This window comes from Povalibacter sp. (genome assembly GCF_036735925.1).
Lineage (GTDB): Bacteria > Pseudomonadota > Gammaproteobacteria > Steroidobacterales > Steroidobacteraceae > Steroidobacter.
Genome location: NZ_DAINNK010000049.1, coordinates 1 through 40,720, shown reverse-complemented (window position 1 = coordinate 40,720; position 40,720 = coordinate 1). Strand labels below are relative to the sequence as shown.

At 65.0% G+C, this 40,720-nt stretch carries 35 protein-coding genes; 14 read left to right on the top strand and 21 right to left on the bottom strand.

Features of this window, described 5'->3' with window-relative positions; all coding sequences use genetic code 11:
- The 3 genes from V7D81_RS15245 to V7D81_RS15235 form a co-directional block, all read left to right on the top strand.
- Positions 1-820, top strand: an 820-nt coding sequence (locus V7D81_RS15245) for a DUF3459 domain-containing protein (RefSeq protein ID WP_324317754.1), incomplete at its 5' end; no start/stop codon positions are given.
- A gap of 11 nt (positions 821-831) precedes the next feature.
- Positions 832-2,739 (top strand): alpha-amylase family glycosyl hydrolase, encoded by a 1,908-nt coding sequence (locus V7D81_RS15240; protein WP_324317752.1) that lies wholly within the window; start codon positions 832-834, stop codon positions 2,737-2,739.
- Complete coding sequence (locus tag V7D81_RS15235) at positions 2,736-4,235, top strand: MFS transporter (protein ID WP_324317750.1); 1,500 nt, start codon at positions 2,736-2,738, stop codon at positions 4,233-4,235. The genes V7D81_RS15240 and V7D81_RS15235 overlap by 4 nt, the downstream gene beginning before the upstream one ends.
- Here the strand turns inward: V7D81_RS15235 and V7D81_RS15230 are convergent, their stop codons facing one another.
- The 7 genes from V7D81_RS15230 to V7D81_RS15200 form a co-directional block, all read right to left on the bottom strand.
- On the bottom strand, positions 4,236-6,020 hold the full coding sequence (locus V7D81_RS15230) for a serine aminopeptidase domain-containing protein (protein WP_324317748.1): 1,785 nt from the start codon (positions 6,018-6,020) through the stop codon (positions 4,236-4,238).
- A complete protein-coding gene (locus tag V7D81_RS15225; RefSeq protein WP_324317746.1) occupies positions 6,017-8,494 on the bottom strand; it encodes a glycoside hydrolase family 2 protein in 2,478 nt (825 codons plus the stop codon). Before V7D81_RS15225 ends, V7D81_RS15230 begins: the two co-directional genes overlap by 4 nt.
- Complete coding sequence (locus V7D81_RS15220; RefSeq protein ID WP_324317744.1) at positions 8,491-9,468, bottom strand: DUF1839 family protein; 978 nt, start codon at positions 9,466-9,468, stop codon at positions 8,491-8,493. Before V7D81_RS15220 ends, V7D81_RS15225 begins: the two co-directional genes overlap by 4 nt.
- Positions 9,469-9,471: 3 nt before the next feature.
- The gene (locus V7D81_RS15215; protein ID WP_324317742.1) at positions 9,472-10,395 is read right to left on the bottom strand and encodes an amino acid--[acyl-carrier-protein] ligase; all 924 of its coding nucleotides are present in this window, start codon (positions 10,393-10,395) and stop codon (positions 9,472-9,474) included.
- Positions 10,395-11,555 carry an acyl-CoA dehydrogenase family protein gene (locus V7D81_RS15210; protein ID WP_324317740.1) on the bottom strand — a complete coding sequence of 387 codons (1,161 nt, stop codon included), beginning with the start codon at positions 11,553-11,555 and terminating at the stop codon, positions 10,395-10,397. Before V7D81_RS15210 ends, V7D81_RS15215 begins: the two co-directional genes overlap by 1 nt.
- A gap of 8 nt (positions 11,556-11,563) precedes the next feature.
- Positions 11,564-11,812, bottom strand: a complete 249-nt coding sequence (locus tag V7D81_RS15205) for an acyl carrier protein (RefSeq protein WP_324317738.1) — start codon at positions 11,810-11,812, stop codon at positions 11,564-11,566.
- A gap of 70 nt (positions 11,813-11,882) precedes the next feature.
- Positions 11,883-12,797 carry an alpha/beta hydrolase gene (locus V7D81_RS15200; RefSeq protein ID WP_324317736.1) on the bottom strand — a complete coding sequence of 305 codons (915 nt, stop codon included), beginning with the start codon at positions 12,795-12,797 and terminating at the stop codon, positions 11,883-11,885.
- Between the two features lie 105 nt (positions 12,798-12,902).
- Between V7D81_RS15200 and V7D81_RS15195 the strand changes: the two genes are divergently transcribed.
- A complete protein-coding gene (locus V7D81_RS15195; RefSeq protein WP_324317734.1) occupies positions 12,903-13,694 on the top strand; it encodes an HAD-IIB family hydrolase in 792 nt (263 codons plus the stop codon).
- On the opposite strand, the gene V7D81_RS15190 is transcribed toward V7D81_RS15195, so the two are convergent.
- Positions 13,695-14,156, bottom strand: coding sequence for a hypothetical protein (locus V7D81_RS15190; RefSeq protein WP_324317732.1), 462 nt, complete (start codon positions 14,154-14,156; stop codon positions 13,695-13,697).
- Positions 14,157-14,353: 197 nt separating this feature from the next.
- Between V7D81_RS15190 and V7D81_RS15185 the strand changes: the two genes are divergently transcribed.
- On the top strand, positions 14,354-14,977 hold the full coding sequence (locus V7D81_RS15185) for a LysE family translocator (RefSeq protein WP_324317730.1): 624 nt from the start codon (positions 14,354-14,356) through the stop codon (positions 14,975-14,977).
- A 94-nt stretch (positions 14,978-15,071) separates the two neighbouring features.
- Here the strand turns inward: V7D81_RS15185 and V7D81_RS15180 are convergent, their stop codons facing one another.
- From V7D81_RS15180 to V7D81_RS15145, 8 genes are all read right to left on the bottom strand, one after another.
- Positions 15,072-16,352, bottom strand: coding sequence for an ABC transporter permease (locus tag V7D81_RS15180; RefSeq protein ID WP_324317728.1), 1,281 nt, complete (start codon positions 16,350-16,352; stop codon positions 15,072-15,074).
- On the bottom strand, positions 16,352-17,074 hold the full coding sequence (locus V7D81_RS15175; RefSeq protein WP_324317726.1) for an ABC transporter ATP-binding protein: 723 nt from the start codon (positions 17,072-17,074) through the stop codon (positions 16,352-16,354). Before V7D81_RS15175 ends, V7D81_RS15180 begins: the two co-directional genes overlap by 1 nt.
- Complete coding sequence (locus V7D81_RS15170; RefSeq protein WP_324317724.1) at positions 17,071-18,276, bottom strand: efflux RND transporter periplasmic adaptor subunit; 1,206 nt, start codon at positions 18,274-18,276, stop codon at positions 17,071-17,073. The genes V7D81_RS15175 and V7D81_RS15170 overlap by 4 nt, the downstream gene beginning before the upstream one ends.
- A 15-nt stretch (positions 18,277-18,291) precedes the next feature.
- Positions 18,292-18,978, bottom strand: a complete 687-nt coding sequence (locus V7D81_RS15165; RefSeq protein WP_324317722.1) for a YIP1 family protein — start codon at positions 18,976-18,978, stop codon at positions 18,292-18,294.
- A gap of 117 nt (positions 18,979-19,095) precedes the next feature.
- Positions 19,096-20,706 carry a hypothetical protein gene (locus V7D81_RS15160; RefSeq protein WP_324317720.1) on the bottom strand — a complete coding sequence of 537 codons (1,611 nt, stop codon included), beginning with the start codon at positions 20,704-20,706 and terminating at the stop codon, positions 19,096-19,098.
- A 23-nt stretch (positions 20,707-20,729) separates the two neighbouring features.
- Complete coding sequence (locus V7D81_RS15155; protein ID WP_324317718.1) at positions 20,730-21,635, bottom strand: ABC transporter ATP-binding protein; 906 nt, start codon at positions 21,633-21,635, stop codon at positions 20,730-20,732.
- A 2-nt stretch (positions 21,636-21,637) separates the two neighbouring features.
- Positions 21,638-22,060, bottom strand: coding sequence for a GntR family transcriptional regulator (locus tag V7D81_RS15150; protein WP_324317716.1), 423 nt, complete (start codon positions 22,058-22,060; stop codon positions 21,638-21,640).
- Between the two features lie 114 nt (positions 22,061-22,174).
- Positions 22,175-23,257 (bottom strand): LacI family DNA-binding transcriptional regulator, encoded by a 1,083-nt coding sequence (locus tag V7D81_RS15145; RefSeq protein ID WP_349257667.1) that lies wholly within the window; start codon positions 23,255-23,257, stop codon positions 22,175-22,177.
- A gap of 86 nt (positions 23,258-23,343) precedes the next feature.
- Here V7D81_RS15145 and V7D81_RS15140 point away from each other — a divergent pair, with 86 nt between their 5' ends.
- Positions 23,344-24,021 carry a GNAT family N-acetyltransferase gene (locus V7D81_RS15140; protein WP_324317712.1) on the top strand — a complete coding sequence of 226 codons (678 nt, stop codon included), beginning with the start codon at positions 23,344-23,346 and terminating at the stop codon, positions 24,019-24,021.
- Positions 24,022-24,135: 114 nt separating this feature from the next.
- Here V7D81_RS15140 and V7D81_RS15135 read toward each other — a convergent pair whose 3' ends face one another.
- Positions 24,136-24,714 (bottom strand): thioesterase family protein, encoded by a 579-nt coding sequence (locus V7D81_RS15135; protein ID WP_324317710.1) that lies wholly within the window; start codon positions 24,712-24,714, stop codon positions 24,136-24,138.
- A 42-nt stretch (positions 24,715-24,756) separates the two neighbouring features.
- Positions 24,757-25,662 carry a LysR family transcriptional regulator gene (locus V7D81_RS15130; RefSeq protein WP_324317708.1) on the bottom strand — a complete coding sequence of 302 codons (906 nt, stop codon included), beginning with the start codon at positions 25,660-25,662 and terminating at the stop codon, positions 24,757-24,759.
- 61 nt (positions 25,663-25,723) lie between these two features.
- On the opposite strand from V7D81_RS15130, the gene V7D81_RS15125 reads away from it, so the two are divergent.
- Complete coding sequence (locus V7D81_RS15125; protein WP_324317706.1) at positions 25,724-26,197, top strand: GNAT family N-acetyltransferase; 474 nt, start codon at positions 25,724-25,726, stop codon at positions 26,195-26,197.
- 224 nt (positions 26,198-26,421) lie between these two features.
- Here V7D81_RS15125 and V7D81_RS15120 read toward each other — a convergent pair whose 3' ends face one another.
- Complete coding sequence (locus tag V7D81_RS15120) at positions 26,422-27,720, bottom strand: serine hydrolase domain-containing protein (protein WP_324317704.1); 1,299 nt, start codon at positions 27,718-27,720, stop codon at positions 26,422-26,424.
- A gap of 156 nt (positions 27,721-27,876) precedes the next feature.
- Between V7D81_RS15120 and V7D81_RS15115 the strand changes: the two genes are divergently transcribed.
- Complete coding sequence (locus tag V7D81_RS15115) at positions 27,877-29,001, top strand: DUF3089 domain-containing protein (RefSeq protein WP_324317702.1); 1,125 nt, start codon at positions 27,877-27,879, stop codon at positions 28,999-29,001.
- A 133-nt stretch (positions 29,002-29,134) separates the two neighbouring features.
- Positions 29,135-30,361: a TCR/Tet family MFS transporter gene (locus V7D81_RS15110; RefSeq protein WP_324317700.1), complete on the top strand. Its 1,227-nt coding sequence runs from the start codon at positions 29,135-29,137 to the stop codon at positions 30,359-30,361.
- Positions 30,362-30,451: 90 nt separating this feature from the next.
- On the opposite strand, the gene V7D81_RS15105 is transcribed toward V7D81_RS15110, so the two are convergent.
- Complete coding sequence (locus V7D81_RS15105) at positions 30,452-33,451, bottom strand: TonB-dependent receptor domain-containing protein (protein ID WP_324317698.1); 3,000 nt, start codon at positions 33,449-33,451, stop codon at positions 30,452-30,454.
- A 440-nt stretch (positions 33,452-33,891) separates the two neighbouring features.
- Here V7D81_RS15105 and V7D81_RS15100 point away from each other — a divergent pair, with 440 nt between their 5' ends.
- Together V7D81_RS15100 and V7D81_RS15095 are read left to right on the top strand one after the other, a co-directional pair.
- Positions 33,892-34,692, top strand: a complete 801-nt coding sequence (locus tag V7D81_RS15100) for an exodeoxyribonuclease III (RefSeq protein ID WP_324317696.1) — start codon at positions 33,892-33,894, stop codon at positions 34,690-34,692.
- Between the two features lie 129 nt (positions 34,693-34,821).
- Positions 34,822-35,931 (top strand): diguanylate cyclase domain-containing protein, encoded by a 1,110-nt coding sequence (locus tag V7D81_RS15095; RefSeq protein WP_324317694.1) that lies wholly within the window; start codon positions 34,822-34,824, stop codon positions 35,929-35,931.
- A gap of 343 nt (positions 35,932-36,274) precedes the next feature.
- Here the strand turns inward: V7D81_RS15095 and V7D81_RS15090 are convergent, their stop codons facing one another.
- Positions 36,275-37,081, bottom strand: a complete 807-nt coding sequence (locus V7D81_RS15090) for a DUF72 domain-containing protein (RefSeq protein WP_324317692.1) — start codon at positions 37,079-37,081, stop codon at positions 36,275-36,277.
- Between the two features lie 186 nt (positions 37,082-37,267).
- Between V7D81_RS15090 and V7D81_RS15085 the strand changes: the two genes are divergently transcribed.
- The 3 genes from V7D81_RS15085 to V7D81_RS15075 all read left to right on the top strand — a co-directional run bounded on the left by V7D81_RS15085 (position 37,268) and on the right by V7D81_RS15075 (position 40,670).
- The gene (locus V7D81_RS15085; RefSeq protein WP_324317689.1) at positions 37,268-39,631 is read left to right on the top strand and encodes a TonB-dependent receptor; all 2,364 of its coding nucleotides are present in this window, start codon (positions 37,268-37,270) and stop codon (positions 39,629-39,631) included.
- A gap of 243 nt (positions 39,632-39,874) precedes the next feature.
- Positions 39,875-40,030 (top strand): hypothetical protein, encoded by a 156-nt coding sequence (locus tag V7D81_RS15080; RefSeq protein WP_324317687.1) that lies wholly within the window; start codon positions 39,875-39,877, stop codon positions 40,028-40,030.
- A 70-nt stretch (positions 40,031-40,100) separates the two neighbouring features.
- Positions 40,101-40,670, top strand: coding sequence for a glutathione S-transferase family protein (locus tag V7D81_RS15075; protein ID WP_324317685.1), 570 nt, complete (start codon positions 40,101-40,103; stop codon positions 40,668-40,670).
- The last annotated feature ends 50 nt before the right edge of the window (positions 40,671-40,720 follow it).

The window sequence follows — 40,720 nt, the reverse complement described above, 5'->3', positions numbered from 1 at the left end:
GGACTTCGATCTCGATGGTTTTCGCTGCGACTATGCGGCCGGCATCCCGCGGGATTTCTGGGAATCCCTGCGGCCCGAACTCGATCGCGTTCGTCCCGGGATCGCATTCCTGGCGGAATCGGACGATCCGACGTTCCTGCGCAGCGCGTTCGATGTCGACTACGCCTGGGATTTCTACCATGCGCTGAGCGACGCGATGGAAGGGCGAGCGCCGGCCGCGCTGGTGCGTACGACCTGGGAGAGTGCGCAGGCCAAGTATCCGCGCGGCGCCTTGCGGCTCAGATTCTCCGACAACCATGATCAATTGCGCGCAACCGGGCGGGCCGGGCTGCCGGCCGCGCTCGCGGCTTCGGCACTGATTTTCACGCTCGACGGCGTGCCGCTGCTCTACAACGGCATGGAAGTGGGCGACACGGTCGAATCCACCGCGCCTGCGCTCTTCGAGCGCGATCCGATTCAATGGAACATGGCGGAACGCCGCCCCCATGTGGAGGGGTTCTACAAGTCGCTCATTTCGTTGCGGCGCGCGCATCCTGCGCTCACGCGGGGCGAGGTTCGCTGGTTGAAGAATGCCGACGAGCAGCGTGTTCTGAGCTACGAACGCAGCAGCGGCGGCGAATCGCTGGTGGTGGTCGTGAATCTGTCGTCCTCGCCCTTCGAGGGTCGGGTGGAGGTGGCTGCAGGAAGGTTTCAGGACATCACGCCGAACTGGCAGACCCAGACGCCGGTCACGCCGGCAAAAGCGGTTCAACGTGCCTCATTGCCGGCGGTATCGCTTGCGCCTTGGGAAGTCCGCGTATTCAAGCGCGAGACACCGTGACGCGACCATCCATGCGCAGCCTTCTCTCTTGTGCATTGCTGGGCACGCTGCTCGGTGCTTCAGTTGCTGAGGCACAATCCTTTCGCGATCGTCCGCCCGAAGACGAAGTCATCTACTTCCTGCTGCCCGATCGTTTCGAGAACGGCGATCCGCGCAACGATCGCGGTGGCCTCAACGGCGATCGCCTGAAGACCGGTTTCGATCCCACTCACAAGGGCTTCTTTCACGGTGGCGATCTCGAGGGATTGATCTCGCGCCTCGACTACATCCAGTCGCTCGGCGCCACGGCCATCTGGCTCGGGCCCATCTACAGGAACAAGCCGGTGCAGGGCGCGCCGGGTCAGGAATCGGCGGGCTATCACGGCTACTGGATCACGGACTTCACGCGCGTCGATCCGCATTACGGCAGCAATGCGGACATGAAGGCAGTCGTTGATGCAGCGCACGCGCGCGGCATGAAGGTTTATCTGGACATCATCACCAATCACACCGCGGACGTGATTGCGTATCGCGAATGCGCCTCGTCAGCCTGCGAATTCCGGGCGCCGGCTGATTTTCCGTACTCGCGACGCGGCGGGCTGCAGGGCGAGCCCATCAATGCAGGCTTTCTCGGCGAGCACGTGCAGACGGCGGAAAATTTCGCGAAGCTGACTCGGCCCGACTACGCCTACACGCCGTTCGTGCCGGCGGCCGAAGTGAACGTGAAAGTACCGGCCTGGCTCAACGATCCGATCTGGTACCACAACCGCGGCAACACCACCTTTCGCGGTGAGAGCACCACGCTGGGGGATTTCGTCGGGCTCGACGATCTCATGACCGAGAATCCGCGTGTCGTCGACGGCTTCATCGACATCTACGGCCGCTGGATCGAGGAGTTCGGCATCGACGGCTTCCGCATCGACACCGCGCGACACGTCAACCCGGAGTTCTGGCAGCGGTTCGTGCCGGCCATGCTCGAACGCGCGCAGCAGCGCGGCATTCCGAACTTCCACATTTTCGGCGAGGTGTCCGTCGACGCGGTCGACCCGGTACCCACCGCGCGCGCCACACGCGTCGATCGGCTGCCCTCGGTGCTCGATTTCGCTTTCGCCGCCGCCGTGATTGAAACCGTGGCCGGCAATGCCGGTACCCGCTCGCTCGCCGATCTGTTCAAGGCCGATGCGCTCTATGAAGGCAGTGCGGAGACGGTGCGGCAGTTGCCGACCTTCATCAGCAATCACGATGCCGGGCGCTTCGCCGGTTTCGCGCGCCGCGCCTTCCCGGCGGCCGACGACGCACAGATCCTCGCCCGCACGACGCTGGCCCACGCCATGCTGTTACTGCTGCGCGGCGTGCCCGTAATCTACTCCGGCGATGAGCAGGGATTCGCCGGCGACGGCAACGATCAGGATGCGCGCGAAGACCTGTTTGCCAGTCGTGTGGCGAGCTACAACGACAATTGTCTCGTCGGCACGAACGCGACGACGGCGCAGGCGAACTTCGATGTCCATCATCCGCTGTACCGTGCCATCGCCGGACTCGCGCGACTGCGCAGCCAGGAGCCGGCTCTACGGCGCGGTACGCAGATTCCGCGGCGCTGGGGCGATGATCCCGGGCTTTTCGCCGTGTCGCGGGTCGATCCGCAGACGGGGAGGGAGGTGGTCGTCGCGTTCAACACTTCGACGCAGGCGCTGGAAGGGAATGTCGAGGTCGATGCGCGTGCGAGGGAGTTCGTTTCGTTGCATGGCGACTGCGCACCGCAGGTGTCAGCGCCGGGGAGTTATCGGGTGAAGATTGCAGCGCTGGATTTCGTAGTGTGTGGGCAGGGTGGCCCCCTCCCTAACCCTCCCCCGGCGACCGGGGGAGGGAACAAGGAGGAGGCTTCTTCATCCCCTCCTCCGCGAAGCGGGGGAGGGTTAGGGAGGGGGCAACTCCCATGACCGCCAAACCGCAGCTCTCCTTCTGGCAGATCTGGAACATGTGTTTCGGATTCTTAGGGATCCAGTTCGGCTTCGCGCTCCAGAACGCCAATGTCAGCCGCATCTTCCAGACGCTCGGTGCGCAGGTCGAGGAGATTCCGATCCTCTGGATCGCCGCGCCGCTCACCGGACTCATCGTGCAGCCGATCGTCGGCTACTACTCCGATCGCACCTGGAACCGTCTCGGCCGTCGCCGGCCGTACTTCTTGTTCGGCGCATTGCTCACGACACTCGCGCTGTTCGCGATGCCGAACTCGCCCACGTTGTGGATTGCCGCGGGACTGCTGTGGATTCTCGATGCCTCGCTCAATGTGTCGATGGAACCGTTCCGCGCCTTCGTCGGCGACCAGCTGTCGCCGCGCCAGCGGCCCGCCGGCTACGCGATGCAGAGTTTCTTCATCGGCATCGGCGCCGTCATCGCCAGCCTGCTGCCGTGGCTGCTGACGAAGTTCGGCGTGGCAAACACTGCCGACGCCGGCGCCATTCCGGAAACGGTGAAGTACGCCTTCTACGTCGGCGGCGCGATCCTGTTCGCCGCGGTCGGCTGGACGGTGTTCAGTACGCGCGAATATCCGCCGCAGGTTCTGCAGGCCTTCGACGACGCAGGCTCGGACGAGGAGCCGCGGGTGGTGCCGGCAAGGGTGCGACGGGACGGCGTCGTCTGGCTGGCGGCGGGCCTCGCGGGTGTCGTACTGATCTACTTCCTCGGACTCGAGCACGAGCTCTACCTGCTCGCCGGCGGATGCGCGGTGTACGGCATCGCATTGCTCCTGCTGGGCAGCCTGCGTCGGCGCAATGCCTTCACGGCGATCATGAGCGATCTGCACGACATGCCGCCGGCCATGCGTCGTCTCGCCGTCGTGCAGTTCTTTTCCTGGTTCGCGCTGTTCGCGATGTGGATCTACACGACGGCGGGCGTCACGCAGACGCACTTCGGCACGACCGATCCGCAATCGGCGGCCTATAACGAAGGCGCCAACTGGGTCGGTGTGCTGTTCGCGTCGTACAGCGGCTTTGCCGCGCTCGCGGCGATCGTCATTCCGTTCATGGTCCGACGGCTCGGACTGCGTGCCAGTCACCTGATCAATCTGTGGCTCGGCGCTGTCGGTCTGCTGTCGTTCCTGCTCGTCCGCGATCCACAGTGGCTGATCGTCTCGATGGTCGGTGTCGGCTTCGCGTGGGCATCCATCGTGTCGCTGCCCTATGCGCTGCTGTCGAATCATCTGCCCGCCGCGAAAATGGGTGTCTACATGGGCATCTTCAATTTCTTCATCGTGATCCCGCAGCTGCTGGCTGCGAGCGTGCTGGGATTCTTGTTGCGGACATTCGCGGAAGGTCGGCCCCTCTACGCGCTGGCATTCGGCGGCATCAGCCTGTTCATTGCCGGACTCGCCGTGTTGCGTGTGGCCAATCCTGCGCCGGAACTCGCCGGACGGGATTCCGCCGCGACCGTCTGATCAACCGATACCGGCGATGCCGATGCCGTGCAGCGAGGTGCGCGGCGACGCGGCTGCTGCGTCGGTTGCCGATGCATCGGCGCGTAGGTGCTCTTCGAGCAACTGCGCGTAGGCCTCGAAGGCATGTTCGGCCGTGATGTTGTGGTCGGCATCGTCGAGGATGCGGAAGCTGAAGCCCGGCAGGCGCCGCAATCGCCGCGCGTGCCATCCGGCATGTTCGGCAATCTCGTCCAGGCCGCCGTCTTCGGCGCTGTAGATCATGCACACGCGTGTTCCCCGCTGCGACAGGACGCGAAAGCCGGTGCGTACCTGCTGAACCTCCGGTGCGACCGGCAGGACGCTCGTCAGCAGATCGCGGGTGTTCGAACTCAGCTTGCGTTGCATGCGGCCTGCGACGAACCGCAGGATGGCGCGGAAGTCGACCTGACCGCGCAGCACGCGGTGCCACAGATCCTTTTCTCGAACCTGCACGAAGTACCAGTCGCTGGAGCGGAAGCCCTTGCGCATCAGCGCGGCGAGCGAATCGCCGGGACGCCAGTGAAAGCGCGGCAGGTTCACCAGGATCACATCGACGATACGCGGATCGATCTGCGCGGAGTGAAAGGCGAGGTGCGCGCCCGCGCAGTGTCCGAGCACCGTGACAGCGGGATGTCCGGCGCGCTCCAGCCAGTCGAGTGCCGCCAGCACGTCGCGGCGCGAATCGTCGCGATACAGCTGATTCTCGGGCACGCCGGCCGGTGCCGGACTGTCACCGAGCCCCGCGATATCGATGCGCAGCGAAGCCATGCCGTCGGCGGCGAAGCGTCGCGCAAGACGCACGAAGCCACGGCCCCAGCCGATGTGATGGTTGGAGCCGTGATTCAGGAACAGCAGGACGCGCGACGGTTTCGCTTCGACCGGCTCGCAGTAAACACCGAACAGCGACTGATCCGGCCCGAAGCGGACCGGCGTTTCCCGCCAGGGATGCCGCTGCAGCGTCGCGACCCGCTTCGCCGGCGCATGACCCGTGGCGGGCGGCAACTCCCTGCCGAGCCAGTCGACCAGTGAATCGAATGCGCCCGGCGGCAACTCGGCCAGGCTCGAGTTCCATTGCAGTTCGTTGTAGCCGGGCAGGGTTGCCGTCTCGACATCGCATCCCTGCGCGCGCAGATGCGCCGCCACGCGTTTGTCGCCCGGGGCATCCGGCACGTTCAGCAGCAGGACGTGCGGTGCAGGCACGGCCGGCAGGTTGCTGAGTTCGAGTTGCGTCAATGCGGCCGCCGTTTCGTGAGTGACTGGAAAGCCGCCGATGTCGATGTCGACTTCGGGACGGCTCACGCGCATGACAGAGACGTGCGGCGCTGCCTGGGCGACGAAGACACTGAGCGCGCGCATCTCGCGCAGATAGAACTTTCCCGACGCCGGTGCGGCGAGCAGCGCCAGCCGGCTGACATCGCCGAGTTCGGCCGCGGCACGCGCGGCCAGCAATGCGCCGACCCGAAATCCCACCAATGCGATCTCGGTGACGCCGGTCTCGCGCCGCATCCACGCCACCGCATTGCGCAGGCTGCCGAGCCAGCGTGCGACGCGATCGGGATCGAGATCGTTGCCGGCCGAATCGCCGGTGCCGTGATAGTCGATGCGCAGCGTCGGCAGTCCGGCGTCCGCAAGCTGGGTGGCAAGCTGCCGCACGAACCGGTGCAGACACAGTTCCTCGACACCCATCGCCGGACAGAGAATGACGCCGCGTCCGCCGCGCGCCTCGTGCAGCCAGCCGAAGCATTCATCGATGTAGAGCGGCGTCATGGCGAACGCGCCCGATAGGCAATGGGCGCCGGGCAGTTCAGCGCCATGATCCTGCCGGCTGGCGGCGGTGCGTCCTGATGGCGCGCCAGCAGATCGATGCGTCGTTCGCGCTGCGGCGCCAGATGAAACCAGTTGTCCGCGGCCCGATAGTGCTCGTCTTCGATGTGCACGGACACGGCCGGCTGCGGCGACTGCAGCACCAGCCACCATCGTCCGTCCTCATCGAGAACCTGCGCGTCGATCCGTTCGATCTCGCGAACCGCGTGTCGGCCGATGGCAAAGTGAAAAGCCTCCGCCAGCGGTGTGGCTGACTCGTCATCGAACAATGTCGCCACTGCGACCTCGTGCGCCGGCGGGCCGAAGCGATAGGCATACGTGACATCGAAGAACGTACCCAGCAGCTCCCACGCGGAGACTCTGGCCGTGGTACGCGCGGCGATGCGCACGGTCCGGCTTGCCGACGCGACGGCGTGTGCTCCGGCGTAGCAGGTGAATTCGATCCGCGCCGACAGCGGGGCCGCTCGCTCGTTGATGCAATGAATCGCCAGACCGTTGACGCCCTCGTCCGTGAGCACGATCTGCTGCGGCCGACAGGCGCGGCGCAGCGCATACCAGGTGGATTTCGGCTCGCCGGTCGAATCGACGATGCCCCAGCCCGCGCCGGGCCACGGATCGTGCAGCGTCCAGACGAGCGCGCCGTTGCAGGAAGATCCGCTGCGGCGCCATTCGCCCAGAGTCGCCTCCATTACTTCGGCCGTCGTGGCGCGCGACAGAGTCAGGTAACGATCGATGTCTGAACTTCGCAACGCGGCGGCGTCGACGTCGAACAACTGCGTCAGATAGTGATCGCGCACGTCCTCGAAGTCCCATTCGGCGCCGGCATCGCGCGGTGTGCGCTGCTTCCATCGCGCCTGCCCCGGATCGAGATTCGCAATGCGCAGCATCGCCGGTTCAGGGACATTGGCGAACGCCAGGCATTCACTGGCGAATCGCACCTGCGCGTGCCGCGCATCGTCGAGCGGGCGGCGATACGCGCCGACACCGTAGTAGTGCGAGACGCCTGCGTCGGCGACGAATGGCAGCGGTCCGCCGTGGGGTGAGTTGCCGACATAGACGACGTCGGGTCGCAGTTCGCGCGCAATGGCCGGCAGCCATTCATCGAACAGCGGGTTGCGCCAGGTGTCGCGCGGCAAGCCGAGCATCGCCGCCTGTTGCGCGACTTCGCTGCCGCCGCACAGCACGCACAGCGATGGCGAGCCGCTGGTGCGCTCCAGGAACTGCCGAGCTTCGGTGACGACACTGGACCGGAAGGCGGGATCGTCGGCCGGATAGTCGAAGTTGGCGAACATGAAGTCCTGCCAGACCAGCAGGCCGGTCTCATCGCACAATTCGTAGAACGAGGTGGCTTCGTAGAGCGTCGTTCCGCCCACACGCACCATGTTCAGGTGCGCCTCGCGCATCCTGTTGATCCACGGCAGGTAGGTTTCGCGAGTCTCCGGGAGGCGCGCGATGTCGGCACAGAGCCAGTTCGCGCCGCGACAGAAGACGGGTACGTCGTTGACGTACAGGGCGAAGTCATTGCCGTCGGCGCCGGTATCGATGCGGAGGCGGCGAAATCCCACCTGGCCGAGATTGATGCGCTGCGCCGCGCCCGGAGGGACGGACAAAGTCACCGGATACAGATGCGGACGGCCATGCGTGTGTGGCCACCACGGTTCGACCCGGTCGATGGACAGTCGGCCGCGCCAGCGCGTGCCGTCAGTGACCAGATCGGCCGTCGCACCGGCGCATTCGATGCGGACGCGATGCGGTGCCGGTCCCTGCAGCGACAGCTCGACGTCGAGCGTGCCGCTGCCGTCTGCGTGCAACGTGGCGCGCAGGCGTCGCTGCTCGACTCGAAATCGACGCGGGTCGAGCAGTTCGATCGGCCGCCACGGTCCGACGATGGGCAGATTCGGACACCACCCCGGCATGTGACCCAGCAGGCTCGTGCGCAGCGAACGCAGCGAGCGGCGCGGGATCATCGCGGGGCGCCAGCGCGCCCGTCGCGAGGACGGCGGCGTGTAGTTGTCCAGCGCGCGAAAGCACAGCCACAGTCGATGGCTTCCCTTCAGTTCGATGCGCACGTCGTGACGCACGAACATGTTTTCTGACCGCAGCAACAACCCATCGTCGAGCCAGACTTCGGCGAGCGTCGCAAGTCCGTGCAATCGCAGCACGCGCTCGCCGTGGCCGGCGATGTCGCTGCGGTACCAGTAGTCCCGGTCGGTCAGCGAGGCGGGGGAATCGATATCGAGTCGACCGGCGTCGAGCAGCGCGCCTGCGACCGTGCCGGGTACTGGCGCGGCGAACCAGGACGCATCGGCCTCCAGCTGATTCGGCGCTGCGGCTGCGTTCGGCGCAGTGGCAGCAAACTGCCAGTGCAACTCCGCCGCGTCGGCGTCGGATCGCACCTCGGCGATTCTCGCGTTCACGATGCACTCCGCATCGGGTCGTAGCGCGCGATGAGTTCGCCGATGACGGTGTCATACAGAGGCTCCATGGCACGCAGCGCCGTGTCGAAGGTATCGAACCGCTTGCGAGTCACGGCGCGCGCCAGCTGGAACTGCAGCGTCTTGGCGTGAACGGCGATCCCCAGGCTCGCGCGCCGCGCCGCTTCAAGCGACGGCTCGCCCTGTGCGCCCAGCCAGTCGAGATAGCTCGACAGCAGCTCGAAATTGGCACCGAGCTGACGCAGGACGTTGAAGGCATAGAGATGAAAGTAGTCCAGCGGCCGTTCGGCGAGGACTGTGCCGTGAGATGCAAAGCGCTCCCGGTACTGCCGCAGAGGATTGACCGCAGGCCGGTGCTGAAGATGCGCTCGCAGAAGCTGCAGCGACTGGGCGAGCAGCGAGGCCGGGGTGGCTCGCGGGTCGATCTTCACGAACTCGACATAGGGGAACTGCTGCGGCGGCAGTTCGCGAAAGACGCCGTCGTAGTCTTCGCCCTCCAGCGAGAAATAGCCGGCGTTGTGGAAGTAGTGCAGACGACGGCCGGATGGATCGAGCAGGTTCACGCCGATCGTTGTCTTGCCATGTGTGGTGCGATAGGACGTGCCGCGCGTGTCGGGCAGGTAGTAGCTGTCCACCTCGATCAGTACCAGCCGTCCGCGCTGCAGCTGTTCGAGCGTGTGACGCTCGACGCTGTCGTAGATGGCCAGTTCCTGCACTCGCAGGCCGTACAGGGCGGCGAGATCCTCCGGCGGAAACTTGAAGAACGTGAACTGGTCGCCCTCGAAGTCCTGCAGCACCGTGAAGGCCAGTGCTGGATACGGATCGAATCCGAGGACGTGCAGGATCTCGATCCACAGATCGACGTAGCAGTTGGTTTCCGGCCAGTTACGGGCGGCATCGTGCAGGGCGTGGGCACGATAGCCGGCCGGGTCGAGCGCGCGAAGGCAGATCGCCATGGGCTAGTCGCCCCAGAGTCTGCGACGCACCGTGCGCGGCCAGTCCTGCGGGTCGAAGCCGTGATGCCGGAACAGCGCGAGGGCGACGCGTTCCATGCCGAAGCCGACGCAGGCCGTGTGCGCGACGGCATCGTTGCAGCGCAGATCCCACAGCGCGCCGAAATGGTCCTGGTGATAGTTGAAGCTCAGGCAGGCGGTCGGGTTGTCCTCGTTCGCGATGGGGATCAGCAGCTCGAATTTCAATTTCTGATCGCGCTGGTTGTTGGACAACAGCTTGCCCGCGCGGCCGAAGAAAGGATCGTTGGCGACGTCGATGGCGACCGGCACTTCGAGCGACCGCATCAGGGCTTCGCCGCGTTCCAGCCACAACTGGCGGAAGGCCACGACCTGGTCGCTGGTGCCGATGCGGACGTACTCGCGCATGCGGAAGAACTGCATGCGTGCCGGATCGAGCGACGGCTCGTGACGGAAGCAGTAGGAGTAGAGATCGTACAGGCCGCCCTGTGCAGGCAACGGTCCGCGCCGGGCGATCGCGGGATACAGCGGATAGCACGCGGCCGGCGTCAGCACCGTGTCGGTCGCGCGCTGGCCGTGCGTCCAGTCGTGACCGCAGGCGAGTTCGTCGAGCAGGTGCGCGTGATCGCGATCGTTGCCCATGAAGCTGTGCACGGTCCCGGCAAGTTGCGGAAAGCTCTTGAGGTAGCCGCTGCGCTCGAACTGCGGGCGACTCATCGCAGGCGGAAAGCGGATCACTTCCGCCGTGTCCTCTTCGCCGAACGCGGCGACCAACCGGCTGAAGCGCTCGACGACCTCTTCGAACAGGCCGCTGCGGCCATAGACGCCGTCGACGCCCATGTCGATGAGCAGGCCGTGACGCAGCAACTCGCGCAGGAAATCCGCGTCCATGCGATCGAGGGCGGCGCTCATCAGAACAATCCCGTCTCGTGCCGATGGGCCAGCAGCATGGTCGAGGTGTTGCTGAGGATGCGATCGTTGCTGATCATCAGCGCGGCCGACTGTGCGTCGCGCAGATGTCGGCCGAGACTGTAGGGCGTGTTGTTGCGGTAGCCCTGAATCCCGCAGATCAGCAGCGCGTGCTGGACGATCTGCGCGACCATCTGCGACACGTTCACTTTCAGGTTGTTCATCGCCACGGCGAAGCCCAGCGACATCAGGTCTTCCTCGTCGCGGCGGGCCTCATCGAAGCGCTTCAGGCCAGCGACGATCTGCGATCGCACGGATTGCAGCATCGCCGAGGCTTCCGCGAGTCGCAGCGCGCCGGGCGGTGTCGTGCCTGGTTTTTTGCGGGCTTCGGCACGCACGAAAGCCTGCGCACGCGCCAGCGCATCGCTGGCGATGCCGAACCAGACACTGCTCCACAACAGGTGCGAACTGGACAGCATCGATTGCGCGGCAATCTCCGCAAACGGCTTCGGCAGGATCTGCTCGGTCGGTGCGCGCGCAGTGAGCCGGTGCCCTTCGCTGCAGGTTCCGCGCATGCCCAGCGTGTCCCAGTCGGAAATTCGTTCCAGGCGGTACTGGTTCTTGAGCACTGCGACGAGCACCTGATCCGAAGGCGGAGCCTCGGGATGGCGTCGCGCCGAGACCAGGATGGCATCGGCGTGAACGCCGTAGGAAATGACCGTAGCGTCTTTCGCGAGTTCGAAGTTGTCGCCGTCGGTGCGGACCGCGCAGACGCTGGAACGCAGATCGCCGCCGATGCCCGCTTCGGTCGTTGCCGACGCCAGCAGCAACTGCTCGTTGGCGATGCGCCCCATGAACTGCCGGTGCCAGGGACTTTGCTGGCCATGAGAGATCAGGCTCGCCAGCTTGATGTTGTGCATGGCGAAGATCATGGCCGACGAAGCACAGCCCTGTGCCAGTTCGACGCAGACGGCGGCGACGTCGTCGAGTCGCGCGCCGTCGCCGCCGTCATCCGTCGGTACCATCATTCCGAAGAAGCGCTGTTCGCGCAGTGCCGCTACGGTTTCCTGCGGGAAGCGCGCTTCGCGATCGGTCGCCTCGGCGAATTTCGCGGCCACCTGCTGCGCCAGAGCGCGGGCCCGCGAGGTGTATTCGGAAGTCATCGCCTGTCTCACGCGGTGGCCGGCAACAGGCTCGTCACCACACCGGACATGGCGCCGATGCTCTGGAAGGTCCTGCGATTGAGCAGGCGATCGGGAATTTCGATGCTGAACTCTTCCTCCAGCGCCAGCATGAGCTGCACGGTGGCGAACGAGGTCAGACCGCTTTCATAGAGATCGGTGTCGGTGGATAACCTACTTGCATCGATGCCCAGCTTCCCGTGGTCAGCCACGATGCGCCGCACGCGTTCGTCGATCATTGAATCCCCGCCCGGGTTCCTGAATTGACGCCGCACTCCAACGCACGGCGCTGCCGCTTTGTTGCGGTCGTCAGCGCGCCCCGGCCCCGGCGCTGCGGTCGGCCAGGTGCGTGGCGTAGAAGTCGATGATCCGGCGCGGATAGTCGTCAGGGGCCGCGCCGATGTAGTGCCCGTGTGCGGCGCCGTCGATCATCCACAGAGCCTTCGGCTCGCCTGCGCGTTCGAAAAGTTCGCGCGTCATGTCGGGAGGAATCGAACGATCCTCGCTGCCGCCGAGCAGCAGCACCGGTCGCGGCGCTATCGCGGCGATGCAGTCGATGGGCGGCATCGCTTCGTGTTGCATGCCGACGCGTCGAATCGCGAATTCAGCAGGCAAGCGACTGAGCCAGCCATGCTGCCGGTGATTGCGGCGCACGTAGGCAAGATAGCTGGGCGGTCCCGAGGCGATCACGACGGCGCGCAGCCGCGGATCCTCCGCTGCAATCCGGGTGACGAAGTAGCCGCCCATCGAAAAGCCGAAGGCACCGAGCCGGTCGGGATCGACGTCGGATCGGGCGGCGAGCCAGTCGATGGCGCCGCGCAATGCCTCGCGCTCCGGCGCTCCCCAGCGAACCTCGCCGGTACTTTCGCCATCGCCCGGCCAGTCGAAGGCGAGGACGCCGAATCCCGCGTCGGCCAGCAGGCGGATTTCGTCGAGCATCGAACTGCGATCGGCGTTGGTGCCGTGCGTGACGATGACGGCGGCGCGATTCTTCGCCGGCACATACCAGCCGGCGATCCGGTTGTCATCGTGTGCCGTGAATGCGACCGCAGTCAGGCGATCGATGCCGGTCTGTTCCGGATGTGCCAGCAGCGCACTGGGCGGTGCCGGCTCGAAGTCGTGCAGGACGGCGCGATAGTGTCCCCACATCGCGTGGCCCAGCAGCGCAGCGCCGAAGAGAAATGCGACCAGGATCAGCAGGGGCACGGCGGATCGATGAGTCATCGGCGGGTGTTTTTCTCGTTGACGGCTTCGCAGCAAACCTCCAACGTTCCGCATGCGGCGGAAGTTGCCGGCCGAACATTGCATTCGTGTGAGGAAAGCGGATTGATGAAGCTGGTCGGTATCGATGTGGACGGGACGCTGGTCGGTGCGTCGGGCGAAGTGCCGGCGAGCGTGTGGGACGCTGCCGAGCGTGCGCGGGCCGCGGGAATCCGGCTCGTGCTGTGTTCGGGTCGGCCGGCGTTCGGCGTGGCGCTCGACTACGCGCGGCGGCTCGATGCGACGGGATGGCACATCTTCCAGAACGGCGCGAGCGTGCTGGATCTGGATTCAGGCGGGAGCCGTTCGACCGGCCTGTTCGCCGCAGCGCGGCAGGCACTCATCGCGCAGTCGCGACGCACGGGCGATGTTCTCGAGCTGTACACCGATCGGGACTACGCGACCGAGAGCGCCGTGCAGTGGGCGAAGCAGCACGCGGAACTGCTGGGTGTGCCGTTCCGGCCGCGCTCGTTCGATACGCTGGAAGACGCAGTCGTGCGCGGTCAGTGGGTGGTCGGTCATGCCGACGTCGAGCGGGTCGTGCGTGACGCGCCGGCGGAACTGGAAGTCGCCGTGTCCTCATCGCCGCTCATGCCCGATGCGGCTTTCGTCGGCATGACGCGCGCCGGTGTGAACAAGGGTACCGGTCTGCGGGCGATTGCCGCCGAATACGGCATCGATCTGCGCGACGTCATGTACGTCGGCGATTCCGACAACGATCTGTCCGCGCTCCGGATCGTCGGACATCCCGTCGCGATGGCGAATGCATCGCCCCCGGTGCTGGAAGCGGCATCGAGAGTCGTCGGTCACGTCGACGACGGCGCGCTCGCACAGGCGTTGCAGTTCGCGATCGACGGTTGATCAGGCGGCCATGCCGTCGCCGGAACGCTGCCATGCCGGCGGCACATAGTCCGGATGATGCGTCCGTTCTTCGCGCACGCGCGCATCGACCAGACCGTGCACCCAGGCGGCCGCGCGATCGGGCAGTTTCTCCGCGGCCAGATCCGTTGCCGCTTCCAGGATGATCGATTCGAAATTGCGCGCCTCGTCGCGGCCGTGCTCGCTGACGGCGAGTTCCGAGCGGCAGCGCCAGAAAGCTGCAAGGTTGGCCATCTGCAGCACGACGGCTTCGGCCAGGGAGCGGTTGCGATAGACGATGCCCACCATCTCGTCGAAGGTCAGCTCCGTCTCCGCCGAATCGATCAGCAGCGCCTCGCGGCTGAGCGGCATGAAGGCTTCGCGGGCCACTTCGCGACGCGTCAGTACGCGCGCAATCGCATTGAAGGCAAGCCAGCGGGCCAGAAGTTTCCGAATGACGCGCATCGCGTTCTCTCGATCTGAAGTTCAGGTGGATCAGGCAGATCGCGATAGCGGAAGTTCGAGCGGCAGCGTCAATCTGCGACATCGGCCACGCAGTTCGGGGTAGATCGCCAGGCGCCGTCAGGGAGCGCCTGATGTCGTGCTTGCGCCGTTACGCTGCTTCTGGTGCAGTAGCCCGAAAATCCGGACAGGAATGCCGCATGCAGTTCTGGCAAGGCTTCGCAGTGATCACCGTCGTCCACCTGCTCGCCGCAGCCTCGCCGGGCCCGGACTTCGCCTTCGTGACGCGCCAGTCGCTGGTGCACGGCCGGCGCGCGGGACTCTTCGCGAGCATCGGCATCGCGCTGGGGCTGGCCGTTCACATCGGCTATTCGGCAGCGGGCCTCGCCGCCGTGATCGCACACTCCGCGAAATGGATGCTGGCGATCAAGATCGTCGGCGGCTGCTATCTGATCTATCTCGGCGCGCGAGCGCTGTTCAGCAAGGCGGGGGAGATGTCTGTCGAATCGACGTCGACCGTCGTCGATCGTCCCTGGCGCTTGATCGCAGGCGGCTTTCTCTGCAATGCCTTCAATCCGAAGGCGCCGATCTATTTTCTGGCGCTGTTCACGGTCGTGCTGTCGCCGTCACTGCCCGCAACGTGGCTCGCGATCTATGGCGCGTGGCTGATGATTCTGCAATGGCTGTGGTTTTCGCTGGTCGCCACGGTATTCGCGCATCGTGCGGTGCGCGATCGGCTCATCGCGATGCGTCACTGGATCGATCGGGTGTTCGGCGTGGCGATGATTGCGCTGGGCCTGCGGGTGGTGCTGGCGCGGACTTAGCGACTCTTCATTCTTCCTGTAGGTCAGGCTTCAGCCTGACTTCTTCAGAAGGCCGGCTGAAGCCGGCCCCACAGGGAAGGAGACAGGCAGACGATCACTCGTACCGCAACGCATCGATCGGCGCGAGATTCGCCGCCTTGCTCGCCGGCAGGATGCCGAAGATCACGCCGATCAATCCCGAGAACGCGCACGCGCCGAGCACCGCCCACCAGGGAACTGACGGTGACGGAAAATCCGGAATCGACTGCGCGATGCCGTAGCTGAGTCCGAAGCCCAGCACGATGCCGATGAGGCCGCCGATCACCGCCAGCACCATCGCCTCGATCAGGAACTGCATCAGCACGTACTGGCGGCGCGCGCCGAGCGCCTTGGCGATGCCGATCTCGCGCGTCCGCTCCGTCACCGACACCAGCATGATGTTCATGATGCCGACGCCGCCGACCAGCAGCGAAATGCTGACGATGCCGGCGACCACCAGCGTGATGGTGGTGGAGATCTGCTTGAAGGTCTTCGCGATCATGTCGGAGGCTTCGACCACGAAGTCGTCGGGCTGCTTGTCGCGGATCTGGTGCAGCTGACGCATCAGCATCGCCACCCGCAGCTTGGTGTTCTCCATTTCCTCGAGATCGTTCACCGAGAACGTGATCCACAGGTCCGGCTGCATGACCACGCCGTTCACCACCAGCGCGGTCTGGAACGGCATCAGCAGGTAGTTGTCCTGGCTCATGCCGAACATCTCGCCGCGCGGTTCCAGCACGCCGACGACCTTGAACCATTCGCTGCCGATCTGCACGAACTCGCCGGCGGGGTTCTCCGGCAGCTTCAGATCCCTGCGCATTTTCTCGCCCAGCACGACCACGCGGCGGCGGCTGGCGTCGTCGCTGTCGGTGAGGAAGCGTCCGGAACGCGGAAAGATCTTCTGCACATCCTGGTAGTTCGCCGTCGTGCCGAACATCTGGCCGGTCGCGGTGTTGGCGCCGTAGCGCACCTGCGAGTTCATGCCGCCGCCGGCGAACACGATCGGCGTGATGTTGCTGATGCCGTCGATGCGATGGCGCAGTTCGTCGAGATCCTGCAGACGCAGGCGGTTGTGTTTGCCGCGCAGCTGGTCTTCGAACGGCGTGTACGAGCGCAGCGTGAGTGTGCTGCCGCCGAGGCCCTGCAGCTGGCTGGAAATGGATTCCGACAGGCCCTGCACCAGCGCGATGACGCAGATGACGGAGGCAACGCCGATGACGATGCCGAGCATCGTGAGCGAACTGCGCAGGCCGTGCGCGCGGATGCTGGACAGTGCCGAGCGCACGCATTCCTGGATCGCGTACCAGGACGACTGGAAGCGGCCGGCGTCCTTGTCTTCGTCGGCGATGGCGTTCATCAGGCGTGGACCGGCGTGTGCTGTTCCGTGAGATCGACCGGCCGCGGCGACTGCGTGAAGTCCTCCGCGATCCGGCCGTCGTGCAGCCGCACGACGCGGTGACAATGCGAAGCGATGCCCGGATCGTGCGTGACGATCATGAGCGTAACGCCGTCGCGATGCAGGTCGGCGAGCAGCGCCATGATTTCCTTCGCCGTGCGGCTGTCGAGATTGCCGGTCGGTTCGTCGGCCAGCAGCAGTTCGGGACGGCCCACCAGCGCCCGCGCGATGGCGACGCGTTGCCGCTGGCCGCCGGAGAGTTCGTTGGGTTTGTGATGCGTACGTTCGGCGAGGCCGACGCGTGTCAACGCTTCGCGGGCGCGTTCGCGCCGCACGGCCGGCGAGACGCCGCGATAGATCAGGGGCTGCGCGACGTTGTCGAGCGCGCTGACCCGCGGCATCAGGTAGAAATTCTGGAAGATGAAGCCGATCTTGCGATTGCGCACGCGCGCCAGCTGGTCTTCGTCGAGACCGGCAACTGCTTCGCCGTCGAGCGAATAGGTGCCGGCGGTCGGACTGTCGAGACAGCCGAGAATGTTCATGAGCGTCGACTTGCCGGAACCGGACGCGCCCGTCAGCGCGACGAATTCGTTGCGCTCGACCGTCAGGTCGACATCCGTGAGCGCGGCGAACTCGGTTTCGCCGAGCCGGTAGGTCTTGCCGATGCCCTGCAGATGAATCATCGCTTGGTGGCCGCCTCGGCGGTGCCACCCTCGGCGGCGCTGACGGTCACGTGATCGCCGTCGCGCAGGAATCGCAGCGTCTTCGCCGGGCCCGTCACGAGGGCTTCCTGTTCCTTGAGGCCGCGCGATATCTCGATGTAGGTGTCGTCGGCCACGCCGGTCTCGACCTCGCGCTTCTTCGCCTTGCCGTCCACGATGACGAACACGCTCGCCTTCGCCTTGGCCTGTTTGTCGTCGGCCTCTTCGTAGCGCACCGCCTGCACCGGCACGGCAATGACTTTCTCGGCGTTCTCGCGGCGCGTCGAGATCTCGGCCCGGCAGCTCATGCCGGGATGAAACTGCATGTCCGCCATGGCCGTGAGCCGGATCTTCACCGCGTAGTTCTTGCTCTGGCCGACGTTCTGGCGCGGCGAGATCGCCACCTGTTCGACGCTGCCGGTCCAGGATTTGTCCGGGAAGGCGGCGGGCACGATCTTCGCGTCCTGGCCGACGCCGACGCGCGCGACGTCGGTTTCGTCGACGTTCACTTCGGCGTAGAGGCTGCCGGTGTCCGCCACGGTCATGAGATCGGAGCCGGCGATGCTCATCGCGCTCGGCACCGCGGTTTCGCCGGCCTTGATGAAGATCGCCGTCACCTTGCCGGCGATCGGCGAACGGATCTCGGTCTTGGCCAGCTGTTCGCGCGCTTCCTTCATCTGCGCTTCGGTCTGGCGCAGCATGGCGCGGCTGGTGTCCAGTTCCACCCGGGCGAGGTCGCGCTGCGTGGCGATCTCCTCGTAGGTGTTCTGGTCGATGAGGTTGCGCTCGCGCAGCTGCTCGTAGCGCTTCCATTTCGCTTCCTGCGTGCGCAGGTTCACCTGCTGGCGCTCGATGTTGAGTTCGGACTGTCCGCGCGCCGCGTCGAGCCGCGCGATCGTCGCGAGCGAGGAGGCCGGATCGAGCCGCAGCAGCAGCTGCCCGGCCTTCACCTGATCGCCCTCGCGCACCAGCACTTCGTCGACGCGGCCGATCACTTCCGAGACCAGCTTGCGTTCGCTCTCGTAGACCAGCGTGCCCGACGCCAGGATCGACGGCGCCAGCACGTGCGTCGTCACGTTCTCGGATTCGACCGTCTTGGTGTCATCGCTGCGCCACTGTTTCATCGCGACCGGAACGGCGATGAGTGCAGCGATGACGGCAAAGGGAAGCCACTTCTTGCGCATCGTCTGGTCGTTTCCTTACTTGAATGCCCACAGGGCCCAGCCGCCGTACAGCAGCACGATGGGCGTGAGCGCGAAGAGGCTCGAGAACAGCCATGAACGGCCGGTCCACGTGCGCACGCCGACGACCGTCAGCCACCAGACCCAGGGATGCAGCAGCGTGAGACTCGACAGCAGAACGTAGCCCTTGCCGCCGGCTGGTATGTGGAAGAGCAGTTCATTGAGCGACAGCAGGTTCAGTTCTTCGTTGCTGATCTGATTGCTGCCCGAAGTCAGCAGGAACACGGCCATCGAGAGCGTGCCGATCACGTGCGGCAGCGCAGTCCAGCAGCTCAGCGAAAGCCATTGCAGGAAGGTGTGCCGCACGTTCGTGACATTGCCCGCCAGCAGGTAGTACAGCGTTTCGACGACGCGCGCGACGACCAGGACCACCACGACGCTGATGAGCGAGGACCACATGATGATGCCGGGCGACATCATTTTCATGGCCGCCTCGCGCTGCTGTTCATTCATCCGCGGATTGGCGGACAGCATCCGGTCCACGAGCCAGTCGAAATCCACGATGCGGTAGTACCAGAACATGACGGCGACCGTGCTCAGGACGATCACCAGCAGCGGAAAGAGAAAGCGTGGCTTTTCCTTGAGATTCTCGAAAGCCTTGGCCGGCGCCGTGACGAGTGCGCCCGCCAGTTCCATGTTGTTCATGTGCGATCCCCCTCTTGTTGTGTCGTGCAGCCTAGCATTGCGGTCACCGGACCGGCGGCGGATTCACCGGCGCCAGGCCGCGATTGGCCGTTCCGTATCGGTCGTTGATGTCTGTGGTCAGGTGTGGCGGATGCGTCCCAGCGACCAGGGCGTCAGCACGCTGATGGCGAACAGCAGCAGCGCCGGCAACAGCATCCCCACAGCGTCGGTCGGACGAAACATCTGTGCTGCGGCTGCGCAGGCGACCGACACGAGGATCGCACCGCACGCGGCGCGCAGCGTCAGCAGCCGTTCCGCGAACGAGCGCCAGGTGAGATAGATCGTTCCCGTCACGAGCGCTGCCACGGCGATCCGGGGTGTCGCCCAGAGAATCGCGTTCAGCAGGAGCCATGTGATTCCGTTGGGCCCGACCGACAAGAGCAGGACCAGCACCAGGCCGTAGAGCAGCAGCAGCGCCGCCGCGACGAGCACGCGACGCGGATACCGTGCCCGGAGCGCGGCGAACGTCGCGAGGGAGGCGACCATGGCGGCGACGGCGAAGAGCGCGACGGATATCTGTGCGGCGAATGCCTGTCCCGTCAGGCCCCCGAAGAGTTCTCCGATCCTGCCCCGCATCCGCAGCAGGCCGGGGACGGTGTCCTTGCCCTCCGCCACCACCCAGGTTCCCCATGCACTCAAGAGCGAACTGGACGCCCACACACTTATTCCGACCATGGCCAGCGCGACCAGCACGCAGCCGGACCTCACGAATACCTTGAGGCGGGCCAGCTGCGCAGTGCCGTACGGCTGGGTCGCCTCGAACGTGCTGGCGTACGTTCGTCCCTGCCGCCGGCGAATGCCGAAGGCATTGCCCCCGAGACACAGCAGCATGGCGGGCGCGAAAAACATCACGCCGGAAACGGCCGCATTGCGCATGGGTACGATGGGGATGCTGATCGCGAACAGCAGGAACACCACGATCGCGATCGCCAGGCCGATCGTCAGCACAGGCAGCCCGCTGGACTTCAGTTCGAACCACACCTGCGCCTTCGTCGCTGACGAGGTGGGACAGGGGAACCGGAACAGGGAGATCAGCCAGTCCGGGTAGCCGGTCGATCCGGCCGCCCGCGGCGCGGTCGCGACGCCATCGCCGCGACGCTGCCGAGCCACGCCGACGATGGCGAGGCCGACCGACACGACACCGAGCAGGACCATCAGCACGCTCTCGATGGTCGAGAACTCGATCAGCGGCGGCGATGCCATACGACCATTGAGCAGCAGGAACAATGACAAACCGATGATCGCCTGTGTGGTCCACTGCACGGCTCTGCTTTGCGTCGACCACTGACAGCAGGTATAGGCAAGGCGGGAAGCCACGATCCACAGCGCCGCAGAGAACAAGGGGAGTGGCTGATCGAAGACGGCCCCCACGACAAGGGCGGATACGACGTACAACGCCGCACCGGAAATCGCGTCATACGCCAGGGCAACGCCGACGAACGTGGCCGTCGGAACCGGACGCGTGTACAGCAGATAGAGCGGAAAGCCGGGCTTGTACCCGTCCAGGAAGCGGCCGCCATTGAGCTTCGAAATCGACAGCCAGAACATCCAGTGCACCGCGAGAAGGATCCAGAGCGCAATGCCCGCGCCGTTGTCAGACAGCACCAGTGCGGCTGACGCCCCGACAATCCCCAGGCCCAGCCGCTGGGCGGCCTCGACGCGCGTCAGCCGCCAGTTCTCCCACAGCATTGCAACGACGGGCGAATGCCTGTTCATGCCGCCTCCACCTGCGGGCGGCTGCGGCCGGCGCGCGCCAGGAAAATCTCTTCGAGCGTGGCATCGCGCGATTCGACGATCTCGCCGCCGCGCGCCAGCACCGAGTGACGGAACCGTTCGATCGATCCGTTGTGCACGACGCTCCAGGTGCGGCCGCTGCCTTCCATCACCAGCGCGGTATCGAGCGCGGGCGGTCGGTCGAAGTGCTCGACGAAGCGCACGCGGCTGCGTCGATAGGCGCCGCGCACGTCGTCGAGTACGCCGCTCAGCGTCACGCGGCCCTGGTGCATCAGGGTCACGTGGTCCGACATCCGTTCCACTTCGTCGAGCAGGTGCGAGGAGAAGATCACCGTGCGGCCGTCATCGGCCACGGCGCGAACGATGGCGTCGAGGATGTCGCGACGGACCACCGCGTCGAGGCCGGAGGAAGGCTCGTCCAGGATCAGCAGCTCGGGACGATGGGCCACCGCCGCGATCAGCCCGGCCTGGGCGCGCATGCCCTTCGAAAGCTCCTTGATCTTCCTGGACGGATCGAGCGCGAACGTCTCGAGCAGTTCGCGCGCATACGACGCATCCCAGGTGGGATGAAAGGCCTGCGTGTAGCGCATCAGCTCGTCGATGCGCATCCACTCCGGCAGCTCGCGTTCCTCGGACAGATAGCCGACGCGACCGAGCACGCCGACCGGATCGCGAACCGGGTCGAGACCGAAGACGCGCACCGAGCCGATCGTTGCACGCAGCAGGCCGAGCAGGTGTTTGAGGAGCGTGGTCTTGCCCGCGCCGTTGGAGCCCACCAGCCCATGGACCTGGCCCGCGGTGGCGCGGAACGACACGCCGTCGAGGGCGGTCTTGTCCCCGAACGATCGCGAAAGGTCGTGGACGTCGACGACTGACTGACTCATGGCTATCGCTCCCTTTCTCTTTTGACTGCTGTCGGCTCGGCGCTGGTCTCGTCCATCGCCGCCCTGCGTTCCCGCACCATGCGGAGAATGTCGCTGGTGGTGAAGTTCAGCTGGTGCGCCTCGGCCAGCAGCGCGTCGATGCGTTGCTCGATCAACCGTCGCCGTTCGCGCAGCGCCAGTTGCGGACGGCCCTCCGAGACGAACGTGCCCGCGCCGCGGCGCTTGTGGACGACACCTGCGATTTCCAGCTCGTGATACGCCTTCACGATGGTGTTCGGCGTCACCTTGAGCTGCAGCGCCAGCGTGCGGATGGGCGGCAGTTCTTCGCCCGGCTGCAGCAGCCCGGAGGCCACCAGGTATTTCACCTGGTTGACGATCTGGCGATAGATCGAGACGCCGTCGGTCAGGTTGATGGTGATGTCCACGGGAAGCGGTCGCGGCTCATTGTATGGGTATACTGATACAATTTTCGACGAGCCGTCAAGCCGCTCCGGCGCTGCGCCGCGCGTTGACTCGACCACAAAGGGAACTGCGCAGCCTTACGGCAGCGGCGCCGTCGACTGACGGACCACCAGCGTCGGTGCGATGCTGCGGCTGTCGGCCGGTTCGCCGCGAATGATCGCCAGCAGGCTGTCGACCAGCAGCGTCGCGGCGACTTTCGTGTCCTGGTGTACGGTCGTCAGCGAGGGATTGGCGAAGCGCGCGGTGGGGATGTCGTCGAATCCGGCGACCGCGACATCCTCGGGAATCTTGAGGCCCCGCTCCTGCAGCGCACGCATCGCGCCGATGGCGATCAGGTCGCTCGCGCAGAAGATTCCGTCGAACGACTGTCTGCGATCGAGCAGCGCACAGACCGCGTCATAGCCCGACTGCTCGGTGGTGAACGCATCGGCCTGCAGGTCGTCCTGCGCTTCGATGCCATGATCCTGCAATGCCTGGCGATAGCCGCGGTAGCGTTCGAAGAATTCGGGATAGTGATCCGAGGCGTGGCCGAGAAAGGCGATGCGACGACGGCCGCAGTCGAGCAGATGCTGCGTCACGTCCCGGCCGCCGGCGAAATTGTCGCAACCGATGGAAATGCCCGGCTGTCCCGGCAGCACCGCGCCCCAGCGCACGAAGTGCGTGCCGCGTTCGACGAGTTGTTCGAGTCGCGCCAGGTATTCGAGATAGTCGCCGTAGCCGAGCAGGATGATGCCGTCGGCCTTGTTGCTGTCCTGGTAGTCCGTGTGCCAGTTGTTGGAAAGCTGCTGGAAGGAGATCAGCAGGTCATAGCCCTTCAGCGCACAGGCGCGCGTGAGCGAACCCAGCATCGACAGGAAGAACGGATTGATCAGCGAATCGTCGAGCGTGGGATCCTCGAAGAACAGCAGCGCCAGCGTGCCGCAGTGCTGCGAGCGCAGGTTCGAGGCGTTCTTGTCGACCTTGTAGTTGAGTTCCCGCGCGATCTGCAGGATGCGCTGGCGGGTTTCCTCGTTGACCGTCGGGCTGCCTCGCAACGCACGGGATACCGTGGGCTGCGAAACGCCCGCCAGGTATGCAATGTCGTGCGATGTTGCCTTGCCCTTCACCCGATCCCCCTTGAGCGCGGCCGGCTTCGCAGGAGCCGTTCGGCGCGGCGCCATCGTACCGCAGCGCCGCGCATGACGTGCTGACTCGTACCATAAGCCCTCACTCGACGCGGCCGGAAAAGGACTAGGCTTCCGGCGAGATGAGTGCGCATCGGCTCGACAATCCGCTGTGGCAGTCGCTGACGTCGCGGCATGCCCGTCTGGCAATCGTCAACGGCCAGGCCGCCCGCTATCCGGCGGACGTGGCGCCGTTCGCGGCGGTGGCGAATGCTGGCGCAGACGCCGGTCGGTGCCTCGGGGACATCGTCGAGCCCGGCGAATCGGTGTTCCTGGTGGGCGTTGCGCCGCCGCTCGATTCGGGCTGGCAGGTGCAGCTGCAGAGCTCGATTGCGCAGATGGTCTGCCACGACCGGATCGAGCCGAAGCCGGGCCCGCAACTGCGGGTGCTGACCGACGCTGACCGCAACGACATGCTCGACCTGACCGCCCGCGTATTTCCCGGTTACTTCCGGCTTCGCACCAACGAGATGGGCCGGTACTTCGGCATCTATGCCGGCACGACGCTGGCCGCCATGGCGGGCGAACGCATGTGCCTGGACGGCCATGTCGAGATCAGTGCGGTGTGCACGCATCCGGATTTCACGAGCCGCGGCTTCGCGGCGCGACTGGTTGCCGAACTCTGCAACGACATCCTGTCGCAGCGCCTCACGCCTTTCCTGCACGTGAGCCGGGAAAACGCGCGGGCCCGCGCGCTGTACGCGAAGCTCGGCTTCGTCGATCGCGCCAGCGTCGGGTTGTGGTCGGTGCGCAGGGAGTAAAGCGAAGAGAATGGCCGCAAAAAGGCGCAAAGATCACAAGGGAGGAATATGACAGGAGAGCTATTCGAGTCTGTTCTGACCTTGTGATCCTTGCGCCTTTTTGCGGCCATTCTCCTATCTCGCGGTCGCTTCGCCATCCCGCTGAACCCCGCGCTCGGCCTCCTCCATGCGCAGTGAGCGGGTGAGTGACTCGCAGCCCGCGTTCCATTCGCTGATCCATCGCGGCAGCGGCGGGGAAGTCATCGAGACGCCGAGTCCGGCCATCAGCTGGCCCGGCGTGACGGCGCCGTTCGGACCCTTGAACAGGCCGCGGATGCCGACGACGCCGACGGCGCGGCCGTTGCGGATGAAGCGGTGTTCGAGAAAGCCCCAGCGTTCGTCCCAGCCGAGCATGCGCGTGTGAATCTCGAAGGCCTGCCAGGCATTCACTTCGCGGCGGAATTTCGCGATCGCGTCGCCGACCACGGGCACGGCGCCGTGCTGGCGTGCGAGCTTGAACAGGCCGGTGCGCATGAACCAGTCGAACCGGCCCAGGTCGGCCAGCGTCAGGTAACGGCCGTTGTTGACGTGCAGGTTGGGATCGAGATCGTTCGGCCAGGCGCGCAGACGCACGCAGCTCGTGTCCAGCAACGGCATGCGCTGTGCGCCGATCAGTCCGGCGCCGACCTTCATCAGTCTGAACCACGGGAACATTTCATCGACTCCGGAATGCGTTCGTTCCTGTAGCGGAGTAGATCAGATCTGCGAGGCGACTTCGCGAACGAGTTCGCGCAGCCACAGGTTCGCCGGATCCTTGTCCTGGACGCGGTGCCATTGCAGCACGTCGGTCAGGGGCGGAATCTCGACGGGCGGCGGCAGCACGCGCAGCGGCAGCAGCGACGCATAGTGCCGGGCCAGGCGCTCGCGCATCAGTGCGATGCGTCGCGTGCCGACGATGAACTGCGGCACGGCATTGAAGTCTGCGGCGATCACTTCGACGCGCCGCGCGAAACCGAAGCGCGACAGGAACCATTCGTCGACCGCCGGCAGCCGCGTGCGCCCCGGGCGGACGACGACGTGGCCCAGCCCCAGGTATTCCTCGAAGGAGATCGTCGCGCCGATGTCGTCGCGTTCCTGCGCGACCACGCAGACGCAGCGCTCGCCCGGCAGTTCCAGCGACGGGTGATCCGCGAGCGCGTGTTCGCGCGGCAGTACGATGAAGTCGATGTCGCCGCGGTCGAGCGATTCGGCGGCGGCCTCATCCGGCGCGAGGAAGGCGAAGGTGATCGCCGGCGCGCGTTCCGCTGCGCGGCGCACGACTTCGCCGAAGACGATCGACGCCACGTCGTCGGACACCATCAGCGTGAAGCGGCGCCCGGAGGTCTGCGGGTCGAAGGACGATCGCGGCTCGATGGTGGACTGGATCTGCAGCAGCAGTTCGCGCACGGAGGTGCGCAGCGAATCTCCGAGCGCGGTCGGCACCATGCGGCGTCCGACCTGTGCGAGCAGTTCGTCGTGAAAATGCTCGCGCAATCGCGCCAGTGCGCCGCTCATGGCGGACTGACTCAGGTGCAATCGTTCGGCTGCGCGCGTAATGCTCTGTTCCGTCAGCAGGGCATCGAGCGCAACCAGCAGATTCAGATCGAGATGGTGAAAGCGCATCGGTATTCCGCAGCCTTGCGGTACTTGGGCCGATCATAGCAAAGGGACTATTCTCGCCGGCATGCCCGACAGCCTCGTCCTCGGCCCAGCGAAAATCGGCGATGCGCCCGCCATCGCGAACATGTCGCGGCTGCTCATCGAACCGGGACTGCCCTGGCGCTGGACGCCGCGTCGCGTCGCGGCCCACATGAAGGAACGCGAGAATCTGGTCGTCGTCGCCCGCGACGGCCGCTCGCTCGTCGGCTTCGCGATGGCGCAGTTCGGTACGGACGCCGTGCATCTCACCCTCATTGGCGTGGCCGCCGATCGCCGTCGCAGCGGCATCGGCCGCCAGCTGCTCGCCTGGGTCGAAGACAGCGCGATGGTCGCCGGCATCTTTCGCATGAATCTCGAAGTACGCGCCGGCAACCGCGAAGCCCGCAGTTTCTACTCGCGTCTCGGCTACAAGGAAAACGGCCGCGTCACCGGCTACTACAGCGGTATCGAAGATGCGATCCGCCTGACGCGCGACCTGCGGGTCACTGCCAGTTCGTAGAGCCGGATTTCACACAGAGAGGCACAGAGATCACAGAGGTCAAAGAAGAGAAGAAGAATTTTCCACGGGGGACACGGGGAGCACGGGGACGAGAGAAGAAAATTTTCTGTTCCAAACGATTTCCTATCCCCGTGCTCCCCGTGTCCCCATTTCTTCCCCCGTGGAAATATCCTCTTCTTCTCTTCCGATCTCTGTGCTCTCTGTGTGAAATCTCCTGCTGATTCTCAGAGTCTCACCGGATCGAGAATCGACTGATACACCACGTTGAGGAACCGCTCGCGGAAGTCGGTCTGGTTCGGCATGAGCTGGATCATGAGCACGATCGTCAGGTGCGCCTGCGGATCGACTCGATACAGCGAGCCGTAGGCGCCGCCCCAGCCGAAGTTGCCGGGCGCCGCGAGATCCGCGGCGCCGAAAGTTTCGACCGTGTCGAAGGCCAGGCCGAAGCCCTGGCCCGGCGTGCGATACAGGGCGCCGATCTGATTCGTGCGCATCAACGCCACGCTGCGCGGCGAGAGGAGGCGCGTGCCGTCGAGTGCGCCGTCGTTGCGGATCATTTCCAGGAAGCGGCCGTAGTCGTTGGCCGTGGAGACGAGTCCGGCGCCGCCCGCGAAGCTGCGTCGCGGACCGTCGACATAGTGGCCCTGGCCCTTCGATCCTTCAGGGGCGCGCACGATGAATCCGTCGGCGCCCGATCCATAGAGCGTGGCGAGTCGTCCGGCCTGCTCGCGCGGCACGAAGAAGAACGTGTCCTTCATGCCCAGCGGATCGGTGATGCGCGTGCGGATGAATCGATCGAGCGGCATGCCGGCAGCACGTTCGACGACGCAGCCGAGTACATCCGTGTTGTAGCCGTAGACCCAGGCTTCGCCGGGCTGCGAGACGAAGGGCAGGGTGCCGAGGCGGGCCATGGTGTCGCAGATGGGTTCGTCCTTGTCGGCGGTGTACCAGCCGTTGCCTGCGGCGGGGCCGAGTCCTTTCGCTTCGTACTGTGCGGCGATCGTGGGCTCGCGACCGTAGGAAATGCCCGCGGTGTGGGTCATGAGGTCGCGGATCGTGATCGGGCGTTTGGCCGGGACGATGCTGACCTTGCCCTGCTCGTCCTGCACGGCGACGGTGGTCTGGGTGAATTCGGGAATGTAGCGACCGACCGGATCGGCGAGCGCCAGCCGGCCTTCTTCCATCAGGATCAGCGCGGCGGTGCTGGTGATCGCCTTCGACTGCGAGGCGATGCGGAACAGCGTGTCGTTCGCCATCGGCTGACGCGATTCCCGGTCGCGCCAGCCCGCGGCGCGGTCGTAGACGGGCTGGCCGTCCTGCAGGATCCGTACGACGGCGCCGGCGATCCGGTTCTCGTCGACGTACTGCTGCAGCAGGCCATCGAGTCGGCGCAGGCGTTCCTGCGAAATTCCGGAGGCAGCCGTCGTTGCGGATCGCGTCGACTCGGCGCGCGGCGCCGCTGCAGAACAGGCCGAGAGAAACAGGATCAGGCCGGCGAAGGCGGCGAAACGAAGCGGACGCATCGGGATCCCCCAGAGTTGGATATGCGCGAAGGCCCGCATGATACAGGCCGCGATGGGCCCTGCCAATGCCGCCGATATTCCGATTTATACAATCCGCCGGGTGCCGTATCGTCCAGGCTGCGCTTTTCCAGCGTGAAGCTGCGGCGAGACAGAACAATGAAAAAGCTCCTGTGGGGATTGCTCATCGTGGTCGTGCTGGCCGCCGTTGCCGCCTACCACTATCGGGACGTGATCGTCCTGATGCGTGAATTCAGCGCGCTGCAGCCGCAGCATGCTTTCGATCAGGAAGCGCCGGCGGATGCACCGGACTATTCGCTACCGGCGAACTGGGCCGCATTGCCGGATCGCGCCGATGACGCCGACGTGGTTCCCGATGCGAGCATCGAAGATCGTCAGGCCACCGCGGCGGTCGACGTGTTCTTCGTGCATCCGACGACCTACTACAGCCCGGCGCACTGGAATCAGCCCCTGGGCGACGTCGCCGCGGACCGGTTCACCGATCTGTTCGTGCTGCGCAATCAGGCGTCGGCCTTCAACGGCTGCTGCCGCGTCTATGCGCCGCGCTATCGGCAGGCCACCGTCTACTCGTTCGTCGATCGCGGCAGCGACGGCCAGGCGGCACTGGCGCTCGCTTACGACGATGTGGAGCGCGCGTTCGACTACTTCATCGAGCACTACAACCAGCAGCGCCCGTTCATCGTCGCCGGACACAGCCAGGGTGCGACGCATCTGCGGCGCCTGCTGGAGCGTCGCATCACCGGCACGGAACTCGTGCAGCGACTGGTCGCGGCGTATCCGGTCGGATTCACGATCGATGCGGAGGAATACCGCAAGGCCGTGCCCGACATTCCCGTCTGCGCGAGCCCGACGCAGACGGCGTGCGTTGCAACCTGGAACAGCGTCGGACCCGACGTCCGTCCATTCGAGGACACGAGCGGCGATCTGTGCGTGAATCCGCTGTCGTGGAGCACGGATGGAGAGCGGGCGGATTTCGCGCTGAACCTCGGCGGCGTGACGTTCAATCGCCGCTTCGGTACCCGTGTCGAGTCGCTGCAGGAAGGGCCGGCATTCCAGCCGCGGATCGAAGCCGGCGTCGCCGATGCACAGTGCCGCGACGGGCTGCTGTGGGTGAGCGGGATCCGCTCGGAGAATTTCGCGTCACGCCCGATGGGGCGCGGCAACTACCACATCTACGATTTCAGCCTGTTCTATATGAATGTGCGTCAGAACGCCGCAGCGCGCGCTGCGCAGTTCGTTGCGGACCGGGCGGCATCGCAATGACAGGGAAGCCCGGCCTTTCTTCCTGTGGGTCAGGCTTCAGCCTGACTCCGAAAAGAGGCCGGCTAAAGCCGGCCCCACAGGCAGAGTCCGTGTCACACGACACCCCAAGCCCTCCCAACAAGGCATCCGACAAATGACTGCCGATCTCGCTGGCCGCAAACCGCTGGCCTTCATTTTCGTGACGCGACTGATCGATGCCATCGGCTTCGGCATCGTCATGCCGGTGCTGCCGCAGCTGCTGCTGAGCATGGGCGCGCCGGACATCGCTGCGGCGACGCGCATCGGCGGCTATCTGCTCGTGACGTATGCAGTGCTGCAGTTTTTCTGCGGGCCGATCGTCGGCAATCTCAGCGACCGCTTCGGCCGCCGGCCCGTCATTCTGGTTTCGCTGTTCGCCTACGGCGTCGACTACGCGCTGATGGGGTTCGCACCGTCGATCTTCTGGCTGTTCATCGGCCGCATGATCGCGGGCATCGCCGGCGCGGTGTACGTGCCCGCGAGCGCCTTCGTCGCCGACGTCACGCCGCCCGAAAAACGCGCGCACGCTTTCGGTCTCGTGAGTTCGGCCTTCGGGCTCGGTTTCATCCTCGGGCCCGGCATCGGCGGACTGCTCGGCGAACTGGGGCCGCGTGCACCGTTCTTCGCGGCCGCGGCACTCGCCGGCGCCAATTTCCTGTTCGGCGTATTCGTGCTGCCGGAATCGCTGCCGCGCGAACGGCGCCGCGCGTTCGACTGGCGTCGCGCCAATCCGCTCGGTGTCGCCGCGCTGTTGAAACATCATCCGGCCGTGCTGGTGTACGCGCTGGCGATGACGGCCTATTTCCTGGGCAACAACGTCTATCCGAGCACCTGGGCTTTCTTCATGACGGCGAAGTTCGACTGGTCGCCCGGCATGATCGGCCTGTCGCTGATGGCCACGGGCGTGACGATGGCGGTCGTGCAGGCGACGCTGACCGGACGCATGACGGCCCTGCTCGGCGGCGAACGCGCTGCGCTGCTCGGATTGTCGCTCGCCGCCGCGTCCGCTCTGGGTTATGCGCTGGTGCCCGCGGCGTGGATGGTGTTCGTCGTCATTCTCTTCGGCGCGCTGCAGGCGATCACGTATCCCTCGCTGAACGCGCTCATGTCGCGACAGATTCCCGCGGACGCGCAGGGCGAACTGCAGGGCGGCCTGGCCTCGCTCACGAGCATCGCGAACGTCGCCGGGCCGTTGCTCATGACCCAGACGCTCGGGTACTTCACGTCCGTGAACGCGCCGGCGCATTTCCCGGGTGCGGCGTTCGTGCTGGCGGCGGCGATCAATACGGTGGGGGCGGTGTTGATCTTTTCGCAGATGCGCAGAGGGAGGGAGGAGCTTTAGCCGGCCTCTGACTGTAGGTCAGGCTTTAGCCTGACATCTTCCAGAGGCCGGCTAAAGCCGGCCCCACAGGAAGAAAAAATCAGCCGCGAATCAGAACTGCTGCGTGAAGCCGATGAAGCCCTGCCGGCCGAGCGTGTCGTACGTCGGGTAGGCGTTCGGGCCGCCGGTGCCGGAGATGTTGGTCGAGATCAGCGGCGGATCCTTGTCGAGGATGTTGTTGATGCCGACGCGCAGCGTCGAACCCGTGCCGAAGCGCCACAGCGCCGAGAGGTCGAAGTAGCTGACCGACGGCATGTGGGCATTGAACTCATCGAAGCCGCCATCGGGGTTGAGGTCCGGATCGGACTGGTTGGCGTCGAGGCTGGTGCCTTCGATGAAGCGCCAGTTGAGCGACACGTCCAGATCCCATGGCGTCTGCCAGCTCACGCGCAGGTTGTGACGCCACCGGGGCGTGATGGTCTGGCAGATCGTGCCGAACAGGCCGACGCAGTCGTAGCTCTGATCGTTTTCCGGCAGCGGCGTGTTCACCGCTTCCATGATGTACGCGCCGTTCAGCGCGAAGGCGAGTCCGCCGAACGAATCGCCGATCGGCAGCGTGTAGCTGATCTGCGTGTCGATGCCCTTCAGCGTGGCTTCGCCGATGTTCACGCCCGTCTGCAGGATGTAACCGCCCGTGGCGACGCTGGCGCCGGTGAGGGCGCCCGCTGGCGTGCGGACGATCTGGCTGCAGAACGTGGGATCGCCGGTGTTGAGGCATTGTTCGAACAGGAAGGTGCCGGAGATCGCGCCGACGGCATCGGTGAGTTCGATGCTGTAGTAGTCGACGCTCGCGACCAGGCCGAGACTCGACGGTGCCCACGTGAGACCCACCGAGTAGGTGTCGGCCTGTTCGGGCTCGAGATCGGGATTGCCGCCCGTCACCTGGCCGCACTGGTTCGACACGCACTGCGGGATCGTGTTGGTCGTGCCGCCGTTGCCGTACTGCGCCGCCGTCACGCCGGTACGAATGCAGTCTTCCAGCGAGCGGGTGGCGGGCGAGCCGTCGAGCTGGCGTGCGCACGGATCGACGCCGAGGAAGCTCTGCTGGCCATAGTTCTGCGGATTGAACAGCTCGATGATGTTCGGCGCGCGGATGGCGTGCTGATACGAACCGCGGAATCGCAGGTCGCGGATCGGCGCGTACTGCAGCTCCAGCTTGTAGGTGTCGGTCGTGCCCGCGGTCGAATAATCGGAGTAGCGGTAGCCGCCGTCGAAGATCAGGTCGTAGATGCCCGGGCGATCCTGGATCAGCGGCACGCGGATTTCCGTGAACGCTTCCCGCACGTCGTAGCCGTCGTCGATTGAGACCGAGGCGCCGGAGAAGCCGGCGAGATTGCCCGAGAGTTCCGCGGCATCCGGCTTGAAGTACAGATCCTCGGAACGGTACTCGACGCCCACGTTGACGCCGACGCCGGTATTCGCCGTCGGCAGCTGGATGCCGTAGGCGCCGAGATCGCCGGTGACGTCCGCATGCGCGATCTTCTGCGTCACCGTGCCATAGGCCGTGCCGTCGGTGTACAGATAGGCGAGCTGGTCGGGCGTCACGCCGCCGTCGCGGAAGATGTTGAACGGCACGCAGCCCGCATTGCCGCTGATGCACTCCGGTGCGTCGGCGGTGCCGGTCACCTGCAGCGCGTCGGCGATCGAAGCGAAGTTGAGGTAGTTGGTGTTCGAGTTGTAAAGCGAGGTGTAGTAGTACTGGCCGTAGGCATCGTAGTGCCACGCGTCGCCCAGGTCGCCGCGCGTGCCGAGAACGACGCGATAGTTGTCGTGCTCGAAGTCGGCGATGCGACCGCCGCCTTCGATGTTGCGGCGGCCGATGTTGACGTCCGCGTTCGCCGAGCCGGGATTCGCCGTATCCGCGGCAATCTGCGCCGGCGTGCACAGGATCGAACGCTGCTGTGCGCTCAGCAGCGGGTTGCTGCAGTTGATCGAATAGAAGCCGGAAGGGTGGTAGGGATTGGAGCCTTCGAACAGGCCCGAGGGCGCGATTTCGACGCGCGTGCGGTCGTTCATGAAGTTGAACTCCACGTACGGCTCGAAATAGTCGTTCAGGGACACGTGCGCCATGAAGCCGCCCATGTAGCGCTCGTTGTCGCGATACATGTTGACGTACGGATTCGAGTTGAACTCCGCCGGCGGCGTGGTGTTCTGTCCGACGGCCCAGGGCACGAACTGATCGCCGACGACGGCGTATTGCGTGCCGGCGAGCGTGAAGCGGTTCGAGTTCGCCGAGCCGGCGCAGCGCGGCGTACCGGCCGAAGTCAGGCTGAGCTGGCAGCCGGCGAAGTCGATGTCCGCACCGGTGATCGGCTCGGCCGTGCGATACGACAGGTAGCCCGTCACGTTGCCGCGGCCATCGGCGATGTTGGAGCCGGCAGCGATCGAGACGGTGAAGGTCTCGCCATCCGTCGTACTGCCTTCCCTGAGCCGGATGCCGGCCTGGTCCGCCAGGTTCTGCATGAAGCCGTTGTCGTTGTCGCGCTGGTAGATGCCGTACTGCGCATCCAGCGACAGGCCTTCGAAGTCCTTCTTCATGATGAAGTTGACGACGCCGGCGATGGCATCGGAGCCATACACCGCGGAGGCGCCGCCGGTCACCACGTCGACGCGTTCGACCAGCGCCATCGGAATCTGGTCGAGATTGGCCGAGGGATTCGGATTGCCGGTGTTGGCGTCGGCGCTGCCGAGCCGCTTGCCATCGACCAGCACCAGCGTGCGCTGCGGGCCGATGCCGCGCAGGTTCACGGTGGTCATGCCGCCGGGCGTGCTGAGGGAATTCGAGGTGTTGGAAAAGTCCACCTGCGAGTTCTGGATCACCTGCGGCAGCTGGTTCAGCACCTCGCTGACATCGGTCTTGCCGAGCTGCTGCATTTCCTTCGAGGTCACGACCTGCACCGGACTCGTGCTGGTGAGGTTCGGCGCGGCGATGCGCGAACCGGTCACGACCACTTCCTGAATGTTCTCTGTCTGCGCGAATGCCGGGGGTGCGGCTGCGCCGGCCAGCATCGCGCAGATGCCGGCGCGCCGCAGTAGATTGCTTATCGACATGTCGTTTCTCCTGCGTTTTGGTTGTGTGCGCAGGAGCCCGGGACGATTCGCGCTCCTGCACGTCAGGCGAACAGGGCGCGCTGCATGCGCCATGCGGCCGACTGGCGTGGCGCGGAACGTACAGCGGCTATCGCGCGGCGATGGCGCAAGGGTTGCTCATTCAACAGGAGGAGAAAATTTCCGCGACGGCTGCGACAGGAGACGTTCCCGATGAATCGCAGATTGCGAAATGTCGTGCGTGTGCCACGCTGAATCGTGTTCGCCGCAACGGCGGTGGCTTGTATACCTTCGTTGCGACGAATTGGCGCAACACGAATGGACAAACCGAGGCGGCGATGGGGTGGGAGGGCCAAGGTGGGGGCCTGCGCGGCCCCGTTCCGGGAGCGAATCGCCGCACCTATATACTGTCGGCCCCGACGACCGACGGCGACCCTCACCGCATGAAGATCTATTCCTGGAACGTCAATGGCATTCGCGCCGTCCTCAAGAAGGGCACTTTTCAGACCTTCCTGCAGGCGCATCAGCCCGACATCCTGTGTCTGCAGGAGACCAAGGCCGAGCGCGGCCAGATCGAGATCGATCTGCCGGGCTACCACGAGTACTGGAATTCGGCGGTCAAGAAGGGCTACTCCGGCACGGCGATCTTCGCGAAGCAGGAGCCGCTGTCGGTGGTCAACGGCTTTCCGAAGGAATTCGCGAAGCGTTTCAGGTTCGCGGACGAACTGCAGCGCGACAGTGCCGAAGAAGGTCGCGTCATCACCGCGGAGTTCGACAGGTTCTTCGTCGTGACCGTGTACACGCCGAACGCGAAGGACGATCTCAGTCGCCTGCCGCTGCGTCACAAACACTGGGATCCGGCCTTCCTTGCGTACTGCCAGCAGCTCGAAAAGAAAAAGCCGGTGGTCTTCTGCGGCGACCTCAATGTCGCGCACACCGAACTCGATCTCGCCAATCCCAAACCGAATCGCGGCAAGAAAGGCTTTACGCTCGAGGAGCGCGAAGGCTTCCAGAATTTCGTCGATGCCGGCTTCGTCGATACGTTCCGGCTGTTCACGCAGGGCAACGGTCACTACACCTGGTGGAGCGTCTTCTCCGGCGCGCGCGCCCGCAACGTGGGATGGAGAATCGACTACGTGCTGGTGTCGGCGGCGCTGCGCAAGTCGGTGAAGGCCGCGGAGATCCATGCCGACGTGATGGGCAGCGATCATTGCCCGGTGAGCATCACGCTGGGCAGGCTCTGAGCACGCGTTCTACGGCCGATGCGGAATGACATCGGTCTGTGAACTGGATCTCGTTCCGCAGTCGGCGGTGTTGAGCGTATTGCGCACCGCGGCGGAGCCGGTGCCGGGGCGCGTGCCGATACTGGCGGCATGTCCACCGGTACCACCAGATCCGCGTCCGAACTCCTGACGACGCAGCAGTTCGAGCTCGCGCGCTTCGACGACTATTCCCGGCAGGGACAGTTGCTGGCGATCGCCGTGCACGGCCTGTTTGCCGTCTTCGGCCTGCTGATCGGTGCGCCGCAGCTCACGTTGCTGCAACTCGTGAGCATCGCGGTTTACGCGGTGAGTTTCGCCATCGCCAGGCGGCGCATGCTCTGGCTGCAGACCAGCCTGGTCTATCTCGATCTGCTGGTGCATTCGACCCTGGCGGGATGGATCGTCGGTGTGGAGGCGGGCTTCCAGTACTACTCCTGGATCCTGCTGCCGCTGGTGTTTACCAACGTGCATCGCACCCTGCGGTCGAAAGTGATCACGGCGGCGCTGCTGTCGGTCGTGTTCGTCGTCATCGACCTGTGGCTGCGGCATGCGCAGCCGCTGGTCGCGATCGAGCCGGCCGCACTGGCCGCGCTGCGCTACTTCAATATCGGCTGCTATCTGCTGGCGCTCGGCATGGCCTCCTACGCGCATGGCAAGACGGCGCGCGAACTGCAGGAGCGGCTGCGTTCGGCGGCTGGCACCGATTCGCTGACCGCTCTCATGAACCGTCGTCGCATGTCGGAACGACTGGTCGAGGAGGTGGCGCGCGCACGGCGCAAGGGCGATGCGCTCTCGCTCATGCTGCTGGACATCGATCGGTTCAAGACCATCAACGACGAGCACGGCCATGCGCAGGGCGATCGCGTCATCGCGCATGTCGCGGACGTCCTGCGCACGGGCGTGCGTCAGGTGGACATGGTTTCGCGCTGGGGCGGCGAAGAATTCCTGATCCTGCTGCCCGATACCGACGTCCAGGCCGCCGCCGAACTCGCCGAGCGCATCCGGCGTCAGGTCACGCTGAAGGTTCATCGCGTGGAAGGCGTGGAGTCGCGGGTCACCATCACCGCGGGCATCGCGACGCTGCGACCGCGGGAATCGATCGAGGCCACGATTCACCGCGCCGACGTGGCGTTGTACGAAGGCAAGCGCGCGGGACGTGATCGCGTCGTCGTTAGTGAAGGTGATCTGGATGTAGAACTGCGGGTAGCGGCACAGGGATAGCCGTTGGGTCCGCTTCTGTAGGTCAGGCTTCAGCCTGACTTCCGAAAAGAGGCCGGCTTCAGCCCAATGGCACTGCATTAAGGGCCAGATGATCGAGATGAGGTCGAATCGAGCGTCCCTTCCTCCGCGCAGCGGGGAGGAGGCGCGCGAAGCGAGCCGGAGATCCCCCAGCGAGGGGAGAAGGACAGGATGGGGGCGTCGAACCAAGCCGCGCAGTTTGCGTTGATGCCCCACCCTAACCCTCCCCCGCTACGCGGAGGAGGGGATCAGACCAGAGGCGATCAACGCAGAAAAATCCTCAATGCAGTGCCATTGGGCTAAAGCCGGCCCCACAGCAAGAAAGTCATCTCAACCTGTCGATCAGCGCCATCGCCGCCGCCGGGGCGCGTTCCTTCGCGCCGTTGATGAAATAGATGAACACATCGCGCGGCTTGCCCTTCGCCGCGCTGGAAATTTTTTCGACGCGCGGCAGATCATCCGGTTCGTCGCCGCGCGCCCAGAGGCAGGCGCGCTGTGCCCAGCGATCGATCTCGGCAGGTGGATAGCCCGTGACTTCGGTGGTCACGCTGCGTCGCAATCGGGCGTAGATGAAGTCACCCGTCGCATCCGCGAAGCCCGGATAGGTTTCATCGTCCTCGAGCACGACGCTCACGTTGCGGGCACGCGCAATCGAGAGGAATTCCTCGCAGGCGAAACTTGCATGTCGCACTTCGAGCGCGTGACGCAGCTGCAATGACCCGACGTCAGGCGGCAGCAGTTCGAGAAACGCGCGCAGATCGTCTGCATCGAAGACATGTTTCGGTTCGAGCTGCCAGAGAATCGGCCCCAGCTTGCGGCCGAGTTCGGTCACGCCGCTGTCGAGAAAGCGCTGCACGTGCGGTCCGGCGTCGGCCAGCGCCTTGCGCTGCGCGATGAAGCGCGGCGCCTTCACCGAGAACATGAATTCATCGGGCGTTGCATCGCGCCATCGGGCGAACACTTCCGCTTTCTGCAGTCGATAGAAGGTGCTGTTGATCTCGATCGCAGTGACCTTGCGGCTCGCGTAGTCGAGTTCGTCTTTCTTGCCGATTTGCGGCGGATAGAACGTCTCGCGCCACGGTTCGTAATTCCAGCCGCCGATGCCGACACGGATGCGTCCGGTGTTGCTCATGCTCGCGGATTTCCTCTGCAGTACTTTTTCCGACGCATCGAGTCGTCGCCGCGCCGCGTATGTAAAAGCCGGGGTTACGTGTGCAGCGATCGCGGCACAGAGTAACTGCTCTGCTGCATCGGCGCAGACAGATCCGCGCATCCGCGGCACCGCAGCGTCGCGGATGCCCTGACCGGAGGGAGCATCATGTCGTTACGGAATGGCTGGCGGGCAGGAGCCATCGCCGCCGCGTCGTGTCTCGTCGTGTCCGTTCATGCTGGCGCACAACAGACGGAATCGGATTCCCTGTTCGGCGTCGAAGAAATCATCGTCACCGGCACGGCCGTGTCGGAGCGAACCAAGTTCGATTCGAGCGTCGCCATTTCCACCTTCGACGCCGATGCCATCGCGCAGCAGGCGCCCGCGAGTTCGGCCGATCTCATTTCATCGGTGCCCGGATTCTGGGTCGAGTCCACCTCGGGCACCACGCAGGGCAACGTGTTCGCACGCGGCATCATCCAGGACGGCGGCTATCGCTATGTCGCGCTGATGGAAGACGGCATTCCGATCTATCCGGTGTTCGAGCTGTCCTTCTACAACCCCGATCAGTTCGTGCGTGTCGATGAAACCATCGACCGGGTCGAAGCCCTGCGCGGCGGCACGGCGCCGATCTTCACGCCCGGCGCCATCGGCGGCACGATCAATTTCGTCACGCGCTCGCCCGGCGAAGTGGCGGAGGGTCTCGTCAAGGTCGGCATCAGCGACTATGGAATGTATCGCGGCGATTTTTCATACGCGACGCCGCTGGGCAACGACTGGGGTGTGGCGCTCGGCGGCTACTACCGCAGCTCCGACGGCATTCGCGATCCCGGCTACACCGCGGATGAGGGCGGCCAGATCCGCGCCAAGCTGCTGCGGCGTTTCGAGACCGGCGAACTGGAGTTCTTCGCCAAGTACATCAACGATCGTTCGCTGTTTGCGGTGCCGATTCCATTGCAGGGCAATCCGTCCGATCCCGATGCCATCAACGGCCAGGATGCCGGAACCTATTCGCTGCACAGCGCCGATCTGGCGCGTGCCGGCCTGCCGGTCTCCGCAGAGGAAGTCGGCCTGCGCGGGTCGAGCCTCGAAAACGGCATTCATCCGGATCTCGCCACCGGCGGCTTCCGCTTCAAGTGGCAGATGAATGACACCGTGACCTTCACCAATCTGGCGCGCTACACCGACGGCAGCGTGCGCTTCGACGGCATTTTTCCCGGCGATGCGCCCGTCAGCGGCGTGGAGTTCGCGGCCGATGCGGGCGTCGCGCCGAACTACAGCTATCTCGACGGCAGCGGCAGCTACGATGCCGCGCAGTTCGTGCAGAACCACGGCCACTGGGTCGTGAACAAGGAATACGAGGCGTTCCAGGACGACATCCGTGTCACGTTCGAACTCGGCGCGAACAACCTGACGCTCGGGGCCTACTACGCCGACTACTCGATGGCCGATCGCTGGAGTCTCGGCAACCTGATGCTGATGGACGTGCGCAGCCGGCCGCGACGATTGTCATTGCCTGGCGTGACCGATCCCGAGGGCTTCACGCAATACTCGACCTTCAATCTGTTTGCCGACTACGACGCGACGGAATGGTCGCTGTACCTGTCGGACGAATGGCAGGCCACCGACAGGCTGCGCATCGACGTCGGCGTGCGTTACGACAGCGAGGACATCGATACCTCGATCAGCAACGCGACGACGGTCGATCTCGATGGCAACCCGACAACGACCTACGACATCGCCTCGCAGGCCGGCACCGGCCGCACCCGCGACAGTCACGACTTCGATGCAACCGGCTGGTCGATCGGCTTCAACTACGAGTTCACGGACGATCAGGCGATCTTCGGCCACTACACGGAGGCCGCGAAGCTCCCGCACTTCGACGACGTGCGCAACGGCGTGCTGGAAGAAGACAACGTGGAGAACGTCGAGCTCGGCTACAAGGTGTCGCTGCGCTCGCTGGCCATGTTCGCGACGCTGTTCCAGACCGAGTTCGACAACGTGCCGTTCCAGGACATCCTGGCGAATGGCCAGACCGTCGTGCGTCGCGCCAAGACCAAGACGCGCGGCATCGAACTGGAGGGCGAATGGATGCCGGTGGAGTCGCTGGACATCCGCTTCAACGTCACCTGGCAGCAGCCGGAGTACGAGGATTTTTCGGGTTCCGTCATCGACAACACCGGCAATACGATCCGCCGCATTCCGGAAGTCATGGGTCGGCTCACGCCGACCTGGCATTTCATGGACGATCGCGGGCGCGCGTACCTGACCTGGACGTATGTGGGCAAGCGCTATGCGAACGACGAGAACACCATCGTGCTGCCGTCCTACAACAAGCTGGATGCCGGCGTGATGTTCGACATCACCGAGCAGTTCAGCGTGCAGGTGGCCGGCGACAATCTCACCGACGAGGTCGGTCTCACCGAAGGCAACCCGCGTACGGACGTGGGTGCGGGCGGCATCGGTGTCGTCTACATGGCGCGACCGCTGTTCGGCCGCTCGTTCATGGGGTCGGCGACGTTCAAGTTCTGAGCCGTCGCATGGAATGCTCGCGAATGTGGCCGCGGGGCAACGCGAACGCGCTGCGCGATCGACAGGCAAGGTGTCCATTGCACGTCGGACGGACACTCGATGGTCAGCGGAGCGGACAGCGATTTGCCGCGTCGGAAAAACAAAAGTGTCCGAATGTGTCCGTTACGTTTCAGGTGGTTGCAAGTCTTTCGGCAGTGTGCGATATCGCCGGCGGTGAGGACTGTGTCGAAGCGGGAGCGGCATATGCGTAAGGTAGCGGCACTGGTGTTGATGCTCGGACTGGCAGGCTGGACTCTGGCGGATCGTGAAATCGTGGCGACGGTGGCGAATCGTCTCGATCTGGGTGCCACGCAGTGCAGCCAGATGACGCGCGCCGAGCCGCTCTGTCCTCTCTGCTGAAGCGAGCGTTGTTCGTCATTCCAGCCCCGGCCACGGAGGGGGCTTTCTCCTGACTGTTGCCGGAGCTGTCGTGAAACTCTATTTCAATCCCAGAAGCCGCGCCGTCATCACCCGGTGGATGCTCGACGAGTGCGGCGCCGAATACGAACTCGTTCTCATCGATCTCGAAAAGAAGCAGCAGAAGTCGCCGGAGTTTCTCGCCGTCAATCCGGCCGGCAAGTTGCCGGCGCTCGTCGATGGGACGACGAAGGTGTTCGAGAACGCGGCCATCGGTCTCTATCTCGGCGACAGGTTTCCGCAGGCGAAGCTCGCCCCCGCGATCGGCTCGCCGGATCGCGGACGTTATCTGTCGCTGATGGTGTATTCGACCTCGCAGCTCGAACCGGCGATGGGCGATGCACTGTTGAAGATGGAAACGCCGTCGTCGCGCGGCTGGACGAATTTCGACACCGCGAAGGACGTACTGGAACGCGAACTCGGCGAGGGGCCGTATCTGTTCGGCGAGCAGTTCACGATGGCCGACATCATGAACGGTTCGATGTTCCTGTGGGCGCGGCTGTGGGGAACGCGAACCGAACGGCCGGCGCTGGAGGCGTGGCTGGATCGCCTGGCGGCGCGGCCGCAGGCGATGAAGTTCTGAAGTCGTCTGCTGCCTCTTCTCCTCCTGTGGGGCCGGCTTCAGCCGGCCTT

Coding starts and splice junctions, on each gene's coding strand:
- V7D81_RS15240 (WP_324317752.1), top strand. CDS start 832: ATGCGCAGCCTTCTCTCTTGTGCATTGCTGGGCACGCTGCTCGGTGCT.
- V7D81_RS15235 (WP_324317750.1), top strand. CDS start 2,736: ATGACCGCCAAACCGCAGCTCTCCTTCTGGCAGATCTGGAACATGTGT.
- V7D81_RS15230 (WP_324317748.1), bottom strand. CDS start 6,020: ATGACGCCGCTCTACATCGATGAATGCTTCGGCTGGCTGCACGAGGCG.
- V7D81_RS15220 (WP_324317744.1), bottom strand. CDS start 9,468: ATGGCGATCTGCCTTCGCGCGCTCGACCCGGCCGGCTATCGTGCCCAC.
- V7D81_RS15215 (WP_324317742.1), bottom strand. CDS start 10,395: ATGAGCGCCGCCCTCGATCGCATGGACGCGGATTTCCTGCGCGAGTTG.
- V7D81_RS15210 (WP_324317740.1), bottom strand. CDS start 11,555: ATGACTTCCGAATACACCTCGCGGGCCCGCGCTCTGGCGCAGCAGGTG.
- V7D81_RS15205 (WP_324317738.1), bottom strand. CDS start 11,812: ATGATCGACGAACGCGTGCGGCGCATCGTGGCTGACCACGGGAAGCTG.
- V7D81_RS15200 (WP_324317736.1), bottom strand. CDS start 12,797: ATGACTCATCGATCCGCCGTGCCCCTGCTGATCCTGGTCGCATTTCTC.
- V7D81_RS15195 (WP_324317734.1), top strand. CDS start 12,903: ATGAAGCTGGTCGGTATCGATGTGGACGGGACGCTGGTCGGTGCGTCG.
- V7D81_RS15190 (WP_324317732.1), bottom strand. CDS start 14,156: ATGCGCGTCATTCGGAAACTTCTGGCCCGCTGGCTTGCCTTCAATGCG.
- V7D81_RS15185 (WP_324317730.1), top strand. CDS start 14,354: ATGCAGTTCTGGCAAGGCTTCGCAGTGATCACCGTCGTCCACCTGCTC.
- V7D81_RS15180 (WP_324317728.1), bottom strand. CDS start 16,352: ATGAACGCCATCGCCGACGAAGACAAGGACGCCGGCCGCTTCCAGTCG.
- V7D81_RS15175 (WP_324317726.1), bottom strand. CDS start 17,074: ATGATTCATCTGCAGGGCATCGGCAAGACCTACCGGCTCGGCGAAACC.
- V7D81_RS15170 (WP_324317724.1), bottom strand. CDS start 18,276: ATGCGCAAGAAGTGGCTTCCCTTTGCCGTCATCGCTGCACTCATCGCC.
- V7D81_RS15165 (WP_324317722.1), bottom strand. CDS start 18,978: ATGAACAACATGGAACTGGCGGGCGCACTCGTCACGGCGCCGGCCAAG.
- V7D81_RS15160 (WP_324317720.1), bottom strand. CDS start 20,706: ATGCTGTGGGAGAACTGGCGGCTGACGCGCGTCGAGGCCGCCCAGCGG.
- V7D81_RS15155 (WP_324317718.1), bottom strand. CDS start 21,635: ATGAGTCAGTCAGTCGTCGACGTCCACGACCTTTCGCGATCGTTCGGG.
- V7D81_RS15145 (WP_349257667.1), bottom strand. CDS start 23,257: ATGGCGCCGCGCCGAACGGCTCCTGCGAAGCCGGCCGCGCTCAAGGGG.
- V7D81_RS15140 (WP_324317712.1), top strand. CDS start 23,344: ATGAGTGCGCATCGGCTCGACAATCCGCTGTGGCAGTCGCTGACGTCG.
- V7D81_RS15135 (WP_324317710.1), bottom strand. CDS start 24,714: ATGTTCCCGTGGTTCAGACTGATGAAGGTCGGCGCCGGACTGATCGGC.
- V7D81_RS15130 (WP_324317708.1), bottom strand. CDS start 25,662: ATGCGCTTTCACCATCTCGATCTGAATCTGCTGGTTGCGCTCGATGCC.
- V7D81_RS15125 (WP_324317706.1), top strand. CDS start 25,724: ATGCCCGACAGCCTCGTCCTCGGCCCAGCGAAAATCGGCGATGCGCCC.
- V7D81_RS15120 (WP_324317704.1), bottom strand. CDS start 27,720: ATGCGTCCGCTTCGTTTCGCCGCCTTCGCCGGCCTGATCCTGTTTCTC.
- V7D81_RS15115 (WP_324317702.1), top strand. CDS start 27,877: ATGAAAAAGCTCCTGTGGGGATTGCTCATCGTGGTCGTGCTGGCCGCC.
- V7D81_RS15110 (WP_324317700.1), top strand. CDS start 29,135: ATGACTGCCGATCTCGCTGGCCGCAAACCGCTGGCCTTCATTTTCGTG.
- V7D81_RS15105 (WP_324317698.1), bottom strand. CDS start 33,451: ATGTCGATAAGCAATCTACTGCGGCGCGCCGGCATCTGCGCGATGCTG.
- V7D81_RS15100 (WP_324317696.1), top strand. CDS start 33,892: ATGAAGATCTATTCCTGGAACGTCAATGGCATTCGCGCCGTCCTCAAG.
- V7D81_RS15095 (WP_324317694.1), top strand. CDS start 34,822: ATGTCCACCGGTACCACCAGATCCGCGTCCGAACTCCTGACGACGCAG.
- V7D81_RS15090 (WP_324317692.1), bottom strand. CDS start 37,081: ATGAGCAACACCGGACGCATCCGTGTCGGCATCGGCGGCTGGAATTAC.
- V7D81_RS15085 (WP_324317689.1), top strand. CDS start 37,268: ATGTCGTTACGGAATGGCTGGCGGGCAGGAGCCATCGCCGCCGCGTCG.
- V7D81_RS15080 (WP_324317687.1), top strand. CDS start 39,875: ATGCGTAAGGTAGCGGCACTGGTGTTGATGCTCGGACTGGCAGGCTGG.